The sequence below is a fragment of the Streptomyces sp. NPDC055140 genome (assembly GCF_053607285.1).
In genome coordinates, this window is the sequence record NZ_JBSGTG010000013.1 from 103,531 (window position 1) to 160,081 (window position 56,551).

Genomic DNA, 56,551 nt, shown 5'->3' on the forward strand with positions numbered 1-56,551 from the left:
GCCCGGCGCCGACGATGCCGATGGAGAACGTCATGAGGATCCCTTCACAGACTGAACTTCACTGAAATTCACCGAACTTCACTGCACACTCCTGCCCTTCCCCCAACTTCACTGGGAGAGCAGGAGGTTGATCTGGCTGTTGGTGCGGTCGAGGCCGCCGACGGGCGCGTCGTTGGCGTAGATGTCCTGCATGGCGGGCCGCATCAACGCGTACACGTCCGCCGCGTAGTTGGTGATCGGGAAGGAGAAGGTCGTCTTGTCGGCGACCGGCTTGGTGAACGCCGTGACGTCGATACCGTCCTTCTTGTACGCGGCCACGGCCGCCGCCGTGCCGTCCTTGGTGGCGGGGAACACGATCCCGTGCTCGCCGACCGTCCGCTGGCAGGCGTGGGAGGCAAGGTAGGCCACCCACTTCTCGGCGCCCGGCTTGTTGCGCGCGTTCTTGGTGATGGAGTCCGCGAGGCCGTTCATCATGGTGGCGCGTTTACCGCTCGGGCCGACGGGGGTGACGGCCGTGCCGGTCTGGATGCCCTTGAAACCGTAGTACGTCTTGATCATCCACGAGCCGTTGAGCGAGGTCGCCGCCGTGCCCGAACCGAACTGCACATCGGGGCCGTTGGTCTGGGAGAAGTCCTTCTGAGGCGGGAGGTAGCCCTTCTTGGCGAGGCCGAAGTACCAGTCGATCGCGGCCTTGAACCTTTTGTCGTCGTAGTTGTAGTGAGTGCCCCAGGCCGGCTGGTCCGTGTAGCGCCAGCCCATGGACGCGGCGAACGCGCTCCACTGGGTCTGGCCGTCGCCGTCGCCCGCGTCATTCGTGGCGAGGCCGTAGACCTTGACGTGCTTCTTGTCGAAGCCCTTCTCGTCGCCGCGCACCCCGTTCCTGTCGACGGTCAGATGCGCGATCGCCTTCTCGAAGGTGCCGCCGTCCTCGGGGTTCCAGGTGAGGTTGTTCAACTGGCCGGCGGTCAGTCCGGCCTCGCGCGCCATCTTCTTGTTGTAGAAGAGGGCGACGGTGTCCCAGTCCTTCGGAGCGCCGTAGCGGTGCCCGTCCTGGCCGACCCAGGAGGCGGCGAGCCCGGGCTGGTAGTCCGCGTCCTTGATGGTCCGCGTATGGGGCAGCCGGTCGAGGGGCGCGAGCACCTCCAGGTCGGCGAACTGGGCGAACTTCTGGATGTGGTCGGTGAACACGTCGGGCTGGGTGCCCGCGATGAAGCTCGCGGTGAGCTTGGTCCAGTAGTCGTTCCACCCCATCTGCGTGATGCGGACGTCGAGGCCCGGGTTCTCCTTCTCGAAGTCCTTGGCGCAGGCCTCGTACGCGGGCAGCTGGTTGGAGTCCCACAGCCAGTATGTGACGGTGTGCGAGGCGGAGCCGGAGGAGGACCCCGCCGAACAGCCGGACACCAGCGAGAGGGCGAGCGCCCCCGCGAGGGCGATGAAGGCACGCAGTCGCATCAGGTTCCTGCCTCTCTACTTGATCCCGCTGAAGCCGATGGAGTTGACGATGCGCCGCGCGAAGCAGCCGAAGAGCACGAGCATCGGGAGCGCGGCCACGAGCGTGGCCGCCATCAGGCCCGACCAGTCGGTGCCGGTCTGCGGGGTCTGCGCGCGGAAGATGCTCAGCGCGACGGTGAGCACCCGCGAGCTGTCGCTGTACGACACCATCAGCGGCCAGAAGTAGTCGTTCCAGGCCGTGATGTACGTGAGGACGCCCAGCGTGACGACGGGGGTCGACGCCATCGGCAGCAGCACGCGGAAGAAGATCCGCACCTTGCCGGCGCCGTCGAGCAGCGCGGCCTCCTCGACCTCGCGGGGCAGGTTCATGAAGAACTGCCGCAGGAAGAACACCGCGAAGGGCGTCATGAACAGGCTGGGCAGGGCGATCCCGAGCAGGGTGTCGACCAGGCCGAGCTGCTTGATCAGGATGAAGTTCGGCAGGAACGTGAAGATGGTCGGCACCATGAGCCCGGCCAGGAACAGGCCGAACATCCGGTCCCTGCCGCGCCAGCGCAGCCGGGCGAAGGCGTATGCGGCCATGGCGGAGAACAGGATCTGGCAGACGGTGATCAGGGTCGAGACGACCACGGAGTTCAGCAGATAGCGCCAGAAGTCGATCGACCCGCCCGCGCCGCCCTGGGCAAGAGCCTCCTTCGTGCTCTGCTGCCCGAAGACCCGGGCGAAGCCTCCGCCCGTGAGGCCGGTGGGCAGCGGGGACGAAGGGTCGGCGGTGAGCCCGGCGTTGGAGGACAGGGCGGTGCGCAGGATCCAGTAGAACGGCACCAGGGTGATGACGACGATCGCGGTCATCACCGCCCAGGCGAGGGCGCGTCCGGGCGAGATCCTGCGCCGGGCGCGTGTGCGGGGCGCTGTGGTGGTCACGGCGGCCATGGCGATGACTCCTCTCTCTCGCTCGTCGCTAGCCGAGGTCGGTGTGTCCGGCGCGGGTGAGCCGGTACTGGATGACGGTGATCACGCTGAGGACGACCAGGAGGGCCACAGACATGGCGGAGGCGTAGCCGAACTGGAAGCGGCCGAACGCGGAGCCGTAGATGTACAGCTGGAGGACGTTCGTGGCGTTGGCGGGCCCGCCGCCCGTGGTCACGGCGACGGAGTCGAAGACCTGGAACGAGCCGATGACGGTCATGATCAGGACGACGGCGAGCACCGGCCGCAGGAGTGGCAGCGTGACGCGCCAGAACATCCGCCACTCGCTCGCGCCGTCGACCTTCGCCGCCTCGTACACATCGGAGGGGATGGCCTGGAGCCCGGCGAACAGGAGCAGCGCGGTGTAGCCGACGTGGCGCCATACATTGATCAGCGCGATGGTCGGTATCGCCCAGGTCTCGTCGGTCAGGAAGGGGATGTGGTCGAAGCCGAACGCGCCGATGACGCGGTTGCCGATGCCGAGCTGGGTGTCGAGCATCCACAGCCAGACGATGCCGGCGACGACGTTCGACACGAGGTAGGGAGTCAGGACGATGCCGCGCAGGAGCGCCGACTTCGTCAGCCGCTGCATCAGGACGGCGATGGCGAGCGCCGCGACCGTCTGGACGCCGATGTTGATGACCACGTACTCGACGGTGACCTTCAACGACCCCCAGAAAATAGGGTCGTTGACCATGCGCACATAGTTGTCGAGGCCGACCCACTCGGCGGGCGTCAGCAGGTTGAAGCGGGTGAAGCTCAGATAGATCCCGCGCAGCGTGGGCCAGAGCAGGAAGACCAGGAAACCGAGCAGCGCAGGGGCGATGAAGACCGCCGCGAGGGCGCCGTCTCCCCCGTTTCCGCCACCGTCCCGCTCCCTGATCCGGTCCTTGGTCTTCTTCCTAGCTGCTTCGGCACCAGGCAGACGCACTCGGGTGGGTGGGCTGCTTGAGGCGACAGTCATCTGAGACTCCCTCGTCCGCGACTCGTCCTCGCGCCGATTACTTTTGACGCGGAACAATCACGGCGTCAAGAGGCCTGCACAGACCTTCTCGAGGGCGCCCGTTACCGGATCTGACCTTGACATTGCTTCCGTCTCGGAATAATTCTTTGTCATAGGCTGTGGCAGATTCAGGCCTGTACGCCACCCCCTCCAACAACCAGCGCGAGGAGCCCATGAGCGCACGTACCGCGAGCTGGCTGCCCCTGAGCCCTGGTGAACGCGCGGTGGCGATCGAGGTGTTGACGCACGGCCCGCTGTCCCGCAGCGAGATCGCCAAGCGGCTCAGCCTGTCCCCCGGCAGCCTCACCCGTCTGACCAAACCACTCATCGAGTCCGGTCTGCTGGTCGAGGAGGCCACGACGGCGGCCGCGCTGCGCCAGGGACGCCCCTCGCAACCGCTCGACATCGTGGCAGGGTCGCAGAGCTTCGCCGGGTTCAAGATCACGGGTGACGCGGTCTACGGGGTGGTCACCACCCTCAGGAGCGAGATCGTCGCCCGCCGCTCCGAGCCCCTGGACACGCACGACCCGGAGGAGATCGCGGACCTCCTGCACCGGATGACCGCCGGTTTCCAGGAGAGCTTCCCCCGCCTCGCCGGAATCGGCATCGGCGTGGGCGGCAAGGTCAGGCACCGGGCGACCGTCGTCGCGAACGCGTTCCTCGGCTGGGAGGAAGTACCGCTCGCCGAAATGGTCGAAGGGCGCACGGGGCTGCCCGTCGTCGTCGACAGCGACGTGGCGGCGCTGATCGAGGCCGAGGCCTGGTTCGGCGCCGGCCGCGGCCTCGACCGGTTCGCGGTCCTCACCATCGGGGCGGGCATCGGCTACGGCCTGGTGCTCGGCGGACGCCTGGTCCGCACCGGCGAGGACGGCCACGGGGTCGGTAAGCGCTGGATCATCAACGCCAACGGCCCGCTCACCCCGGAGGGCGAACGGGGCAGCGCCATGGCCCTGTTGACCATCCCCAGCATCTGCTACCAGATCCGCGCGGCCACCGGCCGGGACGTGACGTACGAGGAGATCCTGGCCGCCGCCGCGTCCGGCGACCCACTCTGCTCCCGAGTGATCGGCGAGGCGGCGCGGGCCCTGGGCACGCTGGTCGCACAGATCGCCAACTTCGCGATGCCGGAGAAGATCCTGCTGGCGGGCGAGGGGGTGGGCCTCGCCGATGTCGCGGGCGGCGTGGTCCACGAGGCGATCCTCGCCAACCGCCACCCCATGGCGGACCCCGTCCACCTGGAGACGAAGGTCTCCGACTTCCACGAGTCGGCCCGCGGCGCCGCGGTCCTGGCCATCCAGGTACTGGTACTGGGGACGAGCGAGGGGTGACAGGCGCCCAAGCCGGAGCCTCGGGCTGGGCCGAGGCTCGACGCCGGCGATCAGATCGTGAACCAGGAACTCACCCGGCCCACCGTTCTCCTTGAGCCGGTCCAGGTGAAGACACCGAGGCACGCATCCACCTGCGGCAGGCGCCGGCCCGTCATTGAGGATCACGGCACCCACGGTCCACACCTCGCCCTGCTTCGTCACGGTCGGTGCAGGTGTCACGGCGATCCGTTCGTACTGCTCGCGCGGCGGCACGGCACCGCTCCGGAGGGACGCCGACGCGACCCGGCAGGACGGGCGGAGCCGGGGCTGACAGGAAACTGACAGCGTCTGTGCGCTACTGGTCGGAAAAGCCCCGGTAAGTGGCATCGTGGAAGGTGAGCGCACCGCCCGTCCCGCTCCGCGTGAGCGGCCCGTACGGCGGGGCGCACCGCGGAGCGAAGGCGGTGACGGCTGTGACAACCACCCTGAAGGCCGGAGGGAGCCGGTTCAAGGCCGACCGGCAGCTGACCGCGCGCATGCTGGTCACCGTGTTCCTGCTGGGCCTGCTGTACGTGGCGTTCATCGGCGCGCTCCTGGTCCTGCTCAAGTCGACGCTCCTGGTCGTCGTGATCGCCGCGGGACTCCTCGGGTCGCAGTACTGGTTCTCCGACCGGATCGCCCTGTACGCCATGCACGGCCGCATCGTGACCCGTGAGGAACAGCCCCAGCTGCACGGCGTCATCGACCGGCTGTGCGCGACCGCCGACATGCCGAAACCGCAGGTGGCCATCGCCGGCACCGACCTGCCGAACGCCTTCGCCACCGGCCGCAACGCCGATCACGCTGTGGTGTGCGTGACCACAGGCCTGCTGCACCGTCTGGAGCCCGACGAGCTGGAGGGCGTCCTCGCGCACGAGCTGTCCCATGTGGCGCACCGCGACGTCGCCGTGATCACGGTGGCCTCGTTCCTCGGTGTGGTCGCCGGCATCGTCGTGCGCTTCGCGTTCTACTCCGAACTGCTCGGCGGCCGCCGCAGGACCGACCAGAACACCCTGGTGGTCCTCGCGGCGGTCATGGGCATCTCGATCGCCGTCTACGCGATCAGCTTCGTCCTCATCCGGGCACTGTCCCGGTACCGGGAGCTGGCCGCCGACCGGGCCGCGGCGCTGCTGACGGGCCGGCCGTCGGCGCTGGCATCCGCGCTGACCAAGCTCGACGGGGACATCGCCCGCATCCCGAACAAGGATCTGCGGACGGCCCGCGCGTTCAACGCGTTCTACTTCATCCCCGCGCTGTCGAGGACCGCCCCGCTGCCCCGGCTCTTCTCCACGCACCCCTCGCTCGAACAGCGCCTCGACCAGCTGGCGGCGATCTCCGCCGACCTCGGCCGCCCGGCCTGAGCCCCCGAAGGGATCCACATGGGCTTCCTGGACATCCTGCTCGGGCGCACCAGGCCCGCCCCACCCGACCTCGACCGGCTCTTCGGCCTGCCGTCGGCCGCGATCACCCTGGAGGCGGCCGCCGGGTTCACGCCGACCGGCCTGGGCTCGGTGTGCTTCACGACGGTGGAGGGGACGGCCTTCGACACGATCCGCGAAGACGTAGGGGCGCTGCTGAACGCCGATACGGAGCGTGGCGCCGCGACGGAGTTCAGCCGGGACGAATACGGCTACACATGGCTGCTCTCCCGGCGAGCCCCCTCGGACCTCCCGGCGCTGGTCGGCGATCTGCACGCGGTGAACGCCACACTCGAAGGCAACGGCTTCGGCCCCCAACTCCTCTGCTCCCTGGCCGGCTTCCGCAACGCGGAGGGCCACTCGCTGGCGCTCGTCTACCTCTACAAGCGGGGCACGTTCTACCCCTTCGCCCCGCTCCCCGGAGAAAGGCGCGACAATGCCCTGGAACTGCGCGTACGCGCAGTGATCGGCGACGACCTCCGCATAGAACCGGACCTGGAACGCTGGTTCCCGGTGTGGGGCGCACCCGGCCTGGGAGAGACCAGGGCCTGACACGGCCTCCGACAGAGGAGGCGGGTACCCGTCGACAAACCCCAGCCATCACGCAGCTCCGACCATCACGCCCGCAGAGCGACAACGGCCTCGTCCGTGTACATCAGGAACGTCAGCGTCTCCTGGAAGTACAGCTCGACGCCGGTCGCGTCGTGCGAGGTGTAACCGATCGAAAGATCCTGGCCGATGCGGAGTTCGTAGTCGCCGCCGCGGGTGGACAGGACGAAGGCGCCGTTGATCGCGGGTGCCCAGATCAGTTCGCCGTCCAGGAGCCGGGCGATGTGGCCGGACACGGGGAAACCGTGGTCGGTGGTCTCGCTGACCGCCGTGTACGCCTCGGCGCCGAGCAGCAGCGAGTACGGGCCGTCGACGCCCGCGAGGCGCAGGGCGCTCAGGGCCCTGGCGATGGTGTCGGGGTAGTCGCGGGGTTCGGCCGGCAGGCTCAGAACGGGGTTGGACGTGCGCGCGCGGACGCCTTCGATCTGCGCCGCGGCGTAGCCGTCGAAGATGGCCTGGTCCTCGGCGAACGCCATGGTGCGGGCCGCGTCCTTGACCGGCTGCCAGTCGGAGTCGTCGGAGCCGCGAGCGACGTCGTCCACGGCCTCGCGGCTGACGGTGAAGGGAACGCGCAGTTCAACCAGCGGCTGGGCCTCGCGCAGCCGCGCCATGACTCCCGGGGCGGGCGGCGTGACGGACCTGAGATGCCCGGTGCCGACAGCGGCGAGTTCGAGCCCGTCGGGGCCGGTGACGTCGAGGACGCGGCGTCCCGCGACATGGCGCTGGAAGGTGCGGCCGGCCTCTTGCTCGATCTCCGCCCAGGCGGCTTCGCTGATGGGGGCGAGTTCGCGGTGCAGGTTGTTCATGACGCGGGGGCTCCTTTGAGGCCGCCGATGCCCAACGAGCCGTCGGGCGGGGCGACGACGGGCTGCGGTGACGCGGCAGGGGCGGGAACTTCGCGTGCGGCGTCCGGCAGAGCGGGCGGGTCCGGCAGGTTGTCGAGGAAGTCTGCGGTGGGGACGAAGAACAGGTTTCCCGTGACGGCGGTGGAGAAGTCGAGGATCCGGTCGGTGTTGCCGGGAGGGCTGCCGATGAACATGTTCTCGAGCATCTGCTCGGTGACCGCGGGGGTCCGCGCGTACCCGATGAAGTACGTCCCGAACTCGCCGCGTCCCAGGGTCCCGAACGGCATGTTCTGGCGGACGATCTTCCGTTCCTCGCCGTCCTCGGTAATGGTGTTGAGGGCGACGTGGGAGTTGGCGGGCTTGGTGTCGTCGGACATCTCGATGTTGTCGGCCTTCGAGCGGCCGATGACCTTCTCCTGCTCCTCCGTCGACAGGGCGTTCCAGGCAGCCATGTCGTGGAGATACTTCTGCACCACGACGTAACTGCCGCCCGCGAACGGGGCGTCCTCGTCGCCGATGAACACGGCAGAGCGCGCCGCGTCGCCGGTCGGGTTCTCGCTGCCGTCGACGAAACCGAGCAGATCACGGTCGTCGAAGTAGTTGAAGCCGTGCACCTCGTCGACAACGGTCACGGCGTCGCCGAGCTGTCCGACGATGTGGCCGGCCAGCTCGAAACAGAGGTCCATGCGCCGCGCCCGCACATGAAAGAGCAGATCCCCCGGAGTGGCGACGGCCCGGTGCCGATCGCCGTTCAGCTCACGAAAGGGGTGCAGCCCGACAGGCCGCGGGCCGCCGAACAACCGATCCCAGACAACAGAACCGATCCCGACGGTGCATGACAGGAACGAGTCGGGAGAGCGGAACGAGACCGACCGCAGCAGCCCGTTCAATCCACCGAGCTGGTCGCGTACACGGGGTTCGGCGCCAGGTGCCGTGGTCACCACGAGAAAGAGGGCCGCTGTCGAGTACGGCGCCATGACGGGCTGCGTTTGCGTCACTGGCTCTCCCGCAGGGGTGCAATGCAGTCGGCTGACTTCCGTCACAGTAAGCCGGGCTCACCTCTCCCGCACGGTCAGTCGGTGACCCGCCGCGGATCACGCCCTCTGCGGACGTCCTCCACGAGGTGCATCGCGGCCTCCTCGGCGGAAGCAGCCGCGCCGTCGATCCCGACGTCCTCGGCGACCAGCTCGCTCTCCTCGTCCTTACGCACCCCTTCATCAGGCGCCACGAGCCGACCGGAGCGCTCGGCCCCCACCTCGTCGTCGAGCGGTTCGCCGTCGGTGTCCCAGGTGTCGCCGATGCCGTCGTCGTCCGGCACAGCCAGGTCGGGGACCTCCTCGGACAGGCGCTCGTCGAGCGTCTCGCCGAGCTGCTGCTCCGAGCAGGTGACACCGGTGTGCTCGACCCCCCAGGGCCGCTCGGGCGGCGAATAGCCCTCGTCGAGCGGATCGGTGACGCCGCCGCCGAGCAGGGTGTCCTCCTGGTCGAGGAGACCCTCGTCGTCCTGGACCTCGGACCCGTCGGGCTGGTAGACGTCGTCTCCCCGCCCTTGATCGTCGATGTCCACGTCGCCTCCTTCAGCGGTGGCCTCTGCCTCCATTGTGGGCGGCGAGGGGGTGGCACGTCCTGCTGAAGGATCCCGGACATGAAGGTGCCCCGACCGTGACGGGGGATCACGGCCGGGGCGGTCTGCGTGGGCACGGATGGCGGTCGCCTCTCGGCGGGGGCTCCACAAGGCATCAGCCGAACGATCGTCCTTGCAGGCGAATGAGATGAGGCCCGGGGACACAGCTCCATCCGCGTCCACGCCTAACTCAACGACGAACCACCCCCGGGAATTCCCCACCCCCAGCCACTTGACCAGGAAGCGAGGCCCCATAGAACAGCGAGCACGTACATGCCCCCGCGGCCCGGCACCCGACAACAACACGGCGACCGGCGACAGCCCGCACCGAAGCAAGTTCCGGCGCCCCCACCCACCCGTCCGTCACGGCGTCGCAGGCACGTTCTCCAGCGCCGAGATCCGTCGGCCGATCGCCTCGAGCGCACCGGGCCGCCGCCCCGGAACCGCACGCCGCAGCCGCGTAAGAGGCGCCGCAAGCGCACGGGCCTGCGCCGGATCACCAAGCTGCTCCCACTGATGATGGGCGCGATCCACGGCGGCCTCGACATCCTCCGTTCCCACCGCCTGCCCGCGCGCCAGCCGAGCCTCGGCCGCAGCCATCCACAGCTCGCAACTGCGCCCAGGATCCTGTGCGAGCCGCGCAAGATCCGCACGCACCTCGAGCCAGTGGAGCGCCTCCGGAGAGCCCGCGCCATGAGTGCGCAGAGCGGTGCTCTCCCACATGGCGGCGATGGCGGCGGCCTCACCGTGCCGCCCGGACTGCGCGGCGGCGAGGATCGCCGGGTGCGGATCGGCATCGGGGCGAGGCTCGGCGACTGGAACCGCCTCCTGCCGGGCGACCGGCACAGGCGACCGGGGAGCCATCGTCACACTCCCCGGCCCACCGTCGACCGCGAGGAACACCGCATCGCCGGGACCGGCCTCCCCAGCCGCCTGAGCATGAAGATTCGCAAGCGGCGGACGGTGCCCGTTGCGCCATATCGAGGCGTAGGTCTTGAGATAACCGGGCACGGCAGTGGAACGGCGCGCAGGAGGAGGCGAGACCCGCCCGAACAAACGCACCCCGGGCCCCACACCGAACCCCCCGCCCCGCACCTGCTCCCAGGCATCACCGTCGGCCACCAGATCGAGGACCACGGTGGTGGTGTCGGGCCGCCGCAGTGCGAGTTCGCCGGTGAGCCAGTGCCAGGGCAGGGCGGTGTACCGCAGGGTCGACGGAGTCGTACGGGCCAGGGCGAGATGAAGCAGACGCTGGCGGTGATCCAGATGGAGCTGCCCGGTCACGTACAGGACGAGAGGGCCGGGCACGGCGGCCGCGGTGCGGATGCGGGTGAGGACGGTCTGCGGGTCGACGGGGTCGGCGAGTTCGACGACGGTCGCGGCGGCGGTGCCGGTCAGCGCACTGGGCGGTACGGCCGCGAGCGCGGGCAGTACGGAAGCCGCGTCGATGAGGCAGCTCTTGTTCGCCGGGGCGGCCGCAAGGAGCAGCGCGGTCCCGGTCACTGTCTGTTCCCCGTTGTCCTGCTGAGTGATCACCACTACAGCACCGTAACTGGTCCCTCTCTGTCACGGGCGACCGGTAGCAGGAGCTCGACTGGGGCCAATACAGGGCGTTTTGGACGCAATCGGGAAGTGGCTGCCGCACGTGCAAGGGTTCCGCCATTGTTGGCGGAACGAAAACGAGCCACCCCGCCCCGTTCCGCCCCGCAGCCGACTGCGATGCACGCCACGCGTCCGGCGCCGGTGCCCCGTCCGGGTGCGGAGCCGATTCACGTCACGGAAGCTGAGGACTATGGACGAACCTGAAGGATTTCCCCCTGTGGTCGTGCACGCCGCCCAGCCCGGCGGCCGCCGGGTGACCATCCGCGGCGAGGACGCCGGGCTGGCGACCGGGCAGGAGGACGTGCTCGAGTTCCTGCGGCGAGCGGGCCTGGAGGACGCGCGGCTGGACGACCCCGAGCTGGTCGAGTGGCGGGGTGGCGGTACGAAGGTGTGGCCGGCGCAGATCTAAAAGGCGCCGCCACATCCCACACCCCACACCCCACACCTCAGCGTCAGCGGTAAGAGCTCGCGTCCGCCGGCTTGCCCGGGTCCTGCACCTCGACGAGATAGCGCCAGGCGTCGGGCCGGCTCCCGTCGACGTCGGTGAACCCGTACACCTGGGCAAGTGCCCCGCTGGACGTCGACTGCCCGTTCCAGCGGGCCACTTCGGGGTCGGCGGCGAGCGCGGCGACGGCCCGGCCGACGTAGAACGGAGTCTCGGAGATGGCGAAGTGCGGCATCTGTTCCAGGGCGTCGCGCCAGTTCTCCTCGGTGACGCCGAAGTGGCCGAGCATGATCTCCGAGCGGAGCCAGCCCGGGGTGAGCGCGAGGGCTGTCGCTCCGCGTGGGCCCAGTTCCTGTCCGAGAGCGAAGCCCATACGCAGGACGGAACTCTTGGCGAGGTCGTAGAAGAACGAGACGCGGTAGTTGTCTCGGTTGTACTCGGCCGTGCCGTCGGTCACCTCGACGACGAGACCACCTGGGTTGCGGAGCAGGAGCGGCAGCGCGTGGTGGCTGGTGATGGCGTGCGTCTCGACGGCGAGGCGGAGGAGGCGAAGCCCGTCGTCGAGGTCGTGCTCCCAGACGGGAGTGTCCCAGGCGAAGAGGTTCTCACCGCCCCAGATGTCGTTGACCAGAACATCGAGCCGCCCCTGTTCGGTGGCGATGCGGTTGACGAGGGCCTTGACCTGGGCGGGGTCGAGGTGGTCGGTGGGCACGGCGATACCGCGCCCACCGGCAGCGGTCACCAGGTCGGCCGTGTCCTCGATGGTCTCCGGCCGGTCGTACTCGGAGCGCCGGGCCCGGGTGGTGCGGCCGGTCACATAGACCGTGGCGCCGGCCGCGCCGAGTTCCACGGCGATGCCCCGTCCCGCGCCGCGGGTCGCGCCCGCCACGAGGGCGACCTTGCCGTTCAGCCGGGCACTTCCGGTCCCGGGTTCCTGCGTCATGGAGCCGCCTCCTCGCTGCTGCCGGACAGGCCGCCGTGGCCCGCCCTCGGTTCGAGCATGACCCGAAATCAGGACACCGAGTGTCGCCATTCCTGAGCGGACGACGACCACAACGCGAATGACGCAGATGCGTCGGATGACGCAGATGACGGCCAGGACGAGAATCGCGTTCTCGCCCATCGGTCACATTCCAGTGCCGGCCCGTGTCATAACAGTGACCAGGGAACCCGCCCGATGCGACAGGGAGACGCCGATGCCACCCGCCCGGACCGCGAAGCAGCGCAAGCAGGACACTCTCGACAGGCTCGAACGCGACGAGGACGTATGGGTGGCCACGGCCGACAGGGAGAACGCGACGCCGTATCTCGTACCGCTGTCGTTCCTGTGGGACGGTGCGACGCTGCTGCTCGCCACTCCGGCGGCCAGTCCCACAGGGCGCAATCTACGGGCCACGGGGCGGGCCCGGCTCGGTGTCGGCCCGACGCGTGACGTCGTCATGATCGAGGGCACGGCTCAGACGCTGACGGCGGCCGAACTCCCGGGCGACATCGGTGACGCCTTCGCGGAGAGGACCGGCTTCGACCCGCGCAAGCTGACCTCGGAGTACCTCTACTTCCGGGTCACGCCGCAGCGGGTCCAGGCCTGGCGGGAGGCCAACGAGCTGGCGGGCCGGGACCTGATGCGGGAGGGCGAGTGGATCGAGCACTGAACCACCCGCACCGAAGCCCGAGTTGAGAGCAGAACTGCGGAGCCGGCCAAAAGCCAACCCCACCCCCGGCAGCCCGACAACCGCAGCCGGACCACCGCAGCCCGACAACGCGAAACGCGCCCGCCGAAGAGACCTCCGGTGGGCGCGCCCGGTGCCACACACTCGGCCGGTTGCCCCGACCGACCCGACTCAGCCGGCGGCAGGCTCCAGCTCCTTCTCCTCGCCGCCCGGCCGCGCCGTCTCGTTCTCGGCATGCCAGTCCTCGTTGTCGGCGAGCGGCTTCTCCTTCAGCACGAAGGCGAGGACGAGACCGACCGCGAAGACGGGCACCAGGTACAGGAAGATCGGCACGAGTGCCTCCTGGTACGAGGAGACGACCGTGGCGCGCAGGTCGGCCGGCAGGGCCCGGACGAGCGCGGGCGTCAGTGAGTCGCTGTCGCCGACCTTCGACGCGGCGTCCGCGGGCAGGCGCGTGGCGAGCTGGTCGGTGAGGCGGCTGGCGAACACCGCCCCGACGACGGCGGTGCCCAGGGTCGCGCCGATCTCGCGGAAGAAGTTGTTCGCGGAGGTGGCGGTGCCGACCTCGGCGCCCGGGAAGTCGTTCTGCACGGCGAGTACGAGGGTCTGCATCATCAGGCCGACACCGGCGCCCGCGAGTCCCACGTACAGGCAGACCAGCCAGACCGGGTCACTCACGTCGAGGCGGGACATCAGGAACGCGACGAGCATGATGATGACCGTGCCGACGATCGGATAGATCTTGTAGCGGCCGGTCTTGCTCATGATCGCGCCGGACGGCAGCGCCGTGGCCATGATGCCGACGACCATCGGGATGAGCAGCAGCCCCGACTCGGTGGCCGTCTTGCCGTAGACCATCTGGAGATAGGTGGGCATGTAGCCGACGATCGCGAACATGCCGAGGCCGATCACGATCATGCCGATGAGCGTGGCGACGTTGAAGATCGGGCTGCGGAAGAGGTGCAGCGGGATGACCGGCTCGGCGGCCCGCTTCTCGGCGACGAAGAACAGCACCCAGGCGACGACCGCGCCGATGCCGAGCCCGATGACCAGCGGGTCGGACCAGTCGTACTGCGTGCCGCCCCAGCTGGCGAACAGCACGGTGCAGGTGACGGCGGCGGCCATCAGTGCGGTGCCGAGGTAGTCGAGGGTGACCTTGACGGCCTTGCGCGGCAGCTTGATCGCGACGGCCGCGACGAAGAAGGCGAGGATGCCGAGCGGCAGGTTGACCCAGAACGCCCAGCGCCACGAGTGCTCGTCGGTGAACCAGCCGCCGAGCAGCGGCCCGACGACCGACGAAAGACCGAACACGGCACCCATGGGGGCCATGTACTTGGCGCGTTCCCGGGGCGGTACGAGGTCGGCGATGATCGCCTGCGAGGTGATCATGAGGCCGCCGCCGCCCAGGCCCTGGAGGGCGCGGCCCGCGACAAGAGTGCCCATGTTCTGGGCGAGCCCGCAGACCACGGAGCCGACCAGGAAGAGCGCGATGCCCGCGAGGAATATGTTCTTGCGGCCCATGAGGTCGCCGAGCTTGCCGTAGACCGGCATGCCGATGGTGGCGGCGAGGATGTACGCGGTGGTGATCCACGCCATGTGCTCGATGCCGTTGAGCTCCCCGACGATGGTCGGCAGGGCGGTGCTGACGATGGTCTGGTCGAGCGCGCCGAGCAGCATCGTCAGCATCAGCGCGCCGAAGATCAGCCCGAAGTTGTGCGGCTTGGCCGGTCCGTCCTCAGAGGCGGGATCGGTGCCCGCCGGTGCGGGGGCGTGGGTCATGCTCAGGTCTCCGTACGTGAAGGGATGGGATGCGCGGCGCGCGAGCGGTCGCCGCCCGGGGAGTTCGGGGAGTCTTCGGGGCTGGGGTGGGGAGTCGTGTCGGGGGCCTTGCGCGGGGAGCGCTCGCACCGGTGCCGTGGGGCGGCAGCCGGGTTGCGCTGCAGGAGCCGCGCCTCAGGCCTCCCGTTCGGTGGTGGCGTGGGGGGTGTGCGCCGGGGCGAGGAGGCCGCGCAGAGCGGTGAACGAGTCGCGCACCGAGGCCGCGGGGCCGTCGGGGTGCTTGTCGCGAGCCCATCGCATGAGGCCGTTGCGTACGGCGGTCATGGCGATCCCCGCGAGCAGCGCGACGGTCTGCCCGTCGGGGGCGTCTCCGGTGCGGCGGGCGATGGCGCCGGCCAGGTCCCTTTCGAGCGCGTCGCACTCGGCGAGGAACGCGCCGAGTGCCGAGGGCACCTTCTCGACGACGGCGAAGACGTCCTCGAACGCTCCGGCGCCGGGCGCCATCTCATCGACGTGTGTGGCGAACACGTCGCCCAGGTCCCGCAGCACGGCGTCCGGGCCGCGGCCGGGCGCTGAGACGAACTGCTCCGCCTCGGCCTCGGTCAGGCCGCCGGGCCAGGCGAAGAGGGCGGTCTCCTTGGTGCGGAAGTAGTTGAAGAAGGTCCTCGGGGAGACGCCGGCCTCCTTGCTGATCATCTCGACCGTGACGTGTTCGAGGCCGTGTTCACGGGCCAGTCGGACCGTGGCGGCGTGCAGTTCGGCCCGGGTCTGGCGGCGCCGCCGGGCGCGCAGCCCTTCGGCCGGCGCCTGCTCGCGGACCGCCGACGCCGCGGTGCCTGATGTCATCACGCGAAGATTCTTGCACACACTGCAATCTTTGCGCGCACTGCATCTAGACGCCCGCGAAACCCCTGGCACCTGCGGTCACGTCAGCGGCACGGGCACCGACGTGGGTAGACGCACCCATCCGAGATACGCTCCATAAGCGTTGTTTCGGGTGAAATGCGAAAGCCACTGTTCGCCGGGAGACCAGACTGATGCTCACTCGCACCGTCCTTGCCGCCACCTCCGCCGCCGCGCTGCTCGCGTCCGCCACCGGCGTCTCCGTCGTCGGCATGTCCGCCGGCGCAGCGTCGGCCGACATCCGCCCCACGCACCCCGCCGCCGCACAGGCCGCCGCCCTCAAGCTCTGCGCGGAGAACGCGCTGACGGTGAAGGCGGCCCCGTCGGGCCAGGACCACGTCCTGCGCCTGAGCCTCAAGAACCACTCCTCGCGCGCCTGCCTCGTGGCCCGCGTGCCGCTGGTGACGTACGGCGATCTGGACGGGGCCGCCGTCCCGTTCCCGCTCTCCGGCAGCTCCGCGTACAAGCTCGACGCCGGGAAGACGGCCCACGCCGCCGTGCGGTCCCTCTCCGTGAGCGGTGACAGCGACGCCCGGTCGGTCGGCTACGTCGTGGTGGCGGCGAATCCGGAACACCACGGCCAGAAGTTCACCGCCGCCTCACTCTCCGAGCCGGGCGGGCTGCGCGTCTGGTCGCCGGTGACGACTCTGTGGCAGCCGACGCGGGCCCTGGCGGACGAGGTTCTGGCCGAGTCCGACGGCGCGGGGTTCCTGAGCGTCTGACCCCTCGCCCACCTCGCATCAGGCCGCGGCGCGGACCGCGAGAAGCGAGGCGTCGTCCTGGAGCCGGCCCTCCGCGTGGCGGAGCAGGTCGGCTGCGAGGGCGTCGGTGAAGTCTTCGAGGACCGTGTTCCCCAGGCCGGCGGCCCGCTCCGCCAGCGGGTAGAACGCTCCGCGCGCGTCCCTGGCCTCGCTCACCCCGTCCGTGTAGAGCAGCATGCACTCCCAGGCGGTGGCCGGCACCGGTTGGGCGGCGCACCATCCGGAGTGGAGGTCGAGCAGGCCGAGCGGCGGTGCGGGCGCGGGGACCGCGGCGTGGACGGCGGCGCCGTCGCGCAGCAGGACGGGCGGCGGGTGTCCGCAGCAGACCAGTTGGGCGGATCCGTCGGATTCGACGCTGAGCAGGGTCGCCGTGACGAAGCGGTCGGGTTCGTCCGAGTGCGCGACCAGCGAGTGCAGCCGTACGGCAATGCTCTCCAACTGCGCCTCACAGGCGGCGAGATCGCGCCAGGCGCGTAAGACGTTGTCCGCGGTGCGGGCGAGCGCGCGGCCTTTGCCCATGACGTCACCCATCAACAGGCGTGTGCCGTAAGGGGATTCAACGGCTCCGTACACGTCGCCGCCCGCTCCCGCGGGGCTTCTCTCCACCGGCGCGACGGTGGCGTTCGCCAGGTGCCGGGCGCTGATGCGCAGCGTGCCGACCCGCTCGGGGAGAGGGGAGACCGGCTGGGAACGGGCAGTCATGCAGGGACCTTCCGGGGTGCGGCCGGACGTGCTGCCCGACGTGACGCGCCGCGCAAGTGTAGCCAGTCGAGCGCGCCCGGTAACCGATTGTCACCGAATCCGTCCAACCTGATCCCGCCGCTCTGAGGTCATCAACTTCGTGTCGGGGCACGCCAGTTCACATGACCGCACAGCGGGCCGCCTCAGTCGGTGAGGTCGGCCCGCAGCGTCAGCAGGTTCGTGCCGAGGGCGCGCACGGCGGCGCTGTTGTACCGCGGCAGGTTCTTCAGCCGCGCGCGGGCGTCGTCGTCCGGCAGCAGGTGCGCCGTGCCCGTGTGCCAGCGTCCCTTGATCCGGACGCGGATCTTGGGGTCGGCCTGGATGTTGCGTACGTACTGCGACTTGTCGCCGTACTCGGACACCCACCAGAACTCACGGCCGACCAGGCGACCGCCGACCGGGGTGCGCCGGGGCAGTCCGGACGTGCGGCCGGTGGTCTCCAGCAGGATCTGGCCGGGGAGCCGGGAGAGGAGAGGGTTGCCGATACGCCGCTGGAACGACGTCACGGCCCTGAACTTGAACTCGCGATACCGCGACATGCGCGTCCCTCCACCGGCACTGTGATTACCCGCCGCACTCTAGTGACCTGGCGGACCGGGTCAGGCAGGCGCCTTCCCCGGGGCCGCGGCGGCGGGCGCCGGGCGGGGCAGCGCCAGGGCCGCCGCCACCGCGAGCGCACCGACGACCGCGGCGGTCAGCCAGCCGTGGCGGAACGCCGTGAGGGCCGCTTCCGCCGTGCGGGGCTCGCCGATGAGGCCGACCATCACGGCCACTCCGAGGACGGAGCCCGTCTGCCGGGCCATCGTCGTGACCGCGGACCCGGTGGCGAACCGGCCGGGCGGCAGCGCCGTGGCGGCCGCCCCCACGAGGGTCGGCAGGGCGAACCCGACGCCGACGCCGGTGATGAGCATGCCGGGCAGGAACGCGGCAGCGTAGTGCGGTGCCGCGTCCAGGGCGAGGGCCCACCACACCAGACCGCCCGCGAAGAGGAGGCAGCCGGCCGCCGCCGTGCGGCCCGCACCGAGCCGTCGCACGACGGGTCCTGACGCGACGGCGAGCACGGGGACGACCAGCGGACCCGGCGCGATGGCCAGTCCGGTACGGATCGCCGAGTAGCCCCACACCTGTTGGCACCACAGGACCGAGGTGAGCAGCATCGCAGCGAACGCCACCGTGAAGAGGAGTGCGGCGAGCGTGGCGAACGCGAAGGCGGGGATGCGCAGGAGCGGGAGTTCGACGATGGGCACCGGGTGCCGGGCCGACCGCAGCCAGAACCCCGCCGCGAGGATCGCCGCGGCGGCCAGCGAGCCGAGCACGCGGCCCGAACTCCAGCCCCACGCCTCGGCCTTGACGAGGCCGAACGCCAGGGAGCCGATGGCGAGGGTGAGGAGGACGGCGCCCGCCAGGTCGGGCAGGGGGCCGCTGCGGTCAGGACGGTCGGCGGGCAGCAGCCGGATACCGGCCACGAGGCCGGCTGCGCCGACGGGCACGTTGACGAGGAAGACCCAGCGCCAGTCGGCCTCGACGAGCAGCCCGCCCGCCACGGGGCCGAGGCCGGCGGCGATGCCCCCGATAGCGGCCCAACTGCGAATGGCGCGCGGGCGGCGCTCCGCCGGGGTGGCGACGAGCAGCAGCGCGAGCGACGTCGGCATGAGGGCGGCGGCGCCCGCGGCCTGGAGGGCACGCGCCGCGACGAGCCAGCCGACGCCGGGGGCGACGGCGCACAGCGCCGAGGCGACGGTGAACACCGCCAGGCCCAGCAGGAATCCGCGGCGGTGTCCGTACCGGTCGGCGAGGCGTCCGGCGGCCACGAGCAGGGCCGCGAACACAATCGCGTAGGCATTCAGGACCCAGGACAGGGAGGCGAGGGAGGCATCGTCGAAGGAGGTGGCGAGGGCCGGCACGGCAACGTTGACGATGAACAGGTCGAGGTTCACGACGAAGACGCCCACGGAGACGATCCACGCGGTGGCCGAACCGCTCCTGCCGGAGGCCGGCCCGCCCGAACCCGAGCCCGCCCCCGAACCAGAGGCCGAAGCGGCGCCCGAACTCCCGGCGGACGCGTCCGCCGCATCGACCGAGTTTGATTTTCCAACTATCATGCAGAGCAACCTAGCGTGAGCGAGTTTGAAATGACAACCCTGCAGTCGGGCACGACAGGTGGATGCTCGCCGCCCTCACCCCGACACGCCGTGTCATTGCCGCCGCCGACCGGACACCCCGCCGTAACGCCCTTCTCGCCCACCCTCGGGCGAAGGACCACCCCTCTGCGCACCCCCATCCGCGTCACCTGGAACAGGGCGGCGCGGCCAACTGGTTCGTCACCGAGATGAAGGGGGAGACATACCGGGACGGCGCCGCGGAGAACAACTGGTGGGCCAGCACCGAGGCGGGCAACGACCGTAGGGGCCGGACACCCGAGGTCTACTTCGCGGGAGGCGGCAACCACGAGGACGACGCAGGCCTGTTGATGCCGGGCTCCTACACCTGCGCAAACACCTGCACCCCCACCCCCTCTTCGGCAACCCCGGTTCGACAAGCCCGCCCATGATCATCAAGACTGAGGATCATGCGATTCGGCGTGAACCTTCTCAACTTCGGCTCCGACACGACCCCGCGAACCCTCGAACGCCAGGCGACGGACGCCCGCGCGCTGGGCTTCACATTCGCGATGATCTCCGACCACATAGCCGTCACCCCCGACGTGCACGAGGTGTACCCCGCCCCGTTCTACGACCAGTTCGTCCTGGCCGCGCATCTCGCGGGGCGGGTCCCGGGGCTTCGGCTCGGCACGACCATCACCGTCATCCCGTACCGGCACCCGCTCCAGACGGCGCGGCTCGCAGCCAACATCGACCAGCTCAACGACGCCGGGTTCATCCTCGGCGCGGGCGTCGGCTGGTCGGCCGCCGAGTACCGCGCGCTGGGCGTCCCGTTCGAGGAGCGCGGCGCCATCACCGACGAGTACCTGGCCGCGATCCGCGCCGCCTGGGCGCAGGACCCGTGCACCTTCGTGGGGCGCTACGTCTCGTACGAGGGCATCCGCACGGCCCCCGCCCCCGCTGCCGCGCAGCTGCCGGTCTGGGTCGGCGGCGACTCGCCCGCCGCGCTGCGCAGGGCCGCGCGCCTGGGCGAGGGATGGCACCCCTTCATGCCGACCCTTCAGGGCCTGCGCGCGAAGCTGCCGGTCGTGGCCGCCGAGGCCGAGAAGGCCGGCCGGCCCGTACCGGAACTCGTACCACGGCTGCAGATCGTGCTTGGGGAGCGGCCCGACACCGAGGACCGCCCGCTCGGCCACGGCAGCGTCGACCAGGTCCGGGCAGATCTGCACACGCTGGCCGAACTCGGCGCCACGCACGTGCTGTTCGACACCTACCCGGGCGGCCCGGCCGCGCGCGCCACGGCCGACGAGGACCGCCGCGTCCTTGAGCTCCTCGTGGAGAAGGTCGTCGATCCGGCCACGGGCGACGTGCGCTGACGTCAGGACCCGCGAGCGGTCCGACCACTCCCTGAACGAATGGACCCCGGGGCCCGGGGCGCCCGTCTCCGCGCCCTGGGCATCCATTCACCGAACTTACGCAAGCAGATTGCAAGTCTTGCGCTAATCTTGCGTTCCATGACACGGAGACTTGCTCAGGTGGCACAGAAGGTCGGCGTCAGTGAGGCGACGGTCAGCCGGGTGCTCAACAACAAGCCCGGCGTCTCGGAGGCCACCCGGCAGGCCGTGCTCACGGCCCTGGACGTCCTGGGCTACGAGCGGCCGACCCAACTGCGCGGCGAGCGCGCACGCCTGGTCGGGCTCGTCCTGCCGGAGCTGCAGAACCCGATCTTTCCCGCGTTCGCGGACGTGATCGGCGGCGCGCTCGCGCAGCAGGGCCTCACCCCCGTCCTGTGCACCCAGACCAACGGCGGCGTCTCCGAGGCGGACTACGTGGAACTGCTGCTCCAGCAGCAGGTGTCCGGCGTGGTCTTCGCGGGCGGCCAGTTCGCCCAGGCGGACGCCCGGCACGAGCACTACCGGCTGCTCTCGGAGCGCAAGGTCCCCGTCGTCCTCGTGAACGCGGCGATCGAGGACCTCGGTTTCCCCTGCGTCGCGTGTGACGACGCCGTCGCGGTCGAGCAGGCCTGGCGGCATCTGTCCTTGCTGGGCCACGAACGCATCGGGTTGGTGCTCGGTCCGGACGACCATGTGCCGTCGATGCGCAAACTCGCCGCCGCGCGGGGCGTGGTGCGGGCAGCCGGCGGAACGCTGCCCGACGACGCGGTCGAGCGGGCCATGTTCTCGCTGGAGGGCGGCCAAGCGGCGGCGGCGCGCCTCATGCGGCGCGGCATCACGGGCATCATCTGCGCGAGCGACCCGCTGGCGCTCGGCGCGGTGCGGGCCGCGCGGCGAGAGGGTCTGCGCGTGCCGGACGACATCTCGGTGGTCGGGTACGACGATTCGGCGTTCATGAATTGCACGGAGCCGCCCCTCACCACCATGCGCCAGCCGATCGAGGCGATGGGCCGGGCCGCCGTCGAGTTGCTCGTCACCCAGATCCAGGGCGGCTCGGTGACGCCCGGTGAGCTGCTGTTCGAGCCCGAACTGGTGGTACGCGGCTCCACGGCACAGGCCCCGTCCGGCACAACCGAGGCATAGTCAATTTTTTGCGGAGTCTGCACGACATCTTGCGGGCACCTGTTTGCGGTGGTTGAGTGTGCCGCGCCCCGGCTGCGCGGTAGCCGTAGGCCTTCCTGCGGTTGTCGTCAGCCGTGGGCCCTCCATGCTCATGCCCGAAGGGGACCACCGATGAGAAGCTCCTGGTTCCGCCCTACCCGCCGAAGCTCCGCGGCCGCGGTCGCCGCCGTGCTCACCCTGACCTCACTCGCCGCCTGCGGCACCAGCAGCAGCGACGACCACAGCGGGTCGGGCGGCGGCTCGAAGGCCGACATATCGGCTCCCCTGGATCCGAAGACCAAGGTCACGCTCACCATCGACTGCATGCCGCCGGCGGCGAAGGCGGCCGAGCTCAGGGAGTGGAAGGAGGACGTCAAGGAGTTCAACAAGAAGTACCCGAACGTCACGATCAGCGGGAAGTCGACGCCGGGCCAGTGCGAGGAGCCCGCCCGCTTCACCGCCCAGCTCAAGGCGAAGTCCCAACCGGACGTCTTCTACACGTACTTCACCGATCTCCAGCAGGTGCTCGACAACAACGGCGCCGCGGACATCACCGCCTACGTGACGCCCAAGACCGTGCCGGCGCTGGACTCCATCGACGGGAACGTCCTCGGCGTCCTCAAGAAGGACGGCAAGCTCTACGGCCTGCCCACCAGCAACTACACGATGGGCCTGCTGATCAATCGCAAGCTCTTCGAGCGGGCCGGACTCGACCCGAACAAGCCGCCGACGACCTGGGAAGAGGTCCGCACCGCCGCCAAGAAGATCGCCGGCCTCGGCAACGGCATCTCCGGTTACGGCGAGTACAGCGCGGAGAACACCGGCGGCTGGCACTTCACCGCGGCGATGTACGGCCTCGGCGCCGACGTCGTCTCCGCCGACGGCAAGAAGGCCGCGTTCAACGACGCCACCGGCAAGCAGGTCGCCCAGCAGCTGCACGACATGCGCTGGAAGGACGACAGCATGGGCAAGACGCAGCTGCTGAAGTGGGGCGACCTCCAGAAGCAGATCGCCTCCGACAAGCTCGGCATGTTCCTCGCCGCGCCCGACGACATCACGTACATGGTCCAGCAACTGGGCGCCGACTACGAGAACTTCGGCATGGGGCCGATCCCCGGCGGCAAGGCCACGCTCTTCGGCGGCAACGACTACATGATCAAGAAGGGCTCGTCGCCCGACAAGATCAAGGCGGCCGTCGCCTGGCTGAACTTCAAGAACCTCACCCCGGGCAAGGGCCAGTTCCAGTGGGACCGCACCAAGGCGGACAAGCTCCCCGTGGGCCTGCCGCAGCCGAACTTCTTCACCGGTGACACCAAGGCCAAGGACCTCGCGTCCCGCACGGAGAACGCGACCATGCCCGTCGACAACTTCAAGCCGTTCCTGGCTAACACTGTGCCCGGCAAGGCGGAGCCGCCGAAGGCGCAGGAGGTCTACAAGGTCCTCGACAACGTGATGTCGGGCGTCCTCACCAACCGCAACGCCGACATGGACAAGCTGCTCGCCACCGCGGAGCAGCAGGTCAACCAGGTGCTGGCCGACCAGTAGCCCACGGCACCTCCATCCCGAGGAGCGACCATGTCGGCCCCCACCGTGTCCAAGAGCTCGCCGGCGCCGGCGCGTGCGCCGCACCAACTCCCGTTCAGGCGCGGGTCGTTGGCGCGAGCGGTGCGGCGCAACCTCTCCGCCCACGGCTTCCTGATCGGCGCGGTGCTCTGCTTCTCCTTCTTCTCCTGGTATCCGATGGTCAGGGAGTTCTTCCTGGCCTTCCAGAAGAACAAGGACGGCAGGACCACCTGGGCCGGCTGGTCCAACCTCTCCTACGTCTTCAACGACCCGGCGTTCTGGCAGGCCTGGCGCAACACCCTCCTGTTCACGGGGCTGGCACTCGTGCTGGGCTTCGCGGTGCCGTTCCTCGTGGCGGTCCTGCTCAATGAATTCCGGCACGGCCAGGGCTACTTGAGAATGCTCGTCTACTTGCCGGTGATGCTCCCGCCGGTCGCCTCGGTCCTGCTGTTCAAGTACTTCTACGACCCCGGCTACGGACTGTTCAACCGGATCCTCGGCATCTTCGGGATACCTGACCAGCAGTGGCTGCAGTCCACGAGTACGGCGATGATCTCCGTGGTCGTCGCGGCGACCTGGATGAACATGGGCGGCGCGACCCTGATCTATCTCGCCGCGCTCCAGGGCATCCCCGGCGAGCTCTACGAGGCCGCGGAGCTGGACGGCGCCGGACTGTGGTGCAAGATCTGGCATGTGACGATCCCTCAGACGAGGCTGATCCTGTCGCTGATGTTCCTCATGCAGATCATCGCCACGATGCAGGTCTTCACCGAGCCGTTCCTGCTCACCAACGGCGCGGGCCCCGAGGGGTCGACCATGACCGTCGTCTACCTCATCTACCAGTACGCCTTCAACTTCAACAACTACGGCGGCGCGGCGGCCCTCGGCCTGGTCCTGCTCGTCCTGCTCGCGGGGTTCTCCGCGGTGTACGTACGCCTCAGCCGTACCCAAGAAGACTGACCGGCAGGGGAGTTCACATGGCTACCGACACGATGCGCCCCCGGACCCTGATCTCGCCGGCCCAGCTCGGCAGGCGGCGCGGCAAGGTCGTCTACTGGTGCGTCTTCGCCCTGGTGATGGTTCTCTTCACGCTGGTCTTCCTGGGGCCGATGTACTGGATGGTCAGCGGCGGCCTCAAGACCACGCAGGAGTTCGTCAAGGCCCCGCCGACGCTCGTACCCACCAGCGTGCACCCCGGCAACTACGGGGACGCGTGGCGGGTGATGGATCTGGCGAAGCTGCTCGGCAACACGCTGTACTACGCGTTCGGCGCCCTCGCCTTCCAGCTCGTCCTCGACGTCGCCGCGGCCTACTCGCTGTCCAAGCTGCGTCCCCTGTTCGGCAACGTCATCCTCGGCATGATGCTGGCGACGCTGATGATCCCGGCGACGGTCCTGGTCGTGCCGCAGTACCTGACCGTCCTCGACGTGCCGGTCTTCGAGCGCAATCTGCTGAACAGCCCCTGGGTGATCTGGCTGCCGTCCGTCACCAACGCCTTCAACATCTTCCTGCTCAAGCGGTTCTTCGACTCGATCCCGCAGGAGCTGCTGGACGCCGCGTCCATCGACGGGGCGTCCGCGCTGCGGACCCTGCGGTCCGTGGTGCTGCCCATCTCGCGGCCCATCCTGGGCGTCGTCTCCATCTTCGCGGTCGTCGGCGTGTGGAAGGACTTCCTCTGGCCGATGCTGACGCTGCCCGACCCCGGCAAGCAGACCCTGAACGTCGGCATCTACTCGCTGGCGAGCGGCGTCCCGGAGAACTGGCTGATCGCAGCCCTCACCATCGCGTCGCTGCCGACCCTGATCCTGTTCCTGCTGTTCCAGCGCAACATCATGAGCGGTCTCACCGCGGGCGGCCTCAAGGGCTGACGCCCGCCGCCCCTCCCCGTACGCCGCCTCAGTGACGGCGCGCCCCGGCACGCCCTCCTGCCCGAAAGGACCTCTACGTGGCAGCCCCCCATTCCTCAGACACCGGCGACTGGTGGCGTTCCGCCGCCATCTACCAGGTGTACGTACGCAGCTTCGCCGACGGCGACGGCGACGGCACGGGCGATCTCGCGGGGGTCAGAGCCCGGCTGCCGCACCTGGCCCGGCTGGGCATCGACGCGATCTGGTTCACCCCCTGGTACCGCTCCCCGATGGCGGACGGCGGTTACGACGTGGCCGACTACCGGGCGATCGACCCGTCGTTCGGCACGCTCGCCGAGGCGGAGAAGCTCATCGAGGAGGCCCGCGACCTCGGCATCCGCGTCATCGTCGACGTCGTGCCCAACCATGTCTCCGACCGGCACGCCTGGTTCAGGGCCGCGCTCGCGGCGGGCCCCGGCAGCCCCGAGCGCGAGCTGTTCCACTTCCGGCCCGGCCGGGGCGCGCACGGCGAACTGCCTCCCAACAACTGGCCGTCCCAGTTCGCCGGCGAGACCTGGACCCGTGTCCCCGACGGGGAGTGGTACCTGCATCTCTTCACGCCCGAGCAGCCCGACCTCAACTGGGCGCACCCCGCCGTACGCCAGGAGCACGAGGAGGTACTGCGGTTCTGGTTCCAGCGGGGCGCGTCGGGCGTACGCGTCGACTCGGCAGCGCTGCTCGCCAAGGACCCGGCACTCGCCGACGCCGCCGCGGGCGACACCAGCGGCTATGTCGACCGGGACGAGCTCCACACGATCTACCGCTCCTGGCGGGCCGTCGCCGACGAGTACGACGGCGTGCTCATCGGTGAGCTGTGGGTCCCCGACCCCGAGCGCTTCTCCCGCTATCTGCGCCCCGACGAGCTGCACACGGCCTTCAACTTCGACTTCCTGTCCCGCCCGTGGGACGCGGCGGAGCTGCGTGACTCCATCGACATGACGCTGGCCCACCATGCGCCGGTGGGGGCTCCCGCGACCTGGGTCCTGTGCAACCACGACGTGACGCGGACGGTGACCCGCTACGGCCGGTCGGACACGACGTTCGCGTTCGCGTCGAAGCGCTTCGGCACACCCACGGTCCTGGCGCTCGGCACCCGCAGGGCGCGCGCGGCGGCGCTGCTGTCGCTGGCCCTGCCGGGCGCCGTCTACCTCTATCAGGGGGAGGAGCTGGGCCTGCCCGAGGCGGAGGTACCGCCCGGCCGCATCGAGGACCCGATGCACTTCCGCTCCGGCGGCACCGACCCGGGCCGCGACGGTTGCCGGGTGCCCCTGCCCTGGACGCAGGACGGTTCTTCGTACGGCTTCGGATCGGCCGGGGAGCCCTGGTTGCCGCAGCCGGCGGACTGGGGGACGTACGCCGCTGCGCGGCAGGACGCCGATCCTGGCTCGATGCTCTCGCTCTACCGCGAGGCGCTGCGCCTGCGCCGCACGGAGCCGGGCTTCGGCGACGGGCCGATGCGCTGGCTCCCAAGTCCACCTGGCGTGCTGGCCCTTGCCCGGGGCGAGGGCCTGGTCTGCGTCGTCAACTTCGGCGATCCGGCCGCTGCGCTCCCGCCCCATTCACGTCTCCTGCTGGCCAGTGGCCTTTTGGACGACGAGGGGAGGCTCCCGCGGGACACGGCGGTGTGGCTGCGCGTCTGAACCGCACGCCCGGGAGGACTTAGGTATATGCCAGAAGCATCACCGCACCGGGTGTTGCCAAACCCCTTACGGGGTCTGTCCGGCTGTGCGACAGTCATTACCGGTCCTTCCGTCAGTCTTGGTCGTGCCGCGCCTTGTATCGGAGTACGCCATGTCACCCCATGTCTTCGCGGACCGCCCCGCCGCCCAGCCGCCGGAGCACGGTTCGGTCGACGCGCTGATCACGCAGACGCGTCGGCTGCTCGGTGACGTCGACGCCGTGCGCCGCGAGGCCGTCTCGGACGACGGTGACCCCGAGCGACGCTGGCAGCGCGCCCTCTACGAGCTGGCCGTGCACCAACTCAGCGACCTCGACAAGCACTTGGCGCAGCTGCGCGACGGGCCACCGCGTCCGGCCGTGGACTCCCTGATCCCCGAAGCACACGGCTCCGCGCCGGCCGAGCCGCAGAGCGGTTCCCTGCTCAGCCGCGTGGGCAGCGCCGAATGGAATCTCCTCACCGACGAGGCGAGCTGGTCCGGGGAGCTGTTCCAGATCCTCGGCCGCAACCCGGGCGCACCCCCGCTGACCCTCGACGAACTGCCGTCCGTCGTGCACACCGATGACCAGGCCATGCTCACCAGGATGGTGACGGACTGCCTCATCGAGGGGAAGCCGATCGACGGCGAGTTCCGCATCCTGCGCGCCGACGGCACCGCCCGGACGGTGCACATGATGGGCGAGCCCGTGCTCGACGCCGACGGCTCCACCGCGTCGATGTGGGCGGTCCTGCGCGACGTCAGCGAGCTGCGCCGCACCCAGCGGACCGTACGCGAGACCCATGACTCGCTCCAGCGCCGGCGGCACATCGAGCAGACGGAACACCGGCTCGCGGTCGAGCTCCAGGAGGCCGTACTGCCGCCGTGGCGTGGCTCCCTGCGGTTCTCCCAGGGGGCGCCGCACGACCTCGACCTCGCGGCCCGCTATCTGCCGTCGTCCACGGGCGAGCTCGTCGGCGGCGACTGGTACGACGCCCTCGAACTGCCTGACGGACAGACCCTGTTGAGCGTGGGCGGCCTGACCGGACACGGCGTGACCGTTACCTCCGGCATGGCGATGCTCCTCGGCGCCCTGCGCGGCATGGCCGTCACCGGGACCCGCCCCGACGAGCTGATGGGCTGGCTCAACCAGCTCACCGACACCTCGGTGCAGCCGTCCCTGGGCAGCGCGGTCTGCTGCCGTTACGATCCCCGGTCGCGCACCCTGACCTGGGCGCAGGCGGGACACCCCGCCCCGCTGCTGTTCCGCGACGGGGTGGGGCGTGCGCTGACGCCGCCGGAGGGCGTGCTGCTCGGAGCGACACCCGGTGCCACGTACGGGCAGGCCGAGGAGTCGCTCCGCGCCGGCGATCTGCTGCTGCTGCACACCGACGGCCTGGTCCCCCACCGCAGCGGCGCCGCGGCGGCGAACAGGCTCCTCGATCTCGCGCCACGACTCGCCGAGGCCGCCACCGCACAGGACTGCGTACGGACGGTCTTCGAGGAGTTCGCCGCGTACGAGCGCGCGGACGAGGCCTGTGTGCTGGTCGCCAGGATCGGCTCCTGACGCAGACAGTCATGTGTTGACGTCGGACCGCGTGCCCAGAGGGTCATGCCTGGGCGCGCTTGCCTCCTGTGGACTTTCCGGGGACCTTCGGCAGCGCGAGCTTGATCTCCTCACGGAGGTCCACGATCTTCGGGTAGCTCGCGTACTGCCCGGTGAGCCGGTACATCTCGCGGAGCCGGTCCCAGGTGCGATGGGAGGAGTTGGCCCCCATCGACACCAGCGCCAGGCGCGCGTACCGGTCGGCCTGCTCCGGGTCGTCGGCGATGAACAGGGCTGACGCGAGCGAGATGTAGTCGAAGATCTGCGACCGCTGCCGCCCGTTCGCCCGCAGTTCGAGGGCTTCCTTGGCGTGGCGCTGCGCGGTGTTCGCCGCGGCCGGCTCGTGGTCGGCGAGGGTGCGGTAGGCCAGGGCCTGCATCCCGTGCAGATCCGCCTCGTCGAACATCTGCATCCAGCTGGGCGGCGGCACGTCGCCCTTGTCGGAGACGAAGAGGTCCTCCGCCTGGCCGAGGGTGCGCCGCATGGCCTGGCCCTTGCCCATCGACGCCTGTGCCCAGGCCTCGATGGTGTAGAGCATGGCGCGGGTACGTGGCAGGGTCTCGTCGCCGGATCCGGACTTGGCGAGCTTCATGAGGTCGAGGGCGTCGTCGGGCCGGCCGAGGTGCACCATCTGACGGGCCGCCCTGGACAGGGCCTCCCCGGCGCGCGGCCGGTCGCCGCCCTCCCGAGCCGCGTGCGCGGCGATGACGAAGTACTTCTGGGCCGTGGGTTCGAGGCCGACGTCGTGGGACATCCAGCCCGCGAGGACGGCCAGGTTGGCGGCGACGCCCCACAGACGCCGATGGAGATGGTCGGGGTGGCGGTAGCTGAGCATGCCGCCCACTTCGTTGAGCTGGCCCACCACCGCCTTGCGTTGCAGACCGCCACCGCGGGCCGCGTCCCAGGCCCGGAACACCTCGACGGAGCGCTCCAGTTCCTCGATCTCCTGCGACCCGATGGGGGCGGCCTCGTAGCGGTCGTACCCAGCGGGGTCGGCGTGCAGGGGGTCTTCGAAACGTGGGGCGTCGGCCGCGAGGGCCGGATCGGTGTGCAGCCAGTCGTGCATGGCGCCGTTGAGTACAGATCCTGCGGTGAGCGCGGCACCCGCGCCCACCAAGCCGCGTCGGTTGAGCATGAGGTCCATTCCCGTGAATTCGGTGAGGACCGCAGCAGTCCGCTCGGGCGCCCACGGCATTCCGTCGGGGTGTTCCACCGCCCCGGCGTCACGCCGTTTCCCCGTGCGCCCGTGCCGGACCAGACCGAGATCCTCGATGGTCACGACACGGCCGAGTCGCTCGGTGAACAGCGCCGCCAGCACCCGTGGCACCGGATCGCGCGGGATCTCTCCCATGTCGATCCAACGCCGCACCCGTGAGGTGTCGGTCGCCAGCTGTGGGTGGCCCATGGCCGCCGCCTGCCGGTTGACCAGCCTCGCGAGCTCCCCCTTGGACCAGCCGGCGAGGCCGAACAGGTCGTTCAGGCGGGTGTTGGGATGTCCGTTCACGTCAAGCCCCCAGGTTCTCGGCTGAGTTGACAGTAACCCTCTGTCAGTTGCTGAGCGACTATTCGCCAGGGTTCGCCAGGGTGCGCCAGATGGTGTGCCAGTGGGCACCGGGTGTCAGGTAGGAATGCGCCACCCCGACCCGGTTGCCGCGGCTCACTCCCCAGGGTGCACCACGGTTCCCGGGGAGGGTGGCGCAGGCAACTCGCAGGCACACGAAGGGATCTGTTCGCCCATGTACGCAGCATCGTCCTCCGTGTCCGCCCCGCCCCGGCCGCTCTACGCCCGGTCCCCGGCTCGCGGCAACGGCCGCGCCGGGGAGGCCCCACCGGCGGGCGGCGGCCCCTACCTCGACCCCGCGCGACCTGCGACCGCAGCGCTCGGCTCCGGTCGGACGAGGCGCGTCCCGGGGCTCGGCACCCAACCGCTCAGCGGGAGACTCGACTTGTCCGGCCCCCAGGGCGCGCAGCTGCGCACGGCGATCGCCTCGGTGCACCGGATCTGCCCGGAGTTCAATCCGGTGCAGGTGCTGCGCCGCAGTGGACGGTCCGTGCTGCTCGTCGGCACCACAGGGCGCAGCACCGCCGTCGCCAAGTGTTTAGTGGACCACTCCCCTGTCTGGGCCGAGCGGATCCGCCATGAGATAGCTGCATACCGCTCGTTCGTCCGGCACCGGCCACCGGTCCGGGTGCCGCGGCTGATCGCCGCGGACCCCGACAACTGCACGCTGGTGATCGAGCGGATGCCCGGCCGGGTCGCCGCCCTGCAGCGGCACCCGGCCGAGGCACCGCCCCGTGCGGACGTGCGGGCCGCGCTCAGCGCGATCTGCCGGCTCAACCTCTGGCGTCCGCCGGCCGGCACGTTCGACGCGCCGCTCGACTACGCGGACCGGATCTCCCGCTACCACGACCTCGGTCTGCTCACCGACCGGGACATGGGCGATCTGCAGAAGCTGCTGCACGGCATCGCGCACTCGTCGGGCCGCCAGGGCATGGGCCAGTTCTGTCACGGGGACGCGCTGCTGTCGAACATCCTGCTGTCCCCCGCGGGCCCCGTGCTCGTGGACTGGGAGCACGCGGGCTGGTACCTGCCGGGGTACGACCTGGCGACCCTGTGGTCGGTGCTCGGTGACGCACCGGTGGCGCGGCGCCAGATCAGCCAGCTCGCGCAGTCCGGCGGTCCCGCGGCGCGGGACGCGTTCCTGGTGAACCTGATGCTCGTACTGACGCGGGAGATCCGGACGTACGAGACGGCCGTGCAGCGTTCGATGCACGACACGACCCCGGCGGCATCGGGCACGGCCCCGCACGGTGCTGCGCCGTCCGGCGAGGAACAGCGGCTGCTGCTGAGGCGGCTGCACGACGACTGCCAGCTGGCCCGCCGGGCCGTGCGTGCGGCGGTCGGAACTCGCTGAGGGGACGAGAATCCGCGGTGCGCCAGGACAGCGGCGCACCGCGGATTCTCGTGTGCATCTACCTCTGAGGGCTACGGGTTGCTGAACTGCACCGCGTCCACGTCGAACGAGTTGTCCTGCGGGGACTTGAATACGAGGTACAGCTTGTGCGTGCCGGTCAGCGCGTCGACCGGGACGGCGGGTGTGGCCTGGTAGGTGTCCCAGTCGCCGGTGTTCGGGACGGGTGTGGTGGCCAGGAGCTTGCCGTCGGGGGCGTCCGCGCGCAGCTCGATGGAGCCGACTCCGTACGGTGACGACAGTTTGTAGCTCACCTGTCCGATGCCCTCGACGCTCATCGGGTCGAACGCGACCCAGTCGCCGTCGCTGACGTCGCCGATGCGCTTGCCGTTCTCGGCACCTTCCTGTGCGACGACGCGCGTGCCGGACTGGCCGTCGTAGTACTCGGCCTGCTTGTGCCTGGGCTGGAGCACGGACCGCCCGTAGCCGGTCAGGGCGCTGACGCCGTCGCCTCCCTTGTCGGTGTACTTGGCGTTGAGTACGTAGGTGAGGTCGGCGCCCTCGGGGTGGCCGCCCAGGTCACCGGTGTCCACGGTGCCTTCGCAGCCGGGTATGTCGGTGGTGGGGTGCTCGTGGTCGTCGTGGCCGAGGGCCGGGTTGACGGTGACCTTGGAGCAGTCGACCGTGCCGTCCTCGGGGTCGGTGACGGTCACCTTGTACGGGATCTTGTCGCCGAAGTCGATGAGCTTGCCGTCGACGGGGAACTCGATCTTCACCTTGGGCGCGGTGTTGCCCGCGGTGACGGGGACGTTGGCGTAGCCGGACTTGCCGGTGGAGTCGGTGACCTTCAGCTGAGCGTTGAAGTCTCCCTTCGCCGTGTAGGTGTGGCTCGGGCTCGCCTCGGTGGAGTCGTAGGTGCCGTCGCCGTCGAAGTCCCAGGCGTAGGTGAGCGGGTCGCCGTCGGGGTCCTTGCTTCCCTCGCTCGAGAAGGAGACCTCGAGCGGGGTGGGGCCGTTGGTGACGGAGGCCTTCGCCTCGGCGATCGGTACGCGCTGACCTTGCGCGTAGTCGATCCGGTAGAGACCGGAGTCGTTGTTGCCGCCGCCGAACTGGCTGCCCCATTCGAGGACGTAGAGCGAGCCGTCGGGGCCGAAGGTCATGTCCATCGGCTTGGCGAACTTCGCGGTCTTCAGGAAGTCGTTGATCTTGAGGAGCTTGCCGTCCTGGTCGAAGCGGATCTCCTTGACCTGGTCGCGCGCCCACTCGTAGAAGAAGCTCGCGCCCTCGAAGTAGGCGGGGAACTTGGTCTTCGACGGGTTCTTCGCGTCGTAGTGGTAGACGGGCCCGCTCATGGGCGCGGAGCCGCCCTCGCCCATCTCCGGGAACTCCTTGGACTTGCCGTAGCCGTACCAGATCACCGGCTGCTGCACGGGCGGCAGGTCCTTGAGGCCCGTGTTGTTCGGCGAGGGGTTGACCGGCTTGTCGCAGTCGAACTTGGCACCGACCTCCTTGGTGTCCGGGTTGTAGGGGGCGTACGGCTGGTTGTTGCCGTGGCAGAAGGGCCAGCCGTAGTTGCCGGGCTTCTTGATGACGTTGTACTCGACGAGGCCCTCGGGGCCGCGGTCGGTCGTCGGGCCGCCGCGGTCGGGGCCGTAGTCGGAGACGTGGACGGCGCCGTTCTTGGGGTCGACGTTGAAGCGGAACGGATTGCGGAAGCCCATCGCGTAGATCTCGGGCCGGGTCTTCGCGGTGCCCTTCGCGAAGAGGTTGCCCTTGGGGATGGTGTAGCCGCCCGCGTCGGTGGGCTTGATGCGCAGGATCTTGCCGCGCAGGTCGTTGGTGTTGCCGGCCGTGCGGGCGGCGTCCAGCATCTGCTTGCCGGGGCGCCAGTCGATCGGCGCGTAGCCCTGCCAGTCGGGGTCGAGGTTGGGCGGGGTGTCGTCGCCGACGCCGAGGTAGAGGGTGCGGTTCGGGCCGAACTCGACGGCGCCGCCGGTGTGTCCGGGCTCGGGGAAGCTGCGGTCGCGGTACGCGGGTACGTCGAGGAGCTTCTTCTCGCTCGCCGGGTCGAGGGTGTTGTCCGGCTTCACGGTGAAGCGGGAGAGCCGGTTGACGTCGTCCTTGGCGTCCTTCGGCGCGTAGTAAAGATAGATCCAGTGGTTTGTCCTGAACGACGGGTCGAGCTCCATGCCGACGAGGCCGTCCTCGCCGCCGGTGTAGACGTCGAGCTTGCCCGCGGTCGCGGTGGCATGGGTGGTGGGGTCGTAGACCTTCACCTCGCCGCTGCGCTGGATGTAGAAGACCTTGCCGTCCTTGGCGACGTCGAGCTCCATCGGGTCGGCGGTGTTGTCGTCGAGTGCCGTCTTCTCGTAGCCGGACCAGACGGTGCCGCCGCAGTCGCCGGGCTTGTTGCCCGCGGCCCACTGGATGCCGCCGAGCACATGGGCGCGGAAGGCGGGTTCGCTGTAGGAGGCGGTGTCGTGGCCCATGGCGGTCGCCCAGACCTTGCCGCCCTCGGCGTTGCGGCACCAGGAGATGGGGTGGTCGGCGCCCATCGCGGAGCCGCCCGGGTTGTACGTGGTCTCGTCGGCGGTGACGAGGACGTGCACGTCGCCGCGCGGGTCCTTGTCGAAGTTGTACCACTCCTCGGGGCGCTCCCAGCGCTCGGGAAGTCCCTTGGTGGAGGGGTGCACGCGGTCGGCGACCTTGGCCGTGCCCTGGAGCACGCCGGGTGAGTGGGCGGGCATGTGGGCGCCGCCGTTGATGGTCTCGTCCCACCAGGGGAACTGCTCCTCGACGCCCATGTCGAGGGTGTTGTGGATGGCGACGACGCCCTTGCCGCCGCGCACGTACTTCTGCAGGGCCTCACGCTGGCCGTCGGTGTCCCAGACCATGCCGGAGTTCTGCAGCATGATGATGACGTCGAAGTCCTTGAGCTTCGCGTCGTCGAAGACCGTCGAGTCGTCGGTCTGGACGACCTCGAAGTTGTTCGCCGCGGCCTCCTCCTCGACCATCTTGATGCCGTCCGGGATGGAGCCGTGGACATAGCCGACGGCCTTGGTGAAGAGCAGCGCGCGGAAGGCGGGGGCCTTGCCCGCGGCCGTGGCGCCGGTGGGGAGGAAGCCGACGGCGAGCAGCAGTGCGGTCAGTAACGCGAGGGCAGCTCTTCGCATGCCTCTGATGTCACGAGCATGACATCCCATGAGGTGGTCCTTTCCGTGGAAACAGTGGACGGACTTGCGGGGTGCCGGAATTCGGAGGAACTCAGAGGTTCAGCGGGTTCGGCCGGCCGCGGCGCGCAGGAAGCGCAGGCCGTCCCTGGCCAGGGCGTCCTGGCTGTCGGCGAGCGGGCGCCACACGGAGGCGGCGACGGCGATCGCGTCGTTGTGCGCGGTGAACGACTCGATGCACAGGGGGCCTCGGTAGCCCGTCTCGCGCAGCGCGTCGAGGAAGCCGGTCCAGTCGAGGTGGTCGGCCCCGGGCGTGCCGCGGTCGTTCGCGCAGACCTGGACGTGCGCGATACGGTCCCCGGCCGCGTGGACCGCGGCGGGGAGCGAGTGTTCCTCGATGTTCTGGTGGTACGTGTCGAGCGCGACGCCGATCCCGTCGTGCGGCAGCCCGTCGAGGGCGTCCAGACTCTGGGCGACGGTGTTGAGCAGGCTGGTCTCGTAACGGTTGAGGGGTTCCACCGCGAGGCGCACCCCGGCCGTGCGGGCGTGCTCGACGAGGGGGGCGAGGTGTGTGCGCAGTTCGTCGTACGCGGCCTCTCGCGCGGCACTGTCCATCCGCCAGGTCCGGCCGACGGACGCATACAGGGGGCCTGCGACCACCGGCGCCCCGATCGCGTGGGCGGTGTCCACGCAGTGGCGTAAGTAGTCCTGGGTGGTGCGCACCGTGGTGGCGTCCGTGCCGACCAGGTCGCGGCCGTGCGGCATGACGGCGATCACGGCGGCGGGGGTGAGACCGGTCGCGTCGAGGAGCTTGGCCGCATCGCCCGGGTCCCAGTCGCCCGCGCTCTCCATGGGGAGTTCGACGCAGTCGAACCCCCAGGCGGCGAGGCGGGGCAGCGTGTCGGCGAGGGCACGGCCGGTGACCGGCGAGTGCCAGATCCAGGGGTTGGCGCCCAACTCCCAGGCGGTCCGGGTCACTTCTTGCCTCCCCAGTCCTTCGGGTAGCCGGGCAGGTCCCGGCAGCCGCACATGGCGTAGTGCAGCGGCGGCATGCCCTCCTGGAGGTACTCGTCGAGGTTGTCCTGCGTGACGGTCGGCTGCGGCAGCTTCCACTCCTTGGGGACCTGCTTGCCGCCGAGCACGCGCAGGGCGGCGATGACCGGCGTACGCCACTGGAAGGTGGGGTACGTGGGCGCGATCGCGGTGAGCTTCTTGTCCTTCCACGCCTGGAGGAAGTCCTGCTGGTCCTCGCCGGTGATGGGCGGGACGTCCACGCCGGCGTCCTCGAACGCCTCGACTGCGGCGACGGACGTGGCGCCCGAGTCCATCCAGACGCCGTCGACCGAGCCGTGCCGGGAGATCGCGTCCGCCACGATCGACTTCGTCTTGGCGGGGTCGCCGTCGGTGAACTTGACGTCCACCACGTCGAGTCGGCTCTTGTCGAAGGCGAGCTTCGCGGCGGACCACCGGGTCTCCAGGACGTCGACGCCGGGTGAGATGCGCAGGGCGAGGATCTTGCCCTTGGGCTTGACCTTGTCGACGAGGAAGTCCGCGGCGACGGCCCCGTAGCCGTAGCCACCGATGGGGTTGATGAAGGTGACGGCGCAGTCCGTCTCCACTCCCCGGTCGAAGACGATGACGGGCAGCTTGCCGCAGGCCTCCTTGACGGCCGGGGTGAGGGTGGCGGTGGTGTTCGGGGACACGATCAGGGCGTCGCAGCTCTTGTTCCCGGCGAGTTCCTGGATGTCGGAGATCTGCTTGTCGTCCTTGCCCTGGGCGTCGAGGACGGTGAAGTCGGTGATCTCAGTGTGGAGTTTCACCTCGGCCTTCATGTCCTTGAGGCCCACCTGGCGCCACGGGTTGAAGACGCCGGCGTTGGAGAAGCAGAGGTGGGTGCCGCCGGAGCCCTTCTTCCGGTACTGGGCCGTGTCGGTCATCTCGGGTTCGAGCATCTGCTCCCAGGGCTTGTCGACGGGCCCCTCGGGCGTGGCTTTCGCGAGTGCCAACTGGCGGTCGTATTCGGCCTGTTGAAAGAACTTCGACGGCTTGTCGGCACCTCCCTTCGCGGCACTCTCCGACGCCGTGCCCGCCGCGGAGTCGGCCGGCATGTCGCTGGAGCACGAGGTGAGCAGCGCGGCGGCCGCCAGGGCGGCGGCGACGGCGACGGCGAGTGGACGTCTGCGGGTCATGAGGGGGTCCCTCCCGAGGGGTGAGTAGGACGGCGGCGCAGGCGGGAGAAGTCGGCCGCTCCGAGACCTACGGCGGCGATGACGATGACGCCTTGGACCGTGGATTCGAGGGCGCCCGAGACGCCTTGCAGGTTGAGCAGCGTGAACAGGGCCTGGAGCGAGAAGGCCCCGGCCATCGCGGCGACGACGCTGCCGCGGCCTCCGCCGAGCGCGACGCCACCGAGCACGACGGCGGTGATGGCCTCGAACTCGTAGCCGCGGCCCGCCTGCGCGGACACTCCGGAGAATCCGCCGACGAGTACGGCGGCGAGCGCGGCCGCGACACCCGACAGGACGAACGCGATGACGCGGACCCGGTGGACGCGGACGCCCGCGAGGGCGGCGGTGCGTTCGCTGTCGCCGGTCGCGATCAGGGTGCGGCCGAAGTCCGAGCGCATGAGGAACACGGCGGCGGCGCCCGCGACGAGGCAGGCGAGGACCGCCCAGGGCAGCCAGCCGCCCGCCGTGCCGCGGCCGAGCCGGCGGAACTCCTCGGGGAGCGATCCGTGCGGGGAGCCACCGGTCCAGAAGAAGACGGCGCCTTCGAGGATCAGCATCATGCCGAGCGTGGTGATGAACGACGGCACCCGCAGCTTCGTCGTGATCAGTCCGCTGACGAGACCGGTCAGCGCTCCGGCGAGCAGCAGCCCGCCCGTCACCACGATCCAGGAGGCGTCCGGGTACGAGCCGTAGAGTTCCGCCGCGACGACGACACCGGCGGTGACGATCGCCCCGACGGACAGGTCGAACTCCCCGCAGACGATGACCAGATACTGACCCGCCGCCAGGATGACGAGCGGCGCCGCGCGTTTGACGAAGGCGAGGAAGCGGTCGGGTTCGTAGAAGCCGGGGTCGGTGGCGGCGAGGGCCACGAGGAGCACGGCGAGGAGTACGTAGACGGGGGCGCCGGTGCCGAGCGAGCGGGCAACTCGCCTATAAGGACTGACTGTTGGGTTCACCGTGGTCATGCGGTCCTCCCCGCGCCGCGCCGGGCGTAGAGGGCGACGGCGGCGATGATGACGACGCCGCGCACGACGTTCTTGAAGAACGGGTCGACGCCCAGCTGATTGAAGACGGAGTCGAGCACGGCGAGGACCAGGACGCCGCCGAGCGTGCCCGCCACTCCCCCGCGTCCGCCCGCGAGGGCGGTGCCGCCGAGGACGACGGCGGCGATCGACTCGAGGTCGTAGCGGGCCTCCGTGCCGGCCCAGGGGGCGCCCGCGCCGAGCCGCGCGGCGAGGAAGAGCGCGGCGGCTCCCACGCACAGCGAGCAAAGGACGTGCGCGGCGACGACGGTGCGCCGGGTGCGGACACCGGAGAGGCGGGCCGCGTGCTCGTCGCCCCCGGTCGCGTACAGGTGGTGGCCGAAGCGCGTGCGGCGGGTGACGAACCACAGCGCGGCGACGACCGCGGCGAGCAGGAACAGGGAGACGGGGACAGGCCCCATGCGGTCGTAGCCGAGGTGCTGGAAGGACGCGGGGACCTTGCCGGCGGGGCCCGTGTAGTTGTCCTCGATCCAGCCGCGCAGGATGAACGCGGTGCCGAGCGTCGCGATGAACGCGTTGACCTTCAGCCCGGTGACGACGAGGCCGTTGGCGAGGCCGACGGCCGCGGAGAGCGCAAGCACGGCAAGGACGGCCGTGACGACGCTGCCGTCCTCCATCGTGGTGGCGGCGACGAGCGTGCCGAGGCTGATGAGGTACGCCACGGAGAGGTCGAGGGAGCCGGTGAGGATCACGGCGGTCTGTCCGACGGCGACGAGTCCGAGTGCCACGCAGTTCTGGAGGATGCCGACGACGTTGGCGAGGGTGAGGAAGTCCCCGCCACGTGCGGCCACCACGATCCAGCCGGCCGCGGTGACGGCCGCGGCGGCCAGCCACACGCCGACGGCGGGGTCGGCGAGGCGGGTTCTGCGCGGCGGGGCGGGCTTCGCGACGGTCGGCGGGGCGACGGCGGTCCCGGTCATGCGCTTCCTCCCGGTGAGGCGGGGACGGGCGGGTGAGCTGCCGGGCCGCCGCGCGTGGCCAGGCGCATGATGTCCTCCTCGCTCGCGCCGGCGGGGAGTTCGCCGGCGAGGCGGCCCTCCGCCATGACGAGGATGCGGTCGCTCATGCCGATCAGTTCGGGGAGTTCGGAGGAGACGATCAGGACGGCGAGTCCCTCGCGGGCGAGGTCGCGGACAAGGGTGTGGATGGCGGCCTTGGCTCCGACGTCGACGCCCCGGGTCGGCTCGTCGAAGAGCAGGATCTGCGGGCGGGCGGCGAGCCACTTGGCGATGACGACCTTCTGCTGGTTGCCGCCGGAGAGGAACTGGGCCTGCTGGTCCTCGCCGCGCGCGTGCAGCCGGACCCGCTCCAGGAGGGCGGTGAGGTCGCGGGCCGCGGGCGGGCGGCCTCGCGCGGGGACGGCCCGGGTGACGAGGAGCGCGTTGTCGCGCACGGACTGGCGCAGGGCGAGCCCTTCGGCCTTGCGGTCCTCGGTGACCAGGGCGATCCCCGCGCGGATGGCCCGGCGCGGGCTCGTGGGGCGCAGGTCACGGCCGCCCACGGTCATGGCGCCCGTGGTGAAGGGTGCGGCGCCGAACAGGGCGCGGGCCAGGGACGTGCGTCCTGATCCCTGGAGGCCCGCGATGCCGGTGACCTCGCCCGAGCGCAGCGTCAGGTCGATGTCGCGCAGGCGTGCGTTGCCTCCGCCGCGCACGGTCAGCCGGACGTCGCCGGCCTCGCCGGGGCGGGCGCGCGGCGGGTAGTAGGCGCTGAGTTCCCGGCCGACCATGGCGCGGACGACCTGGTCGGTGTCGGTGTCCTCGGTGCGTACGGTCGTGACGTGCCGGCCGTCCTTGAGGACGGTGATGCGCTGCGAGAGGTCGAAGACCTCGCGGAGGCGGTGCGAGATGTAGAGGATGCCGAGGCCGCGGTCGGCCAGCCGGCGTACGAGCGCGTGGAGTTGGGCCGCCTCGTGGTCGGCGAGCGGGGCGGTCGGCTCGTCCATGACGAGGACGCGGGCCGGCGCGTCGTCGGAGGCGAGCGCCTTGACGATCTCGACGGTCTGCTGGCGCGCGACCGGCAGATCACGGACGTAGGTGCGCGGGGTGATGCCCGACTCGCCGAGTTCGGCGAGGAGTTCGGCGGTGCGCGCCTCCATGGCGCGGCGGTCGACGAGTCCGCGCCGGGTCGGTTCGCGGCCGAGGAACACGTTCTCGGCGACGGTGCGGTGGGGCAGGAGCGCGAACTCCTGGTGGATGATGCCGATTCCGGCGGCCTGGGCCTGCGCGGGATGGGTGAAGGACTGCTCGACGCCGTCCAGGGTGATGGTGCCCTCGTCGGGGACGTGTTCGCCCGCGAGGACCTTCATCAGGGTGGACTTTCCCGCGCCGTTCTCCCCGACGAGCGCGTGGACCTCGCCCGGGGCGAGGTCCAGGGAGACCCCGTGCAGCACCCGTACACCGAGAAAGCTCTTGGACACGCCGTGCATCGCCAACATCGTCTGTGTCGCCTGCATCGTTCAGCCTCTCCGGCCTCTTCGGCAGTCTTCCGCAGCGGTCTGCATTGCAATGTGCTGACCCTTCTTTGACCTGTCAAGGGGCCAACCCTGGTACGTACAAAGGAAATTGACAGGTACTTAGGTCGATCGGCGAACAGCATCGGGCTTGTGAGCAGCGGAACTCGTCCCTATCGTGACTGCCATGTCTGGAGCGCCGGATCACCTCAGTTCCGCGCCGCCGTCGTCGCCCGGCGAGGTCCTCGCCCTGCTGCGTACGGGGGCGGCCACGACCCGCGCGGACGTCGCGCGGATCACCGGCCTCGCGCGGTCGACCGTGTCACAGCGCGTCGACGCGCTCATCGCGCACGGCTTCCTCATCGAGGCCGGGGCGGAGGCCGGGGACTCGACGGGCGGCAGGCCCCCGCGCCGCCTCCATCTGCGCACCCGCGAGCATGTGGTGGCGGGCGTCGACCTGGGCGCCTCGCACTGCCGCGTCGCGCTCCTCGACATCGGCGGGGAACAACTCGCGCTGCGCGAGGACCAGTTGTCGATCGCCGACGGTCCTTCGTCGATTCTCGGCCACGTCGAGCGGACGCTCCACGCGCTCCTGGACGAGGCGGGCCTCGATCCGGCCTCGCTCCAGTCGATCGGTGTGGGCGTGCCGGGCCCCGTCGAGTTCACCACCGGCCGGCCCGTGGATCCGCCCATCATGCCCGGCTGGCACCAGTATCCGATCCCCGAGTTCTTCGCCGACCGGTTCGGTGTGCGGGCCCTCGTCGACAACGACGTGAACGTGATGGCGCTGGCCGAGCAGCGCCGCGCGTTTCCGGACACCCGCTATCTCCTCTACATCAAGGTCGGTACGGGCATCGGCTGCGGCATCGTCGCGGACGGCCGGCTGCACCGGGGCGCGCAGGGCAGCGCGGGCGACATCGGGCACATCCGGGTCGGCGACAGCCGGCAGGAGGCGGCGCCGTGCCGGTGCGGGAACTCGGGCTGCCTGGAGGCGGTGGCGGGCGGCGCGGCGCTGGCCCGCGAGCTGTCGGGCCTGGGTCTGGACGCCGCGTCGAGCCGGGACGTCGTGCGCCTGGTGAAGTCCGGCAACCGTGACGCCGTACGGATGGTGCGTGAGGCGGGGCGTGCGGTCGGCGAGGTCCTCGCGGGCCTGGTGAACTTCTTCAACCCGGACACGGTGGTGGTCGGCGGCGCGCTGGCGGCCGTCCACGACCAACTCCTCGCGGGCGTGCGGGAGGCCGTGTACCGCCGCTCCCACCCGCTGGCCACCCATGTCCTGCGCATCGAACCGAGCCGCACCGGAGCCGACGCGGCCGTGGTCGGCGCTGCCATCCTGGCGATCGAGCACGCCCTCTCGCCGGAGCAGGTGGACCGGGTCCTCGCGGGCGCGTCGCCGCGCTGACCAGGCCGGGCCGGCTGCCGGGGAACACCCGCGCGGTCGATCCCCCGATCAGGTGGAGAACGCGGTTGAGTTCGCGGCGCCCTCCCGCATGCCGAGACGGCGGCCCCACTCTTCGCGAAGAGTCATTGGTCCACTCCACTGACGCGCCGCAGGCAGTGAGGCCTCCCCGGAGAAAGCCCGCCCAACGGGCGCTGACATGGGAAATCCCTTGCCCTGAGCATGATTGACGGATCGTCGGCAAGCCGATACCACTGACCCACGATCGCCCCCGCACACCCGTCGAGCTCATCTGTCCCAGGACCGTTCCCAGGAGGCCGCTTTGCCCTCGACCACCAGCGACCGCTCGCCGGCCGCGCGCAGACGCACGAACCAGGCGGCCCGGGCGGCGGGGACGCTCGCGACGGCGGCGCTGCTGCTTCCCCTCCTCGGCGCCGCACCCCCGAGCGAGGCCCAGGAGGCGTCGAACGCGGGGCTCCAGCACGCGTTCGCGACCGCGGCGGCCGAGTACCGGGTGCCCCAGAGCGTCCTGCTCGGCGTCTCCTACCTCCAGTCCCGGTGGGACACGCACGGAGGTGCGCCCAGCGTCACCGGCGGCTACGGCCCCATGCACCTCACGGACGCCCGCGCCGCGCTCGCGGGTGTGGCCGCTCACAGCGAAGCCGCGGGCGATCCGCGCGGCGACGCGTCACGGCCGGCGCTCGCCCCGAAGACGAAGGTGCCGCAGAACTCCCAACTCCCGGCCCGCCTGAAGTCGTTGACGCACGCCGCCGAGCTCAGTGGCATCCCCGCCGAACAACTGCGCTCCGACCCCGCGGCCAATGTGCGCGGCGGCGCCGCCCTGCTCGCCGCGGCGCAGAAGGCCCTCGGCAAGCCCCTCAGCTCCGACCCGGCCGACTGGTACGGAGCGATCGCGAAGTTCTCCGGCGCCGACGACACCGCCACGGCCGCGACGTACGCGAACGACGTGTTCGCCGTGATCCACGACGGCGAGCGACGCACCACGGACGCCGGGCAGCGCGTCGAGCTCGCGGCCGACCGCAGCCTGAAGCCGGACGCGGCGCAGGTGCGGAGCATGGGTCTGCGAAAGTCCGACGAGAGCGGCACCGAGTGCCCACCGACCGTGTCGTGCGAGTGGATCCCGGCGCCCTACGAGGAGTTCGGGGACGGCGACTACGGCAACCACGATCTCGCCGACCGGCCGAACGACCAGAGCATCGACTACATCGTCATCCACGACACCGAGGCGACGTGGGACACGACGCTTCAGCTGGTGCAGGACAAGACGTATCTGGCCTGGCACTACTCGCTGCGCTCCACGGACGGGCACATCGCCCAGCACGTGAAGGCCAAGGACGTCGGCTGGCACGCGGGCAACTGGTACGTCAACGCCAAGTCCCTGGGCCTGGAGCACGAGGGATTCCTCGCCCAGCCGGACTCCTGGTACACGGAGGAGATGTACCGGGCGTCGTCGCGCCTGGTGAAGTACCTGGCGAAGAAGTACGACATCCCGCTGGACCGGCAGCACATCCTCGGCCATGACAACGTGCCGGGGACGACAACGGCCGGGATCAAGACCATGCACACGGACCCGGGTCCGTACTGGGACTGGGCGCACTACTTCGCGCTGATGGGCAAGCCGTTCAAGGCGACCGCGGGCCCGAAGGGCGGCCTCGTGACCGTGGCCCCCGACTTCGCCAGGAACAAGCCCGTGTACACGGGCTGCGTCAAGGCGGGCGAGACCTGCACCACGCACGGCTCGGGCGCCGTACGGGTGTACACCGCGCCCAGCGAGGACGCGCCGCTGATCAAGGACATCGGGCTGCGGCCCGGTGGCGAGGACTCCACGACGGACGTGAACGACATGGGCGCGCGCCTGTCGACCGGCCAGCAGTACGCGGTCGCGGAGCGCAAGGGCGACTGGACGGCGGTCTGGTACCTCGGCCAGAAGGCCTGGTTCAAGAACCCGAAGAAGCAGCCCACGGCCGTGAACGCGGCGGGCCTGGTCATCGCCCCGAAGGCCGGCCGCACCGATGTCCCGGTGTACGGGCGGGCCTACCCCGAGAAGGAGGCGTACCCGGCGGACATCACCCCGCAGGCGGTCTCCCCGCTGCCGTACAAGCTTCTCGCGGGACAGCGGTACGTCGCGGGTGGCAGGACGACCGGTGAGTACTTCTACTCGCCGACGTTCGACACGACGTCGCACCGGGTGGTGCGCGGCAAGGACGTCTACTACGAGATCCAGTTCGGTCACCGGGTGGCGTATGTGCGTGCCGCCGACGTGGAGGTGCTGCCGTCCGGCGCCTGAGGGCACATGAACTCGGCCGGGTCCGGATCTGCCGTGGGGGCGGATCCGGGCCCGGCCGGTTTCTGCGGCTCAGCCCTGCTGGAACAGCTCCGGGGGCAGCGGCTTCAGGAGCGCGTAGAGGTCGTCCGTGATGGGCCGGTCCCAGGCCGCGATCGTCACGAGGACGTTGTCGCTGCGGTCGAACTGCACGCAGGAAATACGGCCCTCGGAGAGCTTGAGGCGGCGCACGATGAGGAGGTTGTCGCCCTGCATCACCGGGACGTCCTCGGTGCCGACGACGGTGACCTCCTCGTCGTTCTCCAGTGCGAGGAGAAGCTGGGCGACCTCGAAGGGGATCTCACCCTCGGCGGTCTCACGGGCCGAGGAGCCCTCGGGCAGGTTCCCGATGATCATCGCGGGGCCGCGGCCGCCGAACAGGTCGTAGCGCAGGAAGACGCCCTGGCAGCTGCCGTCGGGGGCGGGCAGCAGGCCCGCGCCGAGATTGCCCGGCCAGTCGCCCGGGTCCATGGCGAGGACATCGAAGTCAGGACCCGCGGGTGTGGCGGAGCTGCGTCGGCGGAGGAAGGACATGCCGCAATGGTACGTGCATCGGGGCGCTCCGCGGCGCGGGGGCCACGGCCCCGACGGGGTCCCGAGCGGGCCGGCGCGGGCGGTTCCCGGGGCATCGGGGGTTCCGACCCGGACGGTCGGTCTGCTCATGGGTGTGCAACCGGCCGGGGGCGACGGTCCGGGCGCACGCCGGTGACCTCACTCAACGCCCTGTCCCCCGTGGCGAGTTCAGTCTCGTACGGCCTCCGCACGGTGCCGCTCGTGATGCCGGGCGACCCGGGCACGGTTGCCGCAGGACGGCTTGCACCACTCCTGACGGGGATGGTCCTTGAGGAAGTAGCGCACACAACGCGGGGCGTGGCAGGCGCGCAGCCGCTCGCGGTCGTCGCTCGCGAGGAAGCCGACCGCGGCGCGGGCCAGGGCCGCCGTGAGCAGGTCGGAAGCGGGCGCGGGGGTGCGTGCCTCCTGGCGCACGAGGGGGGTGGCGCCGTCGTCCCAGCTGAGAACGGGGACGGTCGGGGCGAGCGCCGCCGCCGCGTTGAGGCACCGCACCGCCTCGCTCACGGGGAGCAGCCGGTGGGCGTCCGCCGGGCTCGGGTCGCCGGGGCGCACGGCGTGGGCGAACAGTGCGCGGACGGCGGCCCGCACCTCGCGCACCTCGGCGAGCGCCGTCGCGTCCGCTTCGAACCCGGCGGTGTCCGGCAGCTCCTCGGCGTGCTCCCGCACCCAGGCCGTCAGCGCTTCGGGCCGCTCGAGGTCGTCGGCGACACCGCCGTGCCCGTCGTGGCGGATGGTGAGGGCGAGGTTCAGGGCGAGCGGTGTGGCGCCCGGGCCTGTGCTGATGTCACGCATAGGGCTAATGATAAGGTCCCGCGCATCCATTAGATCTCCGGGCGAAGGTCCAGGTCTCCGGGGGAGGCCGGCGGCGCCCCCGTACCGGCGGGCGGTCCCGAGCGACGTACCGGACGGATCCAGGGCACAACCGCCTCACCTCGGCCCCGGACACGCTCGGTGACCCGACGGGCCCGACCCGTTGCTCCACCATGGATCCCCTACGGCGTGTCCTCCAGGGCCGGCGGCACCACCGCGACCGGGCTCGCCGCGTGCAGCAGTACCGCCATCGTCACCGTGCCGAGCATCGGTGCGGGGCGTGTGAGGCGGCGCCGGTGGCGGCCCACGACCACGAGGTCGGCCCCGCGGGAGTTCTCGACGAGGTGACCGGCCGCGTCGCCCGGCGCCACGTACAGGTCGGCCTCGACGTCGGGGTGCGCCTTGCGGAAGGGCGCCACGGCAGCGTTCACCAGGGTCAGGGTCTCGCTCTCGGCCGCTTCCTGGTCGACGGTCGTGGGCGTGAAGTCGCCGAACGTCGTCCAGGCGAGCACCGGCCACGGGAACGCCGCGACCACCTGGAGCCGCGCCCCGCCCCGATCGGCCTCCTCGAAGGCGAAGGCGAGGAGGCTGTCGTCGGGCTCGTCCACGTCGACGCCGACGACCACGCGCGGTCCGGGCGCCGCGTCGCTGTCACCGTGCACGGCGCGTCCGGGCCTGGGCACCACGACGACGGGGCAGGCGGCGTCCCGCGCCGCGGCCACACCGTTCGAACCGAGCAGCAGACTGGCGAAGCCGCCGCGCCCCCGCGAGCCGAGGACCAACAGCTGTGCCTCGGAGCCGAGTTCGGCCAGGACGGCCGCCGGAGTGCCCTCCAAGGTCACATATTCGACCGGTGGCAGATCACCCCGACCGGTCAGGGTGGCGCGCACCTCGTCGAGGACCGCGTCGCCCGCGGGCTCCGGCGGGCCGGACGCCAGTACCCCGCGCTGAGTCCAGGGTCCGTACTGGCGCACATGGGCGATCCGCGCGGGCGCCCCGCGCCTGCCCGCTTCCGTCAGTGCCCACTCCAGGGCACGCAGACTGTCTTCGGATCCGTCGACGGCGGCCACGACGGGCAGGGGGCGCGGGGTACTCATGTCCAACCTCCGACACCGGGGCACGGTGTCGACGGGCCCCGGCAAGAGCGACTGTTCCTGCCCCCAGCCTCGCGCACACCGGGACCATGGGGCAGGGCCGAACGTCACATGTCGTCGGAAAAGCCGGAAACGTCACCTGACCGCGGCTCGGGTCAGGCCAGAGCGGCTCAGGTCAGGTCGAACTCCCCCTCGCGTGCCCCCAGCACGAACGCCCCCCATTCCGCGGGCGTGAAGATCAGGGACGGATTCTGGGGACTGCCGCCGTTGCGCATCGCGATGAAGCCTTCGACGAAGGCGATCTGGACGTCGCCCCGCCCCTTGCTGCTCGAATGCCAGTCCGCGGCACTCAGATCGAGGTCCGGCTTGTCCCAACCCGCGAGCGCGTGCTGCTCGATGGTGCTTTCGGCCACGTCCGTACTCCTCCCGGTTCGTCGTCCGCCCGCCAGCCTAGCGATCGGCCCGCGCGGCGGACAGGCCGCGGCGGCGAGCCGTTCAGGACGTGGGCGGCTGCGCCCCGACGAGCCACATCGAGAAGAACTGCGAGCCGCCCCCGTAGGCGTGCCCGAGGACCTTGCGGGCACCGTCGACCTGGTGTTCTCCGGCCTGCCCGCGGACCTGGAGCGCGGCCTCCGCGAAGCGGATCATGCCGGAGGCGCCGATGGGATTGGTGGACAGGACACCGCCCGACATGTTGACGGGGAGGTCGCCGTCGAGTTCCGTGACGCCCGATTCCGTGAGCTTCCAGCCCCCGCCCTCGTCGGCGAAGCCGAGGTTCTCCAGCCACATCGGCTCGTACCAGGAGAACGGCACATACATCTCGACGGCGTCGATCTCGCGGCGCGGGTCGCCGATGCCCGCCTGCCGGTAGACGTCGGCGGCACAGTCCTTCCCCGCCTGCGGCGACACGAAGTCCTTGCCCGCGAACATGGTCGGCTCGCTGCGCATCGCGCCACCGTGCATCCAGGCCGGCGGCTGCGGTGAACGGGCCGCGCCCGCGCGGTCGGTGAGGATCATGGCGCACGCGCCGTCGGAGGACGGGCAGGTCTCGGAGTAGCGGACCGGGTCCCACAGCATCGGCGAGGACTGGACCTTCTCCAGGGTGATGCCGTGCTCGTGCAGATGCGCGTAGGGGTTCTTCAGCGCGTTGCGCCGGTCCTTGTACGCGACCAGGGAGCCGACGTGGTCGGGCGCTCCGGTGCGCCGCATGTACGCGCGGACGTGCGGGGCGAAGAACCCGCCGGCGCCGGCGAGCAGCGGCTGGGTGAAGGGGATCGGCAGGGACAGGCCCCACATGGCGTTGGACTCGGACTGCTTCTCGAAGGCGAGGGTGAGGACGGTCTTGTGGACGCGGGACGCCACGAGGTTGGAGGCGACGAGGGCGGTGGAGCCGCCGACCGAGCCCGCCGTGTGCACCCGGAGCATCGGTTTGCCCACCGCGCCGAGGGCGTCCGCGAGATACAGCTCGGGCATCATGACGCCCTCGAAGAAGTCGGGCGCCTTGCCGATCACCACGGCGTCGATGTCGGCCCACGTCAACTGGGCGTCTTCCAGGGCACGTTGCGCGGCCTCGCGCACGAGTCCGGCGATCGAGACGTCCTTGCGGGCCGCGACGTGCTTGGTCTGGCCGATGCCGACGACGGCCACGGATTCCTTGTGCGTGGCGTGCCCCGTACTGCTCATCGGGCGTCTCCTTCCAGGACGGCGACCAGGTTCTGCTGGAGGCAGGGGCCGGAGGTGGCGTGGGCGAGGGCCCGGTCGGACTCACCGCGGTGGATCCGGGCGGCGGCCTCACCGATCCGCAGCAGACCCGCGGCCATGACCGGGTTGGCGGCGAGCGCGCCGCCGGAGGGGTTCACGGCCACGCCGTCGCCCAGCTTCAGCGCCTTCCGCAGGACGACCTCCTGCGAGGTGAACGGGGCGTGCAACTCAGCGGTGTCCACGGGCCGTTCGAAGGCTCCCGCCCGCTCGGCGGCCAGCCGTGCGGACGGGGAGTCGGTGAGGTCGCGTACGCCGAGGCTGTGCGCCTCGATGCGGTGGTCCATGCCGCGGATCCAGGCGGGCCGCTCGCACAATTCGCGGGCCTTGTCACCGGCGGCCAGGATCACGGCGACGGCGCCGTCGCTGACGGGCGGGCAGTCGCCCTTGCGCAGCGGCTGCACCTCGTAGCCGCCCTGCGGCACCGAGCCCTTCACCTGTGCGTGGGAGTTGGACGATGCGGACTCCCGGCTCCGTGCGGCGATCCCGGCGAGCGCGGGTTCGTCGGTCTCGCCCGCGTCGATCAGGGCTTGTGCCTGGAGTGCGGCGAGCGCGACCGAGTCCGGCCACAGCGGGGCCACGTAGTACGGGTCGAGCTGGCGGGTGAGTACATCGCGCACGGAGCCGGGCGAGGACTTGCCGTACGAGTAAACGAGCGCCGTGTCGACCTCGCCGGTGAGGAGCTTGACCCAGGCCTCGTACATCGCCCAGGCCCCGTCCATCTCCACGTGGGACTCGGAGATCGGCGGCCAGGCGCCCACGCCGTCGAGGGTCATGGTGAAGGAGAACGCGCGGCCCGCGAGATAGTCGGAGGAGCCGGAGCAGGTGAAGCCGATGTCACTGGTCTTCAGACCGGTCTGCGCCAGCACTTGGTGCAGCACCGGCATCACCATGTCGACCTCGGAGAGTTCGTCGGTGGTGCGCAGATGGTCGCTCTGCGCGAAGGCGACGATCGCTACCTCTCGCATCTACACCAGCTCCTTGTACGTGTCGTAGTCGGCGTCCGGTTCGCCGGTGGGCCGGTAGTGGTCGGGGTAGCGGCCGCCCTCGGTCCATACGGGCTCGACCCGGAGGCCCATCCGCACCTGGTCGTACGGGATGCCGGCGATGCGGCCGTGGAGCGCGAGGTCGGCTCCGTCGAGCGCGATGTGGGCGTAGACGTAGGGCAGTTCGATGTCGAGGTTCTTGGCCTTGACGTTGACGATGCAGAAGGTGGTGACGGTGCCGGCCGGGCCGACCTCGACCCGGTCGGTCGTGGCGACGCCGCAGGTGGGGCAGGCGCCGCGCGGCGGGACGTAGACCTTGCGGCAGGACGGGCAGCGTTCGCCGACGGTGCGGCGGTCGGCGAGGGCGTTGATGTAGGCGGTCTGGGCGCGGCCCGGGGAGTACACGTAGTCGAGACGGGCCTCGGCGACGATCCCGTTGACCGCGTCGTCGAACTGCCCGTCGTGCGCGGCGGGTTCGGTATCCGTCGCCGCCCCCTCGTACGGCTCGAAGCAGGCGATGTCGGTGATGGCTCCGGTGCGTTCCGCGGCCCAGCGGACGCGGACGCGCATGCCGGTGGTCACGGCGTCGGGGCCGGGTGCGTCGAGGGCGTGCAGGAGGCCGGTGTCTGCGCCGTCGAGCTTGACCAGGACCCAGGCGAAGGGCGCGTCGAGGGGCTGGCCGCGGCGGGGCTCGGGGTTCCAGGCCCAGGTGGTGACGGTGCCGGTGGGCTCGACCTCGACGAGGTCGCGGAGCTCGTCGGCGGTGACGGGGTCGTACTCGACGGGCGGGACCATGACCTTGCCGTCGGTGGTCTTCACGCCGAGGACGGTGCGTTCGCGCAGGCCGGTCAGGAACGCGCTCTGGACGGGACCCAGCGAGCGGGTGAAGGGGAACTCGACGACGAGCGGGGCTTTGAGGACTTCGGGCACTTCAGGACTCCTTGGCGTCAGAGGGCTTCACGCGCGCCGGTAGACGGCGGGACGCTTCTCGGCGAAGGCCCTGGGGCCTTCCTTCGCGTCCTCGGTGGCGAAGATCGGCCAGCCGCGTTCCAGTTCGGACTTGAGGCCGTCGGTCTCGGTCATCTCGGCGGTCTCGTACACCGAGGCCTTCACCGCCTCCACCGCGAGCGGGCCGCAGGCGTTGACCTGCTCGGCGATCTCCAGGGCCTTGTCGAGCGCGGTGCCGGCCGGGACGACACTGCCGATGAGCCCGATGGAGAGGGCCTCGGCAGCGCTGTAGTGCCTGCCGGTCAGCAGCATCTCCAGGGCGTGGGTACGCGGGATCTGCCGCTGAAGCCGCACCGTGGAACCGCCGATCGGGAAGAGGGCGCGCTTGACCTCGGAGAGGCCGAAGGTCGCGGTCTCGGCGGCGACGCGGATGTCGGTGCCCTGGAGGATCTCCGTGCCGCCGGCCACGCAGTAGCCCTCGACAGCGGCGATCACGGGTTTGCGGGGCCGGTGATGGCGCAGCATCGCCTTCCAGTGCAGATCGGGGTCGGCCTTGAGCCGGTCCCGGTACTGCTCGCCCTCCATCCCCTTGCCGGCCAGGGCCTTGAGGTCCATGCCCGCGCAGAACGTGCCGCCCGCGCCGGTCAGGACGACCGACCGGACCGAGTCGTCCTCGTCCGCGGCGACCCATCCGTCGTAGAGGCCGACCAGCATCGGCAGGGAGAGCGCGTTCTTGGCCTCGGGCCTGTTGAGCGTGAGGACCAGGGTGGCGCCCTCGCGCCGCACCGTGAGGTGTTCCGTCCCGTGACCCGTCCCTTGTCCCGCGTCGTGTTCCGTGCCACCCATGGCCGTACTCCCGTCTCGGATGCGTCTCGGCTGCCGCGTACGTCTCGGATGCGAGAACAGGTTGCAGTAGGCGGGTGGCCAGTTCAAGAGTTTTCTGACAGTCAGTCAGATTTCTTGTGCGGGAGCCCTTCCCTGTTCCATGCCGCTCTGCTGAGATGACGGCCACATCGAGATGGCGCCTGGGTCAGGAGGAGCGGTGGAGTACAACCTTGCCGACCTGTTCGAGTCGGTCGTCGACGTGGTCCCGGACCGCGAGGCGCTCGTGCACATCGACCATCCCGGCACGGGCGCGGAGCGCCGGCTCACCTACGCCGGACTCGACGCGGCGGCCAACCGCCTCGCCCACCATCTGATCGACAGCGGGATCCGCCCCGGCGAACACCTGGGCCTGCATCTCTACAACGGCATCGAGTACCTCCAGACGGTGCTGGCCTGCCTCAAGGCGCGGATCGTGCCGGTCAATGTCAACTACCGCTACGTGGAAGAGGAGCTGGTCTACCTCTACCGCGACGCCGACCTCGCGGCGCTCGTCTTCGACGCCGAGTTCACCGAACGCGTCGCGTCCGCTCTCCCGCAGACGGAGAAGCTGCGCCACCTCGTGCGCGTGGGGACCGCGCCGACCGGCGCGCCGCCCGTCAAGGCCGTGGACTTCACGGAGGCGGAGGCCACGGGCTCGCCGGAGCGCGGCTTCGGGCCGCGCTCGGCCGACGACCTCTTCATCATCTACACGGGCGGCACGACCGGCATGCCCAAGGGCGTGATGTGGCGCCAGGAGGACCTGTTCTTCTCGGGGCTCGGCGGCGGCGCGCCGACGGGCGAGCCGGTGAGCAGGCCGGAGGAGCTGTCCGAGCGTGTCGCGGCCGGTGGCGACGGGATCACCTTCTTCCCCACGCCTCCCCTGATGCACGGCACCTCCACCCTCACCGCCTTCATCGGCTTCAACTTCGGCCAACGCCTCGTCATCCACACGAAGTTCGTGCCCGAAGAAGTCCTTCGCACGGTCGAGAAGGAGAAGGTGACGAGCATGTCGCTCGTCGGGGACGCGATGCTGCGGCCCCTGATCGACGCGCTGAACGGGCCGATGAAGGGCACGGACTGCTCGTCGATGTTCAGCGTCTCGTCGTCGGGGGCGATCATGTCGGAGACGGTGCGCGCGCAGTTCCAGGCGCTCGTCCCGAACGTGATGCTCCTGAACAACTTCGGCTCCTCCGAGTCCGGCTTCAACGGCACGGCGACGGACGACTCGGGCCCGGAGAAGGGCTTCCGTCTACGGGTCAACTCCCGTACGCAGGTGGTCGACCCGGCGACGTACGAGCCGATCTCCCCTGGAGAGCCGGGTCGCATCGCCCAGCGCGGGCACGTCCCGCTCGGCTACTACAACGACCCCGCGAAGACAGCCGAGACGTTCTTCCAGAAGGGCGACGAGCGGTGGGTGCTGCTCGGGGACATGGCCACGGTCGACGAGGAGGGCATCGTCACCGTCCTCGGGCGCGGCTCGCAGTGCATCAACACGGGCGGCGAGAAGGTGTATCCGGAAGAGGTCGAGCAGGCCCTCAAGTCCCATCCGGACGTGTACGACGCGCTGGTCGCCGGCGTGCCCGACGCGAAGTGGGGCAACCATGTCGCCGCGGTCGTCCAGCTGCGCGACGGCGCGGCACCGCCCTCGCTCGACGACATCCAGACCCACTGCCGCACCCGCCTCGCGGGCTACAAGATCCCCCGCCAGCTCGTCCTGACCGACCGTATCCAGCGCTCGCCCAGCGGCAAGGCGGACTACCGGTGGGCGCGGGCGGTGGCGGCGGAAGGCTCGTAACAGGACACGGCGACGGTCGTAGCGGACGCGGCGACAGTTCCTACGGGACACGTCCGCGCGCCGGGGCACAATCCGGTTGCCACCCCGACGCGCCGGTGCTGGAGTGACCGGATGAATCATCAAGCGGTGTTGTCCCGGTTCGACCGGCAGATGAGGCGGGACGCCAAGCCCGACGGCCCCGGCGCGCGGGTCGAGCGGGTGGACGGCGTGGTGCGGCAGACCGGCGCCGAGGGCAGCTCCTGGAACGGCGTCGTGTGGTCGGACCTCGACGAGAGCTCGGCGGACGCGGCGATCGCCGCCCAGGTACGCCATTTCACCGAGCTCGGACGCGAATTCGAGTGGAAGGTGTACGGGCACGACCTGCCGCACGATCTTCCGCAGCGACTCACGGCCGCCGGATTCGTCCCCGAGCCCGTGGAGACCCTCCTGGTCGCCGAGGTCGCGGCCCTGCCGACGGACGTCCCGCCCCCCGAAGGGATCCGGCTCGTCCCCGTCACCGACGAGACGGGCTTCGATCTCATGGCGCAGGTGCACGACAAGGCCTTCGGCAGGAGTCTCGGCCTCACCCGGCACCAGCTCCTCGCCCAGCTCGCCGAGGACGCGGACGCCGTGCCCGCGGTGCTCGCGCTGGCCGGGGACGTGCCGGTGAGCGCGGCCCGGATGGAGACGCACCCGGGGACGGACTTCGCGAGCCTGTGGGGCGGCGGCACCGTCGCCGAGTGGCGCGGGCGGGGGATCTACCGCAGCCTCGTCGCGTTCCGTACCCGCATCGCTGCCGAGCGCGGCTACCGCTACCTCCAGGTCGACGCCTCCAGCATGAGCCGCCCGATCCTGGAGCGCCTCGGCTTCGCGGCTCTGAGCACCACGACTCCATACGTCCACGGGGGCGCCTGAGACCACCCGGCAGCGATTGAGCCCGTCCCGCCTCTTGACGCCTGCCCCCACCCCTTGAATTACTGACCCTGAACGGATCAACCGAATGATCGGTCGGCCGATTCGCCCATTATGTGGATCCGGGTGGACGGTCGGCCCTCAGGGCTCGGGAGCGCGGTCGACGATGACAGAACTGCTGGACGCGGGGGAACAGCTCGGCCCCGAGGAGCTGCACGCACAGCAGCTGGAGCGGCTGCGGGCGACACTTCGCCGCGTGTACGAGCGGGTGCCGTTCTACCGAGCGTCCTTCGACAAGGCGGGCATGCGCCCCGAGGACTGCCGCTCGCTCGCCGACCTGGCCCGCTTCCCGTTCACCACGAAGACCGACCTGCGGGACAACTACCCGTTCGGGATGTTCGCCGTGCCGGAGACGGACGTGCGCCGGCTGCACGCGTCCAGCGGGACCACAGGCCTGCCCACCGTCGTCGGCTACACGGAGAACGACCTCTCCATGTGGGCCGACATGGTGGCGCGCTCCCTGCGCGCGGCGGGCGCCCGGCCCGGCCACAAGGTCCATGTCGCGTACGGATACGGCCTGTTCACGGGCGGGCTCGGCGCACACTACGGCGCCGAGCGGCTCGGCTGCACGGTCATCCCCGCGTCCGGCGGCATGACCGCACGCCAGGTGCGGCTGATCCAGGACTTCCGCCCCGAGGTCATCATGGTCACCCCCTCGTACATGCTGACGATCCTCGACGAGTTCGAGCGCCAGGGCGTCGACCCTCGCAGCACGTCCCTCAAGGTCGGGGTCTTCGGCGCCGAGCCGTGGACCGAGGAGATGCGCCGCGAGATCGAGGAGCGGTTCGCCATCGACGCCGTCGACATCTATGGCCTCTCGGAGGTGATGGGACCGGGCGTCGCCCAGGAGTGCGTCGAGACGAAGGACGGGCTGCACATCTGGGAGGACCAGTTCTATCCGGAGGTCGTCGACCCGATCACCGGCGAGGTCCTGCCGGACGGTGAGCAGGGCGAGCTGGTGTTCACCTCGCTCACCAAGGAGGCCATGCCCGTGATCCGCTACCGGACACGGGACCTGACCCGGCTCCTGCCCGGCACGGCCCGGCCTTCCTTCCGCCGCATGGAGAAGGTGACGGGCCGCAGCGACGACATGGTGATCCTGCGCGGGGTGAACCTCTTCCCGACCCAGGTCGAGGAGATCGTCCTGCGCACGCCGGGCGTCGCCCCGCACTTCCAGCTCCGGCTGACCCGCGAGGGCCGCATGGACGCCCTGACGGTACGCGCGGAGGCCCGCGCCGACGCGACCGCTACCGAGCGCGACGCGGCGGCCCGCGCCATCGCGACCGGCGTGAAGGACGGCATCGGTGTCTCGGTGACGGTGGAGGTCGTGGACCCGGAGACGCTGGAGCGGTCGGTGGGCAAGATCAAGCGCATTGTGGACCTGCGGGGGCGGGAGGCGTAAGGGGTACGGCGGGGCCGGCATTCCAGCCCCCCGCCGGGCCGCCTTCGTCAGCTCGCGTCGTCCCACAGGTCGTGCGCGCACCCGTCGACGACCGCCCCGATCCTGGCGAGCGCCTCCTCGGCGGGCAGCGGTGCGGGGCGGCGGCCGTCGCGCAGGCGCAGCGCGACCCGACCGTCCACCGCCTCTCTCCCACCGATGACCGCCTGGTACGGCACGAGCCGGGCCTCCCGGACGCGGGCGCCCAGGGTGCCGCGCTCGGGGCCGGCGACCTCGGCCCGCAGCCCCAGCTCGGCGCACCGCCGCGCGAGGGCGTCGGCGTGCGGCAGCTCGGCGTCCGAGATCGGCAGGATCGCCACCTGGGTGGGGGCGAGCCACGCCGGGAAGGCGCCGCCGTGCTGCTCGATGAGGTGGGCGACGGCCCGTTCCACGCTGCCGATGATGCTGCGGTGGACCATCACCGGACGGTGTTTCGCGCCGTCCGGGCCGATGTAGTGCAGGTCGAAACGCTCCGGCTGGTGGAAGTCGACCTGGACGGTGGAGAGGGTCGACTCGCGCCCCGCACCGTCGGCGACCTGGACGTCGATCTTGGGCCCGTAGAACGCGGCCTCGCCCTCGGCCGCCTCGTACGGAAGGCCCGACCGGTCGAGAACCTCGGTGAGCAGCGCGGTGGAGCGCTGCCACATCTCGGGGGCGGCGACGTACTTGCCACCCGGCCCCGGCAGCGAGAGCCGGTAGCGCGCCGGGGTGACGCCCAGCGCCTCGTAGGCCCTGCGGATCATCTCCAGAGCCGCCTGCGCCTCGCCGGCCACCTGGTCGAGGGCGCAGAAGATGTGCGCGTCGTTGAGCTGGATGGCCCGTACGCGGGTCAGGCCGCCGAGCACGCCCGACAGCTCGGAGCGGTACATGCCGCCCAACTCCGCCATGCGCAAGGGCAGTTCGCGGTAGCTGTGGGAGCGGGAACGGTAGATCAGGGCGTGGTGGGGACAGAGACTGGGCCGCAGGACGACCTGCTCGCCGCCCAGGTCCATCGGGGGAAACATGTCGTCGCTGTAGTGCGACCAGTGCCCCGAGATCTCGTACAGCTCGCGCTTGCCGAGGACCGGCGAGTACACATGCCGGTAGCCGGCCCGCCGCTCAGCGGTGCGGATGTACTCCTCGAGGGTGTGCCGCACAGCCGCGCCGTCGGGCAGCCAGTAGGGCAGACCCGCGCCGATCAGCGGGTCGGTGTCGAAGAGGCCGAGCTCACGACCGAGCTTGCGGTGGT

50 protein-coding genes (2 of these 50 running past the window's edge) are annotated in these 56,551 nt (G+C 70.5%); 20 read left to right on the plus strand and 30 right to left on the minus strand.

Annotated features, from left to right (window positions below):
* The 4 genes from ACWFR4_RS24440 to ACWFR4_RS24455 all read right to left on the minus strand — a co-directional run.
* On the minus strand, positions 1 to 34 hold the start of the coding sequence (locus tag ACWFR4_RS24440) for a Gfo/Idh/MocA family protein (protein ID WP_453459134.1). It extends 1,172 nt beyond the left edge of the window; only the first 34 of its 1,206 coding nucleotides appear in the window; its start codon is at positions 32 to 34; the stop codon falls past the left edge of the window.
* A gap of 74 nt (positions 35 to 108) precedes the next feature.
* Positions 109 to 1,452 (minus strand): ABC transporter substrate-binding protein, encoded by a 1,344-nt coding sequence (locus tag ACWFR4_RS24445; protein ID WP_453654492.1) that lies wholly within the window; start codon positions 1,450 to 1,452, stop codon positions 109 to 111.
* A gap of 15 nt (positions 1,453 to 1,467) precedes the next feature.
* Positions 1,468 to 2,385 (minus strand): carbohydrate ABC transporter permease, encoded by a 918-nt coding sequence (locus ACWFR4_RS24450; protein WP_453459129.1) that lies wholly within the window; start codon positions 2,383 to 2,385, stop codon positions 1,468 to 1,470.
* Positions 2,386 to 2,413: 28 nt separating this feature from the next.
* Positions 2,414 to 3,385: a carbohydrate ABC transporter permease gene (locus tag ACWFR4_RS24455; protein ID WP_453459128.1), complete on the minus strand. Its 972-nt coding sequence runs from the start codon at positions 3,383 to 3,385 to the stop codon at positions 2,414 to 2,416.
* A gap of 212 nt (positions 3,386 to 3,597) precedes the next feature.
* Between ACWFR4_RS24455 and ACWFR4_RS24460 the strand changes: the two genes are divergently transcribed.
* The 3 genes from ACWFR4_RS24460 to pspAB all read left to right on the plus strand — a co-directional run bounded on the left by ACWFR4_RS24460 (position 3,598) and on the right by pspAB (position 6,740).
* Positions 3,598 to 4,752 carry an ROK family protein gene (locus tag ACWFR4_RS24460; RefSeq protein WP_453654494.1) on the plus strand — a complete coding sequence of 385 codons (1,155 nt, stop codon included), beginning with the start codon at positions 3,598 to 3,600 and terminating at the stop codon, positions 4,750 to 4,752.
* Positions 4,753 to 5,195: 443 nt separating this feature from the next.
* A complete protein-coding gene (gene htpX, locus ACWFR4_RS24465) occupies positions 5,196 to 6,131 on the plus strand; it encodes a zinc metalloprotease HtpX (RefSeq protein ID WP_453459122.1) in 936 nt (311 codons plus the stop codon).
* 18 nt (positions 6,132 to 6,149) lie between these two features.
* Entirely contained in the window at positions 6,150 to 6,740 is a 591-nt protein-coding gene (gene pspAB, locus ACWFR4_RS24470) for a PspA-associated protein PspAB (RefSeq protein WP_453459120.1), read from the plus strand.
* 65 nt (positions 6,741 to 6,805) lie between these two features.
* Here pspAB and ACWFR4_RS24475 read toward each other — a convergent pair whose 3' ends face one another.
* The 4 genes from ACWFR4_RS24475 to ACWFR4_RS24490 form a co-directional block, all read right to left on the minus strand.
* The gene (locus tag ACWFR4_RS24475) at positions 6,806 to 7,603 is read right to left on the minus strand and encodes a family 1 encapsulin nanocompartment shell protein (RefSeq protein ID WP_453459119.1); all 798 of its coding nucleotides are present in this window, start codon (positions 7,601 to 7,603) and stop codon (positions 6,806 to 6,808) included.
* The gene (locus ACWFR4_RS24480) at positions 7,600 to 8,640 is read right to left on the minus strand and encodes a Dyp-type peroxidase (RefSeq protein ID WP_453654496.1); all 1,041 of its coding nucleotides are present in this window, start codon (positions 8,638 to 8,640) and stop codon (positions 7,600 to 7,602) included. Before ACWFR4_RS24480 ends, ACWFR4_RS24475 begins: the two co-directional genes overlap by 4 nt.
* 74 nt (positions 8,641 to 8,714) lie before the next feature.
* Complete coding sequence (locus ACWFR4_RS24485) at positions 8,715 to 9,209, minus strand: DUF5709 domain-containing protein (protein WP_453459113.1); 495 nt, start codon at positions 9,207 to 9,209, stop codon at positions 8,715 to 8,717.
* 420 nt (positions 9,210 to 9,629) lie between these two features.
* Positions 9,630 to 10,805 (minus strand): hypothetical protein, encoded by a 1,176-nt coding sequence (locus ACWFR4_RS24490; RefSeq protein ID WP_453654498.1) that lies wholly within the window; start codon positions 10,803 to 10,805, stop codon positions 9,630 to 9,632.
* A gap of 253 nt (positions 10,806 to 11,058) precedes the next feature.
* On the opposite strand from ACWFR4_RS24490, the gene ACWFR4_RS24495 reads away from it, so the two are divergent.
* A complete protein-coding gene (locus ACWFR4_RS24495; RefSeq protein ID WP_326714538.1) occupies positions 11,059 to 11,277 on the plus strand; it encodes a hypothetical protein in 219 nt (72 codons plus the stop codon).
* Positions 11,278 to 11,320: 43 nt separating this feature from the next.
* On the opposite strand, the gene ACWFR4_RS24500 is transcribed toward ACWFR4_RS24495, so the two are convergent.
* Complete coding sequence (locus tag ACWFR4_RS24500) at positions 11,321 to 12,256, minus strand: SDR family oxidoreductase (RefSeq protein ID WP_453459108.1); 936 nt, start codon at positions 12,254 to 12,256, stop codon at positions 11,321 to 11,323.
* A 253-nt stretch (positions 12,257 to 12,509) separates the two neighbouring features.
* On the opposite strand from ACWFR4_RS24500, the gene ACWFR4_RS24505 reads away from it, so the two are divergent.
* Positions 12,510 to 12,965, plus strand: coding sequence for a pyridoxamine 5'-phosphate oxidase family protein (locus tag ACWFR4_RS24505; protein ID WP_453654500.1), 456 nt, complete (start codon positions 12,510 to 12,512; stop codon positions 12,963 to 12,965).
* Between the two features lie 189 nt (positions 12,966 to 13,154).
* On the opposite strand, the gene ACWFR4_RS24510 is transcribed toward ACWFR4_RS24505, so the two are convergent.
* The gene (locus tag ACWFR4_RS24510) at positions 13,155 to 14,762 is read right to left on the minus strand and encodes an MDR family MFS transporter (protein WP_453459104.1); all 1,608 of its coding nucleotides are present in this window, start codon (positions 14,760 to 14,762) and stop codon (positions 13,155 to 13,157) included.
* Between the two features lie 174 nt (positions 14,763 to 14,936).
* Entirely contained in the window at positions 14,937 to 15,608 is a 672-nt protein-coding gene (locus tag ACWFR4_RS24515) for a TetR/AcrR family transcriptional regulator (protein WP_453654502.1), read from the minus strand.
* Positions 15,609 to 15,799: 191 nt separating this feature from the next.
* Between ACWFR4_RS24515 and ACWFR4_RS24520 the strand changes: the two genes are divergently transcribed.
* Positions 15,800 to 16,387, plus strand: a complete 588-nt coding sequence (locus ACWFR4_RS24520; protein ID WP_453654504.1) for a DUF4232 domain-containing protein — start codon at positions 15,800 to 15,802, stop codon at positions 16,385 to 16,387.
* An 18-nt stretch (positions 16,388 to 16,405) separates the two neighbouring features.
* On the opposite strand, the gene ACWFR4_RS24525 is transcribed toward ACWFR4_RS24520, so the two are convergent.
* The 3 genes from ACWFR4_RS24525 to ACWFR4_RS24535 form a co-directional block, all read right to left on the minus strand.
* Positions 16,406 to 17,128, minus strand: coding sequence for a PP2C family protein-serine/threonine phosphatase (locus ACWFR4_RS24525; RefSeq protein WP_453459096.1), 723 nt, complete (start codon positions 17,126 to 17,128; stop codon positions 16,406 to 16,408).
* Between the two features lie 182 nt (positions 17,129 to 17,310).
* Positions 17,311 to 17,706, minus strand: coding sequence for a nitroreductase/quinone reductase family protein (locus ACWFR4_RS24530; protein WP_356081806.1), 396 nt, complete (start codon positions 17,704 to 17,706; stop codon positions 17,311 to 17,313).
* A 60-nt stretch (positions 17,707 to 17,766) separates the two neighbouring features.
* Positions 17,767 to 19,269, minus strand: a complete 1,503-nt coding sequence (locus tag ACWFR4_RS24535; protein WP_453654506.1) for an MFS transporter — start codon at positions 19,267 to 19,269, stop codon at positions 17,767 to 17,769.
* 62 nt (positions 19,270 to 19,331) lie between these two features.
* Here ACWFR4_RS24535 and ACWFR4_RS24540 point away from each other — a divergent pair, with 62 nt between their 5' ends.
* The 8 genes from ACWFR4_RS24540 to ACWFR4_RS24575 all read left to right on the plus strand — a co-directional run bounded on the left by ACWFR4_RS24540 (position 19,332) and on the right by ACWFR4_RS24575 (position 28,516).
* Positions 19,332 to 19,718 carry a hypothetical protein gene (locus ACWFR4_RS24540; protein WP_453459090.1) on the plus strand — a complete coding sequence of 129 codons (387 nt, stop codon included), beginning with the start codon at positions 19,332 to 19,334 and terminating at the stop codon, positions 19,716 to 19,718.
* 18 nt (positions 19,719 to 19,736) lie between these two features.
* On the plus strand, positions 19,737 to 20,645 hold the full coding sequence (locus ACWFR4_RS24545; protein ID WP_453654508.1) for a TIGR03619 family F420-dependent LLM class oxidoreductase: 909 nt from the start codon (positions 19,737 to 19,739) through the stop codon (positions 20,643 to 20,645).
* 138 nt (positions 20,646 to 20,783) lie between these two features.
* Entirely contained in the window at positions 20,784 to 21,806 is a 1,023-nt protein-coding gene (locus ACWFR4_RS24550; protein ID WP_453459084.1) for a LacI family DNA-binding transcriptional regulator, read from the plus strand.
* A 150-nt stretch (positions 21,807 to 21,956) separates the two neighbouring features.
* Positions 21,957 to 23,369 carry an extracellular solute-binding protein gene (locus ACWFR4_RS24555; protein ID WP_453654510.1) on the plus strand — a complete coding sequence of 471 codons (1,413 nt, stop codon included), beginning with the start codon at positions 21,957 to 21,959 and terminating at the stop codon, positions 23,367 to 23,369.
* A gap of 30 nt (positions 23,370 to 23,399) precedes the next feature.
* Positions 23,400 to 24,347 carry a carbohydrate ABC transporter permease gene (locus tag ACWFR4_RS24560; protein ID WP_453654512.1) on the plus strand — a complete coding sequence of 316 codons (948 nt, stop codon included), beginning with the start codon at positions 23,400 to 23,402 and terminating at the stop codon, positions 24,345 to 24,347.
* Between the two features lie 32 nt (positions 24,348 to 24,379).
* Positions 24,380 to 25,255, plus strand: a complete 876-nt coding sequence (locus ACWFR4_RS24565; RefSeq protein WP_266569534.1) for a carbohydrate ABC transporter permease — start codon at positions 24,380 to 24,382, stop codon at positions 25,253 to 25,255.
* Between the two features lie 77 nt (positions 25,256 to 25,332).
* On the plus strand, positions 25,333 to 26,934 hold the full coding sequence (locus ACWFR4_RS24570) for a glycoside hydrolase family 13 protein (RefSeq protein ID WP_453654514.1): 1,602 nt from the start codon (positions 25,333 to 25,335) through the stop codon (positions 26,932 to 26,934).
* A gap of 151 nt (positions 26,935 to 27,085) precedes the next feature.
* Positions 27,086 to 28,516, plus strand: coding sequence for a PP2C family protein-serine/threonine phosphatase (locus ACWFR4_RS24575; protein WP_453459075.1), 1,431 nt, complete (start codon positions 27,086 to 27,088; stop codon positions 28,514 to 28,516).
* A 43-nt stretch (positions 28,517 to 28,559) separates the two neighbouring features.
* Here the strand turns inward: ACWFR4_RS24575 and ACWFR4_RS24580 are convergent, their stop codons facing one another.
* Complete coding sequence (locus ACWFR4_RS24580; RefSeq protein WP_453459072.1) at positions 28,560 to 30,059, minus strand: DNA-binding protein NsdB; 1,500 nt, start codon at positions 30,057 to 30,059, stop codon at positions 28,560 to 28,562.
* Positions 30,060 to 30,291: 232 nt separating this feature from the next.
* Here ACWFR4_RS24580 and ACWFR4_RS24585 point away from each other — a divergent pair, with 232 nt between their 5' ends.
* Positions 30,292 to 31,470, plus strand: coding sequence for an aminoglycoside phosphotransferase family protein (locus tag ACWFR4_RS24585; RefSeq protein WP_453654516.1), 1,179 nt, complete (start codon positions 30,292 to 30,294; stop codon positions 31,468 to 31,470).
* Between the two features lie 71 nt (positions 31,471 to 31,541).
* Here the strand turns inward: ACWFR4_RS24585 and ACWFR4_RS24590 are convergent, their stop codons facing one another.
* The 6 genes from ACWFR4_RS24590 to ACWFR4_RS24615 form a co-directional block, all read right to left on the minus strand.
* The gene (locus tag ACWFR4_RS24590; RefSeq protein WP_453654518.1) at positions 31,542 to 34,640 is read right to left on the minus strand and encodes a ThuA domain-containing protein; all 3,099 of its coding nucleotides are present in this window, start codon (positions 34,638 to 34,640) and stop codon (positions 31,542 to 31,544) included.
* Positions 34,641 to 34,739: 99 nt separating this feature from the next.
* Positions 34,740 to 35,615 (minus strand): sugar phosphate isomerase/epimerase family protein, encoded by an 876-nt coding sequence (locus tag ACWFR4_RS24595; RefSeq protein WP_453654520.1) that lies wholly within the window; start codon positions 35,613 to 35,615, stop codon positions 34,740 to 34,742.
* Positions 35,612 to 36,826, minus strand: a complete 1,215-nt coding sequence (locus ACWFR4_RS24600) for a substrate-binding domain-containing protein (protein WP_453654522.1) — start codon at positions 36,824 to 36,826, stop codon at positions 35,612 to 35,614. The genes ACWFR4_RS24595 and ACWFR4_RS24600 overlap by 4 nt, the downstream gene beginning before the upstream one ends.
* Positions 36,823 to 37,833 carry an ABC transporter permease gene (locus tag ACWFR4_RS24605; protein WP_453459057.1) on the minus strand — a complete coding sequence of 337 codons (1,011 nt, stop codon included), beginning with the start codon at positions 37,831 to 37,833 and terminating at the stop codon, positions 36,823 to 36,825. The genes ACWFR4_RS24600 and ACWFR4_RS24605 overlap by 4 nt, the downstream gene beginning before the upstream one ends.
* Positions 37,830 to 38,831: an ABC transporter permease gene (locus ACWFR4_RS24610; RefSeq protein ID WP_453654524.1), complete on the minus strand. Its 1,002-nt coding sequence runs from the start codon at positions 38,829 to 38,831 to the stop codon at positions 37,830 to 37,832. Before ACWFR4_RS24610 ends, ACWFR4_RS24605 begins: the two co-directional genes overlap by 4 nt.
* Positions 38,828 to 40,348, minus strand: coding sequence for a sugar ABC transporter ATP-binding protein (locus ACWFR4_RS24615; RefSeq protein ID WP_453459140.1), 1,521 nt, complete (start codon positions 40,346 to 40,348; stop codon positions 38,828 to 38,830). The genes ACWFR4_RS24610 and ACWFR4_RS24615 overlap by 4 nt, the downstream gene beginning before the upstream one ends.
* 202 nt (positions 40,349 to 40,550) lie before the next feature.
* Here ACWFR4_RS24615 and ACWFR4_RS24620 point away from each other — a divergent pair, with 202 nt between their 5' ends.
* On the plus strand, positions 40,551 to 41,765 hold the full coding sequence (locus ACWFR4_RS24620) for an ROK family protein (protein ID WP_453459051.1): 1,215 nt from the start codon (positions 40,551 to 40,553) through the stop codon (positions 41,763 to 41,765).
* A 319-nt stretch (positions 41,766 to 42,084) separates the two neighbouring features.
* The gene (locus ACWFR4_RS24625; protein ID WP_453654526.1) at positions 42,085 to 44,070 is read left to right on the plus strand and encodes an N-acetylmuramoyl-L-alanine amidase; all 1,986 of its coding nucleotides are present in this window, start codon (positions 42,085 to 42,087) and stop codon (positions 44,068 to 44,070) included.
* A 69-nt stretch (positions 44,071 to 44,139) separates the two neighbouring features.
* On the opposite strand, the gene ACWFR4_RS24630 is transcribed toward ACWFR4_RS24625, so the two are convergent.
* The 8 genes from ACWFR4_RS24630 to ACWFR4_RS24665 form a co-directional block, all read right to left on the minus strand.
* The gene (locus ACWFR4_RS24630) at positions 44,140 to 44,640 is read right to left on the minus strand and encodes a hypothetical protein (protein ID WP_453467839.1); all 501 of its coding nucleotides are present in this window, start codon (positions 44,638 to 44,640) and stop codon (positions 44,140 to 44,142) included.
* Between the two features lie 207 nt (positions 44,641 to 44,847).
* Complete coding sequence (locus tag ACWFR4_RS24635; RefSeq protein WP_453467841.1) at positions 44,848 to 45,471, minus strand: CGNR zinc finger domain-containing protein; 624 nt, start codon at positions 45,469 to 45,471, stop codon at positions 44,848 to 44,850.
* A 200-nt stretch (positions 45,472 to 45,671) separates the two neighbouring features.
* The gene (locus ACWFR4_RS24640; RefSeq protein WP_453654528.1) at positions 45,672 to 46,586 is read right to left on the minus strand and encodes a universal stress protein; all 915 of its coding nucleotides are present in this window, start codon (positions 46,584 to 46,586) and stop codon (positions 45,672 to 45,674) included.
* A gap of 167 nt (positions 46,587 to 46,753) precedes the next feature.
* Positions 46,754 to 46,996 carry a DUF397 domain-containing protein gene (locus tag ACWFR4_RS24645; RefSeq protein WP_453467845.1) on the minus strand — a complete coding sequence of 81 codons (243 nt, stop codon included), beginning with the start codon at positions 46,994 to 46,996 and terminating at the stop codon, positions 46,754 to 46,756.
* An 82-nt stretch (positions 46,997 to 47,078) separates the two neighbouring features.
* Positions 47,079 to 48,266, minus strand: a complete 1,188-nt coding sequence (locus ACWFR4_RS24650; protein WP_453654530.1) for a thiolase domain-containing protein — start codon at positions 48,264 to 48,266, stop codon at positions 47,079 to 47,081.
* On the minus strand, positions 48,263 to 49,309 hold the full coding sequence (locus ACWFR4_RS24655; RefSeq protein ID WP_453654532.1) for a thiolase domain-containing protein: 1,047 nt from the start codon (positions 49,307 to 49,309) through the stop codon (positions 48,263 to 48,265). The genes ACWFR4_RS24650 and ACWFR4_RS24655 overlap by 4 nt, the downstream gene beginning before the upstream one ends.
* Entirely contained in the window at positions 49,310 to 50,257 is a 948-nt protein-coding gene (locus tag ACWFR4_RS24660) for a Zn-ribbon domain-containing OB-fold protein (RefSeq protein ID WP_453467848.1), read from the minus strand.
* Positions 50,258 to 50,284: 27 nt separating this feature from the next.
* Positions 50,285 to 51,121 (minus strand): crotonase/enoyl-CoA hydratase family protein, encoded by an 837-nt coding sequence (locus tag ACWFR4_RS24665; protein WP_453654534.1) that lies wholly within the window; start codon positions 51,119 to 51,121, stop codon positions 50,285 to 50,287.
* Between the two features lie 196 nt (positions 51,122 to 51,317).
* On the opposite strand from ACWFR4_RS24665, the gene ACWFR4_RS24670 reads away from it, so the two are divergent.
* From ACWFR4_RS24670 to paaK, 3 genes are all read left to right on the plus strand, one after another.
* A complete protein-coding gene (locus ACWFR4_RS24670) occupies positions 51,318 to 52,934 on the plus strand; it encodes an acyl-CoA synthetase (protein ID WP_453654536.1) in 1,617 nt (538 codons plus the stop codon).
* A 111-nt stretch (positions 52,935 to 53,045) separates the two neighbouring features.
* Positions 53,046 to 53,828 (plus strand): GNAT family N-acetyltransferase, encoded by a 783-nt coding sequence (locus ACWFR4_RS24675; protein WP_453467854.1) that lies wholly within the window; start codon positions 53,046 to 53,048, stop codon positions 53,826 to 53,828.
* 163 nt (positions 53,829 to 53,991) lie between these two features.
* Positions 53,992 to 55,287 carry a phenylacetate--CoA ligase PaaK gene (paaK, locus tag ACWFR4_RS24680; RefSeq protein ID WP_453467856.1) on the plus strand — a complete coding sequence of 432 codons (1,296 nt, stop codon included), beginning with the start codon at positions 53,992 to 53,994 and terminating at the stop codon, positions 55,285 to 55,287.
* Positions 55,288 to 55,334: 47 nt separating this feature from the next.
* Here paaK and thrS read toward each other — a convergent pair whose 3' ends face one another.
* On the minus strand, positions 55,335 to 56,551 hold the 3' portion of the coding sequence (gene thrS / locus ACWFR4_RS24685) for a threonine--tRNA ligase (protein ID WP_453654538.1). It continues 109 nt past the right edge of the window; the window shows 1,217 of its 1,326 coding nt (coding positions 110–1,326); its start codon lies beyond the right edge, outside the window; the stop codon is at positions 55,335 to 55,337.

Excerpts from the sequence above, each read along its gene's own strand:
- ACWFR4_RS24445 (WP_453654492.1), bottom strand. The coding sequence starts at position 1,452 with ATGCGACTGCGTGCCTTCATCGCCCTCGCGGGGGCGCTCGCCCTCTCG.
- ACWFR4_RS24450 (WP_453459129.1), bottom strand. The coding sequence starts at position 2,385 with ATGGCCGCCGTGACCACCACAGCGCCCCGCACACGCGCCCGGCGCAGG.
- ACWFR4_RS24455 (WP_453459128.1), bottom strand. The coding sequence starts at position 3,385 with ATGACTGTCGCCTCAAGCAGCCCACCCACCCGAGTGCGTCTGCCTGGT.
- ACWFR4_RS24460 (WP_453654494.1), top strand. The coding sequence starts at position 3,598 with ATGAGCGCACGTACCGCGAGCTGGCTGCCCCTGAGCCCTGGTGAACGC.
- pspAB (WP_453459120.1), top strand. The coding sequence starts at position 6,150 with ATGGGCTTCCTGGACATCCTGCTCGGGCGCACCAGGCCCGCCCCACCC.
- ACWFR4_RS24475 (WP_453459119.1), bottom strand. The coding sequence starts at position 7,603 with ATGAACAACCTGCACCGCGAACTCGCCCCCATCAGCGAAGCCGCCTGG.
- ACWFR4_RS24495 (WP_326714538.1), top strand. The coding sequence starts at position 11,059 with ATGGACGAACCTGAAGGATTTCCCCCTGTGGTCGTGCACGCCGCCCAG.
- ACWFR4_RS24500 (WP_453459108.1), bottom strand. The coding sequence starts at position 12,256 with ATGACGCAGGAACCCGGGACCGGAAGTGCCCGGCTGAACGGCAAGGTC.
- ACWFR4_RS24505 (WP_453654500.1), top strand. The coding sequence starts at position 12,510 with ATGCCACCCGCCCGGACCGCGAAGCAGCGCAAGCAGGACACTCTCGAC.
- ACWFR4_RS24510 (WP_453459104.1), bottom strand. The coding sequence starts at position 14,762 with ATGACCCACGCCCCCGCACCGGCGGGCACCGATCCCGCCTCTGAGGAC.
- ACWFR4_RS24515 (WP_453654502.1), bottom strand. The coding sequence starts at position 15,608 with ATGACATCAGGCACCGCGGCGTCGGCGGTCCGCGAGCAGGCGCCGGCC.
- ACWFR4_RS24520 (WP_453654504.1), top strand. The coding sequence starts at position 15,800 with ATGCTCACTCGCACCGTCCTTGCCGCCACCTCCGCCGCCGCGCTGCTC.
- ACWFR4_RS24525 (WP_453459096.1), bottom strand. The coding sequence starts at position 17,128 with ATGACTGCCCGTTCCCAGCCGGTCTCCCCTCTCCCCGAGCGGGTCGGC.
- ACWFR4_RS24530 (WP_356081806.1), bottom strand. The coding sequence starts at position 17,706 with ATGTCGCGGTATCGCGAGTTCAAGTTCAGGGCCGTGACGTCGTTCCAG.
- ACWFR4_RS24535 (WP_453654506.1), bottom strand. The coding sequence starts at position 19,269 with ATGATAGTTGGAAAATCAAACTCGGTCGATGCGGCGGACGCGTCCGCC.
- ACWFR4_RS24540 (WP_453459090.1), top strand. The coding sequence starts at position 19,332 with ATGCTCGCCGCCCTCACCCCGACACGCCGTGTCATTGCCGCCGCCGAC.
- ACWFR4_RS24545 (WP_453654508.1), top strand. The coding sequence starts at position 19,737 with ATGCGATTCGGCGTGAACCTTCTCAACTTCGGCTCCGACACGACCCCG.
- ACWFR4_RS24550 (WP_453459084.1), top strand. The coding sequence starts at position 20,784 with ATGACACGGAGACTTGCTCAGGTGGCACAGAAGGTCGGCGTCAGTGAG.
- ACWFR4_RS24555 (WP_453654510.1), top strand. The coding sequence starts at position 21,957 with ATGAGAAGCTCCTGGTTCCGCCCTACCCGCCGAAGCTCCGCGGCCGCG.
- ACWFR4_RS24560 (WP_453654512.1), top strand. The coding sequence starts at position 23,400 with ATGTCGGCCCCCACCGTGTCCAAGAGCTCGCCGGCGCCGGCGCGTGCG.
- ACWFR4_RS24565 (WP_266569534.1), top strand. The coding sequence starts at position 24,380 with ATGCGCCCCCGGACCCTGATCTCGCCGGCCCAGCTCGGCAGGCGGCGC.
- ACWFR4_RS24575 (WP_453459075.1), top strand. The coding sequence starts at position 27,086 with ATGTCACCCCATGTCTTCGCGGACCGCCCCGCCGCCCAGCCGCCGGAG.
- ACWFR4_RS24585 (WP_453654516.1), top strand. The coding sequence starts at position 30,292 with ATGTACGCAGCATCGTCCTCCGTGTCCGCCCCGCCCCGGCCGCTCTAC.
- ACWFR4_RS24590 (WP_453654518.1), bottom strand. The coding sequence starts at position 34,640 with ATGCGAAGAGCTGCCCTCGCGTTACTGACCGCACTGCTGCTCGCCGTC.
- ACWFR4_RS24600 (WP_453654522.1), bottom strand. The coding sequence starts at position 36,826 with ATGACCCGCAGACGTCCACTCGCCGTCGCCGTCGCCGCCGCCCTGGCG.
- ACWFR4_RS24605 (WP_453459057.1), bottom strand. The coding sequence starts at position 37,833 with ATGACCACGGTGAACCCAACAGTCAGTCCTTATAGGCGAGTTGCCCGC.
- ACWFR4_RS24610 (WP_453654524.1), bottom strand. The coding sequence starts at position 38,831 with ATGACCGGGACCGCCGTCGCCCCGCCGACCGTCGCGAAGCCCGCCCCG.
- ACWFR4_RS24615 (WP_453459140.1), bottom strand. The coding sequence starts at position 40,348 with ATGTTGGCGATGCACGGCGTGTCCAAGAGCTTTCTCGGTGTACGGGTG.
- ACWFR4_RS24620 (WP_453459051.1), top strand. The coding sequence starts at position 40,551 with ATGTCTGGAGCGCCGGATCACCTCAGTTCCGCGCCGCCGTCGTCGCCC.
- ACWFR4_RS24630 (WP_453467839.1), bottom strand. The coding sequence starts at position 44,640 with ATGTCCTTCCTCCGCCGACGCAGCTCCGCCACACCCGCGGGTCCTGAC.
- ACWFR4_RS24635 (WP_453467841.1), bottom strand. The coding sequence starts at position 45,471 with ATGCGTGACATCAGCACAGGCCCGGGCGCCACACCGCTCGCCCTGAAC.
- ACWFR4_RS24640 (WP_453654528.1), bottom strand. The coding sequence starts at position 46,586 with ATGAGTACCCCGCGCCCCCTGCCCGTCGTGGCCGCCGTCGACGGATCC.
- ACWFR4_RS24650 (WP_453654530.1), bottom strand. The coding sequence starts at position 48,266 with ATGAGCAGTACGGGGCACGCCACGCACAAGGAATCCGTGGCCGTCGTC.
- ACWFR4_RS24655 (WP_453654532.1), bottom strand. The coding sequence starts at position 49,309 with ATGCGAGAGGTAGCGATCGTCGCCTTCGCGCAGAGCGACCATCTGCGC.
- ACWFR4_RS24665 (WP_453654534.1), bottom strand. The coding sequence starts at position 51,121 with ATGGGTGGCACGGAACACGACGCGGGACAAGGGACGGGTCACGGGACG.
- ACWFR4_RS24675 (WP_453467854.1), top strand. The coding sequence starts at position 53,046 with ATGAATCATCAAGCGGTGTTGTCCCGGTTCGACCGGCAGATGAGGCGG.
- paaK (WP_453467856.1), top strand. The coding sequence starts at position 53,992 with ATGACAGAACTGCTGGACGCGGGGGAACAGCTCGGCCCCGAGGAGCTG.